This window comes from Bradyrhizobium sp. WSM2254 (assembly GCF_000472645.1).
Classification (GTDB): Bacteria; Pseudomonadota; Alphaproteobacteria; order Rhizobiales; family Xanthobacteraceae; genus Bradyrhizobium; species Bradyrhizobium niftali.
In genome coordinates this window covers 120,462-176,588 of sequence record NZ_KI421444.1, presented here as the reverse complement: position 1 = coordinate 176,588, position 56,127 = coordinate 120,462, and the positions used below count along the sequence as shown (strand labels likewise).

Here is a 56,127-nt window from a genome sequence, read left to right as displayed (position 1 = left end):
AATCCCGGCGGGTGGCGCGGCCGGACGCCATACCCATCCCGGGATCGAAACCGGCTATGTGCTGGAGGGCGAACTCAATCTCCTCATCGACGGGCAACCGGAAAAAACCCTGAAAGCCGGTGATTCCTACCAGATCCCGGCAGGCGTCGTGCATGACGCCAAAGCCCATGGCGACAAGACCATGAAAGTGCTTGGAGTTTACGTCGTCGACAAGACCAAGCCGCTGGCCTCGCCGGCGCCCTGATGCGGCGAACCGACCGGGCCCAACGGGGTTAGTTCGTGCTAGAGCAGGCGACGAGCGGGAACCCGCTCGCTGCTCATATTTTAATCCTCGGGAACCGAAAGACCCATGCGCGGGACGCCAAAGACCATTTCGCTGCCGCGCCGCCTGATTTGCGACCTCATGCGCGCCTCGATGGGCGTGCCCTTCGTCTCGCTGTCCCGTTCGCTCAATATCCGGCCCCTGCTGGAGGCCCGCTCAGGCGCGATGGCGCCCGCCGGCTGGGCGGCGATCTTCGTCAAGGCCTTCGCCCTGGTGGCCAGGGACGAGCCGGTTCTGCGCACCGTCTACGCCAAATGGCCCTGGCCGATGCTCTACGAGCTGCCGAAGAGCGTTGCGCTGGTGGCCATCGCGCGGGTCGAGGACGGCGAGGAATGCGTGCTGCCGCAGCGAATCGCAGCCCCGGAGGCCCTTCCACTGGCCACAGTCGATGCCGAGATCCGGCGCGGCAAGACGGCGCCGATCGACGACGTCCCGATGTTCCGCAAGATCATGCGGGCAACCCGCCTGCCGCTGCCGCTGCGGCGCCTGTCCTGGGCGATCGGGCTCAATTTTGGCCGGCAGCGGGGCAACTGGTTCGGCAGCTTCGCGGTGAGCTCGGTGGCCGCCTATGGTGGCGGCGAGCTGCATCCCGTCACGCCCGGCCCGTTCATCGTCAGCTATGGGGTGGTCGAGCCCGACCAGACCATCCATGTCGTGATCCGCTGGGATCACCGGGTCACCGACGCCGCCCCCATCGCCCGGGTCCTGACCCGGCTGGAACAGGTCCTGAACACTGAAATCGCTGCCGAATTGCGGGCAGGCGGCGCGAAGCCGATCCGGGTGGTCGGGACGTGATTCCGGGGCCATTCGCATTGACAGCGAACCCCAAACTCCCCTAAAAGCCGCCTGCTCGCGGGCCGATTTCGGCCCGCGAAGCGTTTCGCGACCCGTGGTCCTGTTCCTTAAAGCTTTGGGGATCGGACCTGTCGGTGCCGGGCTTTGGCCTGTCACACAGGAGGGCGCGTTTCCTCAAACCATGCAACCGAAGAGGACGCGATGACTAAGCGCAGTGAGGCGAAGTACAAGATTGATCGCCGTATGGGCCAGAACATCTGGGGCCGCCCGAAGAGCCCCGTGAACCGCCGCGAATACGGCCCCGGCCAGCACGGCCAGCGCCGCAAGGGCAAGCTCTCCGACTTCGGCGTGCAGCTGCGCGCCAAGCAGAAGCTGAAGGGCTACTACGCCAACATCTCCGAGCGCCAGTTCCACGGCATCTATGTCGAGGCGAGCCGCCTCAAGGGTGACACCGGCGAGAACCTGATCGGTCTCCTGGAGCGTCGTCTCGACGCGGTCGTGTACCGCGCCAAGTTCGTCTCGACGATCTTCGCCGCGCGCCAGTTCATCAACCACGGCCACATCAAGGTGAACGGCCGCAAGGTCAACATCTCGAGCTACCAGCTCAAGGTCGGCGACGTGATCGAGGTCAAGGAAGCCTCCAAGCAGCTCGCCCACGTCCTCGAAGCCAGCCAGCTCCCCGAGCGCGACACGCCCGACTATCTCGAAGTCGACCACGGCAAGATGACCGCCAAGTACATCCGCATCCCCGGCCTCTCCGACGTGCCGTTCCCGGTGCAGATGGAGCCGCATCTGGTCGTCGAATTCTATTCGCGCTAAGATCTGATTATCGAAAGGCCCCGGTTCGCCGGGGCCTTTTTGCTTAAGAGCCACGTCAGTGGCCATCCCGCCGTTAGGAGGCGCCGCATGCTCTACACCCCTCCCCCGATCGATCCCAAGGCGCCGCCGGTGCGCATCAATCTGCTGTCGGACACGCAGACCAAGCCGACGGCTGCGATGCGCGAGGCGATGGCGCGCGCCGAGGTCGGCGACGAGCAGGTCGGCGACGACCCGACCGTGAACGCGCTGTGCGAGCGCGTTGCGGATCTGCTCGGCAAGGAAGCCGCCGTCTACATGCCCTCGGGCACGATGTGCAACGTCACCGCGACGCTGGTGCATTGCCGCCCCGGCGACGAGATCCTCGCCCATGAGACCGCGCACATCATCGCCCGCGAAGGCGGCGCGCATGCCGCGATCGGCGGCTTCCAGGTCATGCAGCTGAAGGGTGCCGACGGCCAGTTCACGCCGGAGACGTTCCGCAAGGCGCTGCACCCGCGCACGCGCTACCAGCCGCCGCAGACCGTCGTCAGCGTCGAGCAGACCGCCAATATCGGCGGCGGCACGATCTGGAAGAAGGCCGCGCTCGACGAGATCGTCGCGATCGCCAGGCAGCACGGCCTCGTCACCCACATGGACGGCGCGCGTCTCCTGAACGCCACGGTGGCAAGCGGCATCTCTCCGCGCGACATGACGGCGGGCTGGGATTCGGCCTGGATCGATTTCTCCAAGGGCCTGGGCGCGCCGATCGGCGGCGTGCTCGCGGGCTCGCGCGCCTTCATCGACGCGGTCTGGCAGTGGAAGCAGCGCCTCGGCGGCTCGATGCGGCAGGCCGGAATCTGCGCCGCCGCCTGCATCTACGCGCTCGACCACAACGTCGACCGCCTCGCCGACGACCACGCCAATGCGCGCGCGCTCGCCCGCGGATTGTCGCAGATCGCGGGCATCGAGGTGCAGGAGCCCGAGACCAATCTCGTGTTCTTCAAGCCCGACGGCGCCGGCATTGCCGGGGACAAGATGGTCGCCGCGCTCCGTCAGCGCGGCGTGACGCTCGCGATGATGGACGGCCGCATCCGCGCCTGCACCCATCTCGACGTCAATGCGAGCCAGATCGAGGAGACGATCGGCTACGTCCGCGAGATCGTGCGCGGGGCATAGGTCCAGTAGCCCGGGTCAGCGCAGCGATACCCGGGAATCCATTCGCAGAAATCCCGGATGTCGCGGAGCCTGTCATCGGGCGGCGCTTCGCGCCGACCCGTTGGCTCATCCGGGCTGCGCAGGCTACGAAGGCGGCGCAACGCCCGCGATCAGCGCCCCATCGCCTGATAGATCAGCGTCTTCAGCGCCAGTTGGATCCGGCCGCGCTGCGACGGGGTCTGCACCATGAAGATCCCGAACAGATCGTCTTCGGGGTCGATGAAGAAGAAGGTGCCGCCGACGCCGTCCCAGCGATATTCGCCTGTAGGCCAGGACGTGCCTGATGGCACCGAAGTGCGCACGGCAAAGCCGAGGCCAAAGCCGGAGTTCCCGCCCGGATAATAATTATGATCGCGCGCGATCTTCGTCTCCGGTCCGACATGATCCGACGCCATCAGCGCAATGGTCTCGGGCTTGAGATAGCGCAGGCCCTCGTAGGTGCCGCCGTTGAGCAGCATCTGCGCGAACCGGGCGTAGTCGCCGACGGTGCCGACCATGCCGCCGCCGCCGGATTCCCCAGTTATGGGCAGCCTGATATCGCGAACCTGCGTCGTCGGATTGATGTTGCGGTCGCCCGGCATCGGCTCGGCAATGCGGGGAAACTTGGCGGGATCGGCGACAAAGAACGCCGTCTCGGTCATGCCGAGCGGATCGAGCAGGCGCTCCCTCTCGAACTGGAGCAGCGTCTTTCCCGAGATCACCTCGACGACGCGTCCGAGCACGTCGGTGGAAAAGCCGTAATCCCACACCGTGCCCGGCTGCTCGACCAGCGGCAGCGTGGCGATCTTCGCGGCGAAGTCGGCATTGCCGAGATTACTGTCGAAGAGATTGGCCTCGGCGTAGAGCTCGCGCACCGCGCCGCCGCCGTAATAGCCGTAGGGCAACCCCGAAGTGTGGCACAGCAGGTCCTTGATCGTGACCGGACGATCGAGCGGCTCCAGCGCCAGCGCGACCTTGCCGTCCTCGGCTTTCTTCTCGACGCCGACCTTCATGCCGGCAAAGGCCGGAATGTATTTTGAAACGGGATCGTCGAGCGCGAGCTTGCCCTCCTCGACCAGCATCATCGCCATCACGGAGGTAACCGGCTTCGACATCGAATAGAGACGGAAGATCGTGTCCGCGCTCATCGAAATCCCGGTCGCAACGTCGCGGACGCCGAAATTCTCGTAATAGACCGGTTTGCCGTGCTGCTGGAGCAGCAGGATTGCGCCGGGTATCTTCCCGGTCGCGACCTCGTTCCTGATGTAGTCGGAGACTTTCGCCAGGCCTTCAGGCGAGAGGCTGTGCGCGGGGCGCCCCTCGGAGCCTGCTCTCGCGCCGACGACACCGACCAGAACGACGAGCGCCGCGATCAGCGCGCGGCGCCCGCTCATGTCACTTCTCCATGGCGTCATAAACCAACTGCTTCAGTGTCCGTTGCACGCGCTGGCGCTCGGTCGGGGTCTGCTCCAGCAGCACGAAGAACATGTCCTGCTTGGGGTCGATCACGAAATAGCAGCCGGAGGCGCCGTCCCACTTCAATTCCCCGAGATCGCCGGGCGGCGGCGGCTTGGCATTGCCGGGCTCGGTGCGGACCGCAAGGCCGAGGCCGAAGCCAAAACCGTCGCCGGGGAAATAGAAATAATCGCGACTGACCCCCGAGGTCGGGCCGACCTGATCGGTCACCATCAGCTTGAACGTCTCGGGCTTGAGAATGGTCTTGCCGTCGAGGCTGCCGCCATTGAGCAGCATCTGCGCGAAGCGCTCATAGTCGGCCATGGTCGTGACCATACCGCCGCTGGCGAACTGGATCTTCTTGACGACCGTCGGATCGTTGATCCGGCCGACCCTGAAATCGCTGTCATTCGGCACCGGCTGCGCCAGCAGTTTCTGCTTCTCGGGGGCCGTGACGAAGAAGCCGGTATCGACCATGCCGAGCGGATCGAGCAGCTTCTCCCGCATGATGTCTATCAGCGGCTTGCCCGCCGCGATCTCCATCACGCGCGCGAGGACGTCGGTGGAGTGGCCGTACTGCCACAGCGCGCCCGGTTGGTTGTGCAGCGGCAGTTTGGCGATGCGCTCGGCGAACTCGGCGAGGTCGAAATCGCCGGCATAGATGTTCGCGTCGCGATAGGCCTTGCGCACCAGGCTGTCGCCATAGAAGCCATAGGTGATGCCGGAGGTGTGGCGCATCAGGTCGAGCACCGTCATCGGCCGCGTCGGCGGCACCAGCTCGAGCGACTTGGTGCCGTCGTCGGCCTTCTTCTCGACGCCGACCTTCACGTTGGCGAAGGACGGAATGTATTTCGAGACGGGATCGTCGAGCTTGATCTTGCCGTCCTCGATCAGCTGCACCGCGACGACGGAGGTGATCGCCTTGCTCATCGAGAACAGGCGGAAGATGGTCTTGTCGGTGATCGGCGCCTTGCTGGCGACGTCCTGCACGCCGAAGGCTTCGTGGTAAACCGGCTTGCCGTGCTGCCGGATCAGCACGGTTGCGCCGGCGATCTTGCCGGTTGCGACCTCGTTCTTGAAGAACTCGGTGACCTTGGCGAGCTTGTCCTGATTGAAATGCGCGCCGGCCGGGATCTCGTAGGTGCCCTCTGCCCGTGCGAACGACATCGCGCCAAGCCACACCAGCGCGCCGCAGGCGAGCGCACGCAGTCCAGATTGTGAAATCATATCCCCTCCCCGGAACATGGCTGGGCGGAGTGTACTGACCGCGTCATCAGGCACAAGGGCTGCTGTGTCGCGCAAGCGCCTCGGCATGGAGCTTGGCGCTCGGCTCGGCAAAGCAGCAGAACACCACGCGCGCAACGGATGGCGCTACAGCGAGCCCTTCGATTGTCGTGTGCACGGCGATATCCGCCGCCCGCTCCGCGGGAAAGCGGAAAATGCCGGTCGAAATCGCGGGAAATGCCACGGAGGTCAGCTTGTGCTTCCCGCACAGCTCCATCGAACGGCGATAACAGGAGGCGAGCAGATCGTCTTCGTCCAGCGTGCCGCCATTCCAGACCGGACCGACGGTATGGATCACGTGCGCGGCCTTGAGCCGATAGCCCTTGGTGATCTTGGCGTCGCCCGTTTTGCAGCCGTGGAGCATCCGGCATTCGGCGACCAGATCGGGCCCGGCGGCCCGATGGATCGCCCCATCGACGCCGCCCCCGCCCAGGAGCGACGTGTTGGCGGCGTTGACGATGGCGTCAACGCTCAGTGTCGTGATGTCAGCAACGATGACCTCGAGCTCCGCGCCGCCAATCCGGCGCGACAGCGCGGTCACACGTCAGGCCGCGACTGCGACGCCCTTCTCGGAGAGGAGCTGCTGCAATTCGCCGGCCTGGAACATCTCGCGGACGATGTCGCAGCCGCCGACGAATTCGCCCTTCACATAGAGCTGCGGAATGGTCGGCCAGTTGGAGAAGGTCTTGATGCCGTTGCGCAGTTCTGCGGATTCGAGGACGTTGAGGCCCTTATAGCCAACGCCGAGGTGGTCGAGGATCTGCACGACCTGGCCGGAGAAACCGCACTGCGGAAATTGCGGCGTGCCCTTCATGAACAGAACCACGTCGTTCGACTTCACTTCGTTGGCGATGAATTCCTCGATGCTCATATCCATGTCCTTCTGGGGCGGAGCCCTCAACAATCACTCCGGGCCGGCTCAGCCGATTTAACCCGATACCTGCCTATATATGTAGCCCAAACCGTTGTGCATCCAAAGTAAAATGGCGGCGAACACCCCCTCGGCGGCCGGTCCTGCTGGCACCGGCCCCATTGCATGATGACACGAATATCATCACCGGGGAGGACTTTCATACCGTAACGGAGCCCCTATCTAGGACGAACCTTGGTTTTGGAACCGGGCAACGCCAACAACGTTCTCTTGTCCTGTCTGGAGAAAAACGTGACGAAACCAGCCTCCGCCACGGCCGCCCCGCCAATTTCGTCACCGTCCTCCGACCCGGGCAATCTCGCCCAGCGGCTGGAGGATGGGTTTCTCGCCGTCCGCAACGAGACCGAGCGCCGGGCCGCGCCGCTGTCGCCGGAGGACCAGCAGATCCAGTCCATGCCGGATGCGAGCCCCGCGAAATGGCACCGGGCCCACACCACCTGGTTCTGGGAGCAATTTTTGCTCGGCGAGCATTGCCCGGGCTACCAGCCCTTCCACCCCGATTTCGCGTTTCTGTTCAATTCCTATTATGTCAGCGCCGGCCCGCGTCATGCCCGGAATCACCGCGGCGACATCACCCGCCCCAGTGCGAACGAGGTCGGCGCCTATCGCAGATATGTCGATGCGGCGGTCGTGAAATTCTTCCACGAGGCGGGCGAGGACAAGCTCCGGGCCATCGCGCCACTCGTCGAGGTCGGGCTCAATCACGAGCAGCAGCATCAGGAATTGATGTTCACGGACATCCTGCACGCCTTTGCGCAGAATCCGGTCTATCCGGCCTACGATGCGGACTGGCGCTTTCCATCCGCGACGCGCGCCGGCGATGACTGGCTGATCCTCAACGAAGGCATCCACACCGTCGGCCACGTCGACGACAGCTTCCATTTCGACAACGAGAAGCCGGCCCACCGCGCCCTCGTCGGCCCGGTCAAGGTCGCGCGCAATCTCGTCACCAATGGCGAATGGCTCGCCTTCATGCGCGACGGCGGCTACGCGAACGCAACGCTGTGGCTGATGGACGGCTTTGCCACCGTCAGCAAGGAAGACTGGCAGGCTCCGGGACATTGGCGCGAGGTCGATGGCGCCTGGCAGGTGATGACGCTCGCCGGCCTCAAGCCGGTCGATCCCGACGCCCCCGTCTGCCATGTCAGCTATTACGAGGCCGATGCGTTCGCGCGCTGGGCCGGAAAACATCTGCCGACCGAGATGGAATGGGAGGTCGCCGCACGCGCGGGCGCGCTCAACGATGCCTTCGGGATCGTCTGGCAGTGGACGCGATCCTCCTACTCGCCCTACCCGGGTTACCGCGCCATCGAAGGTGCCCTCGGCGAATACAACGGCAAGTTCATGGTCAACCAGCTGGTGCTGCGAGGCTCCTCGCTTGCAACCCCGGAGGGGCAGAGCCGTATCACCTATCGTAACTTCTTCTATCCGCACCACCGCTGGCAATTCACGGGACTGCGGCTCGCCGATTACAACTAGTTCTCATCCGACGATAAATGCGCGCCGGACAGCGCGTTCAGGAGAGTATCATGAATGTGCACGCCAGCGCTTTGGCCCAAGCCCATCTTCCCGACGAGCAGACCACTGTGTTCGCCCGCGAGGCCATCGAGGACCTCTCGCAGCAGCCGAAAAAGCTGTCGCCAAAATATTTTTACGACGCGACCGGATCGGAGCTGTTCGAGGCGATCACGCGCCTGCCCGAATATTATCCGACGCGTACCGAGCTTGCGATCCTGAAGGAGCGCGGCAGCGAGATCGCAAAGATCATTCCCGAGCATGCGGCGCTGGTCGAGTTCGGCGCGGGCGCGACCACGAAGGTCCGCCTGCTGCTGAACCACTGCAAGTTCGCGGCCTATGTGCCCGTCGACATATCCGGCGACTTCCTGACGGCGCAGGCGAACGGCCTGAAGCGGGACTTCCCGACGCTCGGCATCTATCCGGTGGCGGCCGACTTCACCACGCCGTTCGAGCTGCCCAGGGCGGTCGCGTCAATGCCCAAGGTCGGTTTCTTTCCGGGCTCGACCATCGGCAATTTCGAGCCGCATGAAGCGCAGGCCTTCCTGAAGAGCGCGCGCCAGATCCTGGGCAAAGGCGCGCAGATGATCATCGGCGCCGACCTCGAGAAGGACGAGCGCGTGCTCCACGACGCCTACAACGATGCCGCCGGCGTCACCGCCCGCTTCAACCTCAATGTGCTGGTGCGGATCAACCGCGAGCTCGGCGGCAATTTCGACCTGTCCGCCTTCACCCATCGCGCCATCTACAATCGCGAGCGGCACCGCATCGAGATGCACCTGATCAGCAAGAAGAGCCAGACCGTGCGCCTGCTCGGCACCAGCTTCTCGTTCCGCCCGGGCGAGAGCATCCACACCGAGAACAGCTACAAATACAGCCTCGAACGCTTCGCCGCGCTGGCGCAGGGCGCCGGCTGGCGCGTGCGCGAGAGCTGGACGGATGCGGCGAAGATGTTCTCGGTGCACGCGCTGGAGGCGGCGGAGTAAACGCTACACCGCATCTGAGAGCGCTTTCCCTGCGGCGCATCCTTCGAGACGCCCGCTTTAGGCGGGCTCCTCAGGATGAGGACGGAGTGCGCGGCAGCAGATTCAACGAGCACTGACGCTGATCAGCCTCATCCTGAGGAGACCGCGGAGCGGTCGTCTCGAAGGACGAGGCGTGCGCTCAGACCGCTCCCGAGCTTCAGTGCTCCTCGGCCTCTTCCACCTTCGACCCCAGCGACACCGACTCCCACACCGCGACGACGATCATGATCACCGTCGTCGCGACCGAGAGCCATAGCGGCGAGAGATCGGCGGCGAACCACCACAGCCCCAGCAGCAGGATGATGCCGATGCCGTGCGAGAGCTGGAGGAAGCCGCGGATCGCGTGCTTGAACAGGATGGTGCCGACCAGGAACACCAGCGGCCCGCCGATGGTGCTCACGATGATCCTGACGTCGGAATGTCCGGTCGGATGCTTCAGCACCAGTTCGTCCGAGACGGCGGTCAGGATGATGCCGGCGACGATCGGCATGTGCAGATAGGTGTAGGCGAGCCGGGCCAGCCGGCCGGATTCGGCGGACTTCGAGATGCGCTCGGAGCCGGCCTCGGCGCCCTTGTGGAAATAGATCCACCACATTGCGATGGCGCCGGTGAGCGCCGAGACGAAGGCCAGGATGTTGTCCGCGGTCCACTCCAGCTCAGCAAAGGTCGCGCCGTTGACGACGACGGCCTCGCCGAGCGCGATGATGATGAACCCGGCGCAGCGCTCGGCCATGTGGCCGCCTTCGACAGCCCAGGCCTCCACCGACGAGAATCCCAGCTTCGGCACCCAGAAGCGGACCGCGGGCGAGATATATTCGATCGTTAGCGCCACGATCCAGAACCAGAGCCGCTCCTCCCCATGCGCGAGGCCGCCAAGGATCCAGAAGATCGCGGAGCCGCAGAGCCAAACCAGGATGCGGATCGCGTTGTGCCGCACTGCCGTGCGGTGACGCGGGGTCGCAAACAGCCAGAACGCGGTGCGTCCGACCTGCATGGTTGCATAGGCGATCGCGAACCAGAGACCGCGGCCATCGAAGGCGGTCGGAATCGTCGTCGACAGCACGAGGCCGCCCAGCATCATCAGGAAGATCAGGATGCGGACCGGCGTCAGATCGGGATTGAGCCAGTTGGTGACCCAGGCGGTGTAGACCCACACCCACCACACTGCCAGGAACAGCAGCGTGACCTCGACCGCGCCGAGCGGCGTGAAATGGTGCAGCAGCGTGTGCGACACCTGCGTGACGGCAAAGACGAAGACGAGGTCGAAGAACAGCTCGGCATTGGTGACGCGGCTGGGCTGGTTCGGCAGGATGACCCGAAACATCGCGCCGCGCGGATTGTCCGCAGCCATCATCGGTCCCCCGCTGCGATCAGATCAGGTGCCGGGTACCCCGGTTTGCAGCGCCAGCGCGTGCAGCACGCCGCCCATCTGGCCGCGCAGGGACTGATAGACGATCTGGTGCTGCTGGACGCGGGACTTGCCGCGGAACGATTCCGAGATCACGGTCGCGGCATAGTGGTCGCCGTCGCCGGCGAGGTCTCGGATCGTCACCTCGGCATCGGGGATCGCTGCCTTGATCATCGCCTCGATATCGTGGGCGTCCATGGGCATTCGGGTCTCGCTCCTTCTGGTCTCAAGCGTTCGAATCGCTGCCGGGGTCCCCTCGCCGGCAGGGCCAAACTTAGCGTGAACGGCCTTCTACGTCACGCATTCCTGCACTATATCCCTGATCCCATCAGGATAAAGGCACGACAAAGTGCCGCGCGCGGCAGATTGATCGAAAAGGCGTGAAATCATGAAGCTTCCAGGGCCCGACCACCCCATCACCATCACCCCAAACCCCCGGCGCGTCCGCGTCACGGCGGGCGACATCGTGATCGCCGAGACCAGCAAGGCGCTGACGCTGAAGGAGGCCAAATATCCGGCGGTGCAATATGTACCGCGACAGGATGCCAACATGGCACTGCTGGAGCGCACCGACCGCGTCACCCATTGCCCCTACAAGGGCGATGCGAGCTATTACAGCGTCAAGGCCGACGGCAAGACGCTCGACAACGCGATCTGGACCTATGAGGCGCCCTTCCCCGCGATGGCGGAGATTTCAGGCCATCTGGCCTTCTATCCGGACAAAGTGAAGATCGAGGAAGTGGGGTAGTTTTGGATGTTGTCATTCCGGGGCGATGCGAAGCATCGAACCCGGAATCTCGAGATTCCGGGTTCGGTCCTGCGGACCGCCCCGGAATGACTCCGGCAGCTACGCCCTGAAGATCGTGAGCCCGAGTATCAGCAGCACCAGGAAGATCACGACGAAGACATAGAACAGGAAGCGGGCGATGTCGGCGGAGGCGGCCGAGATGCCGGTGAAGCCGAGCACGCCGGCCACGATCGAGATCAAGAGAAAGATCAGCGCCCATTTCAGGATCGTCATCGCCAGCTCCGACTCGGGTGCCGCTACCCGCGGCCCTCAACGCATTCGGGGACGCTAACTTCGCGGCGCGGAACTGGTTCCTGACGGCGCGGCATCGGCCAAGACGCTGCACAGGCATGACGCTTAACAAACATGCCGCTGCACAAACGGCGCTTGCTGAATCGGGTTCCCGGCGGCACAGTCTGGCCGGGACAGGAGCAAGACCGGGGCGGCCATGATGACGATGTCACATTCAGCGACGATCGATGCAGAGGTGCACGCCGCGCCGAAGAGCAAGACGCGCAATCTGTCGCTCGATCGCGCCCGCACCTTCCTGACGCTGGTGGTGCTGCTGCATCACGCGGTGATCCCCTACACTTATTTCGGTCATACCGATCCGAAGTACTTCTTCGGCTTCGACATGATCGTGCTCGCCACCGACAGTTTCTTCATGGCGATGTTCTTTTTCCTGTCGGGACTGTTCGCCTGGTCTGGTATCGCCCGGAAGGGAGCGCGGAGCTATTTGGCAGATCGCCTGCTTCGGCTGGGCTTACCCTTCGCGATCTGCGCCCTTACAGTCATTCCGCTCGCCTATTACGCGATCTCCCTGCGGCAGCATCCCGAGATCGGCTTTTCGGAATACTATTGGAATATGATCACGAAGGGCCCTTGGCCGAGCGGGCCGATCTGGTTCCTTTGGGTCTTGTTCGCCTTCGACTTGGTTGCCTGCCTGCTGCACCGGCTGTCGCCCAATCTGCTCGATCCGATCAATCGCCTCTCGCTACACGGTCGCCGCCGGCCCGCCGTGTTCTTCGCGGTCATGCTTGCCGTCACCGCGGCGTTCTACATTCCCGGGCGGGTTCACTTCGGAGCAGGCAGTTGGTTCGAGTTCGGGCCGTTCTCGGTCCAGCACGGGCGCGTGATGCTCTACGCGACCTACTTCTTTTTCGGTGCCGGCATCGGCGTTGCGCAAATGGATCGCGGGCTGCTCGCTGCAGACGGCCGGATGGCGAAGGTCAGTTGGGACTGGATGGTGCTGGCGATCGTTCCGTATTGCCTCTTGTGGGTGCTGATCTTCATCAAGCGCGAAATCCTGGGCAACCCGTCGCCGCTGCCGGACTGGTATGAAGCGCTCTATGCCGTCTGCTTCACTGTCTTCAGCGTGGCCATCATGTTTCTGATCCTGGCCTTTTTCCAGAGGTTCAGGCAATCAGGCTCAGCCAAGCTGCTCGATCCAATGCAGAGCGACGCGTACGGCATGTTCCTGGTGCACTATCCGATCGCACTGTGGCTGCAATACTGGCTGTTCGACTATGACCTGCCGGCGATCGTCAAGGCGATGGTCGGATTCGTGCTGACCGTCGCGTTCAGTTGGGCGCTCACGCGCGCCTTGCGCCAGATTCCCGGGGCGACGAGGGTGTTGTAGGGCACGCCGTCTCAGCGATTGTAGCCCGGATGAGCGCAGCGATATCCGGGAGACCCCATCAAGAAAGTCCCGGATGTCGCTGCGCTCATCCGGGCTACGAAAAAGCTTACGCCGCCTTCCCGCCCATATACTCCGGCAGCCAACGCTCGAACGACTTGCGCAGCGTGTCGATCGCAACCGGCGCCTCGCCGGCGATCGCGATGGTGTCGCCGCCGGTGGTACCGATCCGCACGCAGGGCACCTCGCAGCCGCGCATCTTGGCCAGCACGCGCCCGGCCTCCGTTTCCGGCACGGTGACGAGATAGCGCGCCTGGTCCTCGCCGAACCAATAGGCCTGCGACACGAGCGCGGTCGGCGCCGCCAGCAGCTTCGCGCCGATGCCGCTCGCCATCGCCATCTCGGCGAGCGCGATCAGCAGGCCGCCGTCGGAGAGGTCGTGCACGGCGGTCGCGGTGCCCGCATGGATCATGCCGCGGACGCAGTCGCCGTTACGCTTCTCCGCGGCGAGATCGACCGGCGGCGGCGCGCCCTCCTCGCGACCGCAGATGTCGCGCAAGTAGACCGACTGGCCGAGCCAGCCATGGGTCTCGCCGATCAACAGGATCGCCTCGCCCTCGGCCTTGAAGGCGAGCGAGGCGGACTTGGTGAAATCGTCGAGCAGGCCGACGCCGCCGATCGAGGGCGTCGGCAGGATCGCGCGGCCGTTGGTCTCGTTGTAGAGCGAGACGTTGCCGGACACGACCGGGAAGTCGAGCGTGCGGCAGGCTTCCGAGATGCCCTTCAGGCAGCCGACGAACTGGCCCATGATCTCGGGCCGCTCAGGATTCCCGAAGTTGAGATTGTCGGTGATCGCGAGCGGCTTGCCACCGACGGCGGTGATGTTGCGCCAGGCTTCCGCCACCGCCTGCTTGCCGCCCTCGAACGGATCGGCCTCGCAATAGCGCGGCGTGACGTCGACGGTCAGCGCGAGGCCCTTCGGCCCGTCCTGCACGCGCACCACCGCGGCATCGCCGCCGGGGCGCTGCATGGTGTTGCCGAGGATGACGTGATCGTACTGCTCCCAGACCCAGCGCTTGCTGCACATGTCGGGCGTGCCGATCAGCTTCTCCAGTGCGGCCCCGACGCTCATCGGTGCCGGCACTTCGCGCGCGTGCACGACCGGCAGCGCGGCGGAGGGGACATGCGGGCGGTCATAGAGCGGCGCCTCGTCGCCGAGCTCCTTGATCGGAAGGTCGGCCATGACGTCGCCGCCATGCTTGACCACGAAACGCTTGCTCAGCGTGGTGTAGCCGACCACGGCGAAGTCGAGGCCCCATTTCTTGAAGATCGCCTCGGCTTCCTTCTCCTTCTCGGGCTTGAGCACCATCAGCATGCGCTCCTGGCTCTCCGAGAGCATCATCTCGTAGGCGCTCATGCCGGTCTCGCGGGTCGGCACCGCGTCGAGATCGAGGTCGACGCCGAGGTCGCCCTTGGCGCCCATCTCGACCGCCGAACAGGTCAGGCCCGCCGCGCCCATGTCCTGGATCGCGATGACACAGCCCTTCTCCATGATCTCGAGGCACGCCTCGAGCAAAAGCTTCTCGGCGAAGGGATCGCCGACCTGCACGGTCGGGCGCTTCTCCTCGGACTTGTCGTCGAACTCGGCCGAGGCCATCGAGGCGCCGTGGATGCCGTCACGGCCGGTCTTGGAGCCCAGATAGACGATCGGCATGTTCACGCCGGAGGCGGCCGCATAGAAGATCTTGTCGGCGTCGGCGAGGCCCACGGCCATCGCGTTGACGAGGATGTTGCCGTCATAGCGGGTGTGGAAGCGCACCTGGCCTCCCACCGTCGGCACGCCGAAGGAATTGCCGTAGCCTCCGACGCCGGCGACCACGCCGGAGACCAGATGCCGGGTCCTGGCATGCTCGGGGGCACCGAAGCTCAGCGCATTGAGACAGGCGATCGGGCGTGCGCCCATCGTGAAGACGTCGCGCAAAATGCCGCCGACGCCGGTGGTCGCACCCTGATAGGGCTCGATGTAGCTCGGGTGGTTGTGGCTCTCCATCTTGAAGACCACGGCCTGGCCGTCGCCGATGTCGATCACACCGGCATTCTCGCCGGGGCCCTGGATCACCCAGGGCGCCTTGGTCGGCAGGCCGCGCAGATGGATGCGCGAGGATTTGTACGAGCAATGCTCGTTCCACATTGCCGAGAAGATGCCGAGCTCGGTGAAGGTCGGCTCCCGCCCGATCAGCTTCAGGATGCGCTCGTACTCGTCGGGCTTGAGCCCGTGAGCGGCAACCAGTTCGGGGGTGATCTTGGGTTCGTTCTTCATGGATTCGGGGCTTTCGGCGGCGGTTGGCCGTTCTTAGGAAGATCGGGGCCTCGCGAAAAGCCCTTTATGGCGCATTTTCCCACTGTCCCACGTTTTGCGGCCGAGGGGTGCGGGAACGGGAATTGCACAGCGCGGACAGATCGGATTTAAGGGCTAAGGACCCGCAATTGAAGGCCCATTTCCTTGCACGAATTGACCAAAACGGCCGCTCCGCCCCGCCCCGAGCTGCATGTCGCGACCGAGGGTGAGTTCAAGGGCTGGCAGACCTGGATCAGGGACAGCTTTGAGAGCCATATCGGCCCCTTCTGGCACCGCCTGGAGGCGGACGGCAGCGTCCGCTGCGCCTTCCGGGTCGAAAAGAAGCATTTGAACGGCTCCAGCAACGTCCATGGCGGCTGCTTCATGGCCTTCGCCGATTACTGCCTGTTCGCGATCGGCCGGAACGCGCTGAACGGCCGCGGCGTGACGGTCAATTTCGCCTGCGAATTCCTGGATGCCGGGCATGAGGGCGAGCTGATCGAGTGCACCGGCGAGGTCACCCGCGCCGGCGGCTCGCTGATCTTCCTGCGCGGGCAGATGACCTCCGGCGAGCGCCTTCTGTTCACCTTTTCGGGGACGATCAAGCGGGCCAGGTGGAAGTCGCTCCCTCAGCCAAACGCATAGCTCGACACCTTCCCTTTTGGCGCCCCCTCGCCCAGACTTGCGAGAAGCGCGGTCGCGCCGGGGAGCAGGAACAAGGTGCCGCAGAGCACGTCGCCGAGGGGTCGCGCAGCGGCCTCCGTATCATCGCCGCTACCGTCCGTGGCCGCGACCGGCGCCCGTAACTGGCGCGACTATGCGCTGCTGTTCGCGCTCGCCTGCTGCTGGAGCTCCACCTATCCGCTGGCCAAGCTCGCGCTGGACACGATCCCGCCCATCACCTTCATCTCGGCGCGGTCGCTGATCGCGGCCGCCTTCCTGTTCGCAATCCTGTGGATACGCGGCGTCAGGATCCCGACCGACGCGAAGGACTGGAAGCTGTTCGCGACCCAGCAGCTGATCAACTCGACCTTCCCGTTCCTGGTCATCACCTGGTCGCAGCAATATGTGCCGGCGTCCAACACGGTGGTGCTGGCCTCGACGACGCCGATCTTCGCCTTCCTGATCACCTCGCTGATCACGCGGCACGAGCCGGCCACGTTGTTGAAGCTTGCAGGCGCAATCCTCGGTCTCGGCGGCACCGTCGCCATCGTCGGCCTCGATGCGCTCGGTGGCTTCGGCCGCGAGATCGTCGCGGAGATCGCGATCCTGCTCGCCACCATCTCCTTTGCCTGCGCGACGATCTTCGGCCTCAGGCTGTCCGACTACGACCCGATGGTGGTGGCGGCCGGCTCGCTGCTGTTCGGCGGCCTCATCCTGCTCCCGCCCTCGCTGATCGTCGACCAGCCCTGGACGCTGCATCCGACGTTTCAGGCGATCGTCGCCACCATCGTCATGGGCATCGTCTCCAGCGCGTTGGGGCTGATGCTGTTCTACGTCTGCCTCGGCCGGCTCGGCACGCTGACCACGAATGCGCAAGGCTATTTGCGCATCCCGATCGGCGTCGGCCTGTCCGTGCTGCTGCTCGGCGAGAGCGTGCCGTCGAACCTGGCGCTGGGCCTGCTGCTGGTCATGGCCGGCGTCGCCGCGATGACGGTGCCGGCCGAGCGGCTGAAGCTGCGCTAGCGCGAGGCGCTATGGCTTGGCGTCGTCCGCCAGCATCTTCCGGTATTTCTCGACGTCGCGCGTCACGAGCTGCTGAAGCAGCTCCGGCGTATGCTCGTTGTCATCGGGCGCGACGGTCGAGAGATCGGCAAAACGCTTCTTGACCGCGTCGGTCTCCACCGCCGTGCGCGCCGCTGCATTCAGCCTGGCGATGACGGCCGGCGGCGTGCCCTTGGGCGCGAACAGGCCGTTCCAGCCCTGCGCCTCGAATTCGGGAAGGCCGGCTTCGGCGGACGTCGGCAGATCGGGCAGCGTCGCGAGCCGCACGGTCGAGCCGACCACGAGCCCCCGCACCAGCTTCTCGTTGATCGACTGCGACACCGAGGCGGCCGCATCGCAGACGCCGTCGATCTGGCTGCCGACCGCATCGGTCAGCGCAGGCGCGGCGCCGCGATAGCCGACCAGCGTCGCGTCGATCCCGGCGGCGGTGACGAAGCTCTTGCAGATCAAATAGTTCGAGGAGCCGACGCCGGCATGGCCGAGATTGATCTTGCCCGGATTGGCCTTGGCGTAGGCGATGAACTCCTTGAGGTCCTTCGCCGGAAAATCCTTCCGGATCGCGATGATGCCGAACGTCTTCGCCACCATGGCGATCGGCACGAAGGATTCGGGCGTGAACGGCAGCTTTGGATAGATCGTGTAGGTCGCGGCATTGGTGCCGGCATTGCCGATCGCGATGGTGTAACCGTCAGGCTCGGCGCGGGAGGCGCGTGCCAGCGCGGTCGAACCGCCGGCGCCGGCGACGTTCTCGATGACGATGGTCTGGCCGAGCGCGATGCCCATCTGCTCGGCGACGGTGCGCGCGATCACGTCCGAGGTGCCGCCGGCCGCGAACGGCACGATCATGGTGATCGGACGCTTGGGGAAATCCTGGGCGAACGCGGCCGTCGCGAAAACAACGACGGCGACAGCGGCCAAAGACCGCTTCAGCACGAACGAGATCACGCGGCCTTTTCCAGATGCGCGGTGAGGCCGGCGAACAGGCCGCGGCCGTCGGTGCAGCCCATGATGTCTTCGACGTGGTTTTCCGGATGCGGCATCATGCCGAGTACGTTGCCCCTGTCGTTGACGAGGCCGGCGATCGAATGCGCCGCGCCGTTGATGTTGTGGCTCTCGTCAACCGCGCCGTCGGCCGAGCAGTAGCGATAGAGCACCCGCCCCTCGCCCTCGATGCGCTTGATGGTCTCCTCATCCGCCTCGTAATTGCCCTCGCCATGCGCGACGGGGACGCGGATCACCTGCCCGGCATTGTAGCCGCGGGTGAACGGCGTGTCGGAACGCTCGACGCGCAGATGCACGTCGCGGCAGATGAATTTCAGCCGCGCATTGCGCATCAGCACACCCGGCAAGAGGCCGGACTCGCAGAGGATCTGAAAACCGTTGCAGACGCCGAGCACGAGGCCGCCCTTGGCCGCATAGTCGCGCACCGCATCCATCACCGGCGCACGCGCGGCGATTGCGCCACAGCGCAGGTAATCGCCATAGGAGAAGCCGCCGGGCACGACCACGAGATCGGTGCCCGCAGGCAGCGACGTCTCGGCGTGCCAGACCATCGCGGGCTCGCTGCCCGAGATCAGCCTCAGCGCGCGCGCCATGTCGCGCTCGCGGTTGATTCCGGGAAAGACGAGGATGGCGGCTTTCATGGCAGGGGTTCCGACAGTGACGGGAATCGGGCTGGCCAAAGGGCCAATTCGTGAAGAGACATAGCCATTTGACGGGGATTTTACCAGTGCTAGCCTCGCCGGACGGCCTTGTACACAGGCCATAGCCACGGCGCTTTTGCCTGACGATTTTGCCCGGGATTGCAGCCATGAACGTCCCGTCGCTGCCCGCATCCTCCGCCGATCCGGTGTCCGCTGAGGGCGTCGTCGCCGCGGGTGCCTATGTCGACGGCCGGCGCGTCGCCAACATCGCCATCAGCGAGGCCTCGAGCTGGCGGGCCAAGCCCGGCCACGTGGTCTGGATCGGGCTGCACGAGCCGAACGCGGCCCTGCTCGGCGCCGTGCAGAAGCAGTTCGACCTGCACGATCTCGCGATCGAGGACGCCGCCCACGCCCATCAGCGGCCCAAGATCGAGCAATATGGCGAGGCCCTGTTCATCGTGGCGCGGACGGCGCAGCTGGTCGAGGGCCGGATCGCCTTCGGCGAGACCCACATCTTCGTCGGCGAAGGCTATCTGGTCTCGGTGCGCCACGGCGCCTCGACGTCCTACACGCCGGTGCGCGAACGCTGCGAGAGCTGCCCGCGAGCGCTCGCGCGCGGCGAGGACTACATCCTCTACGCCATCCTCGATTTCATCGTCGACAACTACTCGCCCGTGCTCGAGAGCATCCATGACGAGGTCGAGGGCATCGAGGACGACGTGCTCTCCAAGCCGATCAGCAAGGCGCAGATCGAGCGGCTCTACATGCTGCGCCGCGACCTGCTGCGGCTCAGGAACGCGATCGGCCCGCTGGTGGAGGTCTGCCGCCGTCTGGAGCATGACGAGCTGGCGATGGTGCGGCAGGCCATGCAGCCGCTGTTCCGCGACGTCACCGACCACGTCAGGAACATCCAGGAGCGCATCGATTCCATGCGCGAGGTGCTGGCCTTCGCCTTCGAAGCGAGCCTGCTGGTGGGACAGGCGCAGGAGACGGCGGTCTCCAAGAAGCTCGCCTCCTGGCTCGCGATCCTGGCCGTCCCGACCGCAGTCGCCGGTATCTACGGGATGAACTTCAAGTACATCCCGGAGCTACAGCTGGAATACGGCTACTTCATCGTGCTGGGATTGATGGCGCTCGCCTGCCTCGGGTTGTACTGGCGCTTCCGCCGCGTCGGGTGGCTGTGATGCCGATTTATTGCGCAGGAACTTCGTTTATCTCGAGTCTGCGCTCGATATGCTCAAGCCTCACGTCAGAACGTCCGAGTATTCCGTACACGTTCTGGAGGTCCTGCTGCATTGAAATCTGATGTCCTCGGAGCGCGTTCAGCTCAGACTTGATCTCGTCGATCTTGTGATCAACGCGATCGAGCCTCTGCTGCACTTGCTTGAGAACCTCAAAGATCAACTCGTTGCTGACCTCGGCCATTGCTGTCTCTCAGCCTTTCATCTCGATCGCATAATTCTCGATCACGGTGTTCGCCAGCAGCTTGTCGGCGGCCTCCTTCAGCGCGGCTTCCGCCTTGGCCTTGTCGGCGCCGGCGAGTTCGATGTCGAACACCTTGCCCTGGCGGACGCTGGCGACGCCGTCGACGCCGAGCGACTTCAGCGCGCCTTCGATGGCCTTTCCTTGCGGATCGAGGATGCCCGTTTTCAAGGTAACGGTGACACGTGCCTTCACGTCGAAAACCCCTTTAGCTCTTCACCAGCACCGGGCCGGAGCCCGCCGGACGCTCGTTCTCCATGAGGATGCCGAGGCGTTTTGCAACTTCGGTATAGGCCTCCAGCAGCCCGCCGAGATCGCGGCGGAAACGATCCTTGTCGAGCTTCTCGTTCGACTTGATGTCCCACAGGCGGCAGGAGTCCGGCGAGATCTCGTCGGCGACGATGATCCGCATCATCTCGTTCTCGAACAGCCGCCCGCACTCCATCTTGAAGTCGACGAGGCGAATGCCGATGCCGAGGAAGAGGCCGGTGAGGAAGTCGTTGACGCGGATGGCAAGCGCCATGATGTCGTCGATTTCCTGGGGCGTCGCCCAGCCGAAAGCGGTGATGTGCTCTTCCGACACCATGGGGTCGTTGAGCTGGTCGTTCTTGTAGTAGAATTCGATGATCGAGCGCGGCAGCTGCGTGCCCTCCTCGATGCCGAGGCGCTGCGACAGCGAGCCGGCGGCGACGTTCCGCACCACCACTTCCAGCGGCACGATCTCGACCTCGCGAATCAGCTGCTCGCGCATGTTGAGGCGGCGGATGAAGTGGGTCGGCACCCCGATGTCGTTGAGGTGCTGAAACAGGTACTCCGAGATCCGGTTGTTGAGGACACCCTTGCCCTCGATCACCTGATGCTTTTTCGCATTGAACGCGGTGGCGTCATCCTTGAAGTGCTGGATCAGGGTACCGGGCTCCGGGCCTTCGTAAAGAACCTTTGCCTTGCCTTCATAAATGCGACGCCGACGGCTCATGGGGATGTACCGTGTTTTGTTGAAATCCATGAATTTGGTGTGCTCCGGTTGACTAGGATTACGACCCACAGCGGAGCTGCCGTGAACGGCCGGGAACCCGTAGAAACAGAACGGGAACCAAGCCTTTAGGCAACCTATCCGATTGGCTGTCCGAGCACAATCGATCCGGCCGTCCGGCACCAACTTATACCGTTTTGCCTGCGGCTTAACGGCTCGTTGTTTTGCCGATTCGTGCTCCTTATCTAGGCATGCGCCGGGGCTCTCGCAACGAGGGCCGCCGGGTCCAGTCAGCAGGGAATTGGAAAAGGCATGAACGAGATCAACAAGCGCGAGGAAGGCTTTGAGAAGAAGTTCGCCCTCGACGAGGAGCAGAAGTTCAAGGCGGAGGCCCGCCGCAACCGCCTGCTCGGGCTGTGGGCCGCGGAAAAGCTCGGCAAATCCGGCGAAGCCGCCACGGCCTACGCCAAGGAGGTGGTCGCGGCCGATTTCGAGGAGGCTGGCGATGGCGACGTCCTGCGCAAGCTCATGGCCGATTTCGCCGCCAAGAGCGTCGTCGTCACCGAACAGGCGATTCGCGCCAAGATGAGCGAGTTGCTCGGTGTCGCCGCGGCCGAGGTGAAGGCGGGGAAGTAGCGTCTCTCCAAATCGTCGTCATTCCGGGGCGCGTCGAAGACGCGAACCCGGAATCTCGAGATTCTCAGGTGCGCAATTGCGCACCATAGTTCGGTCCTGCGGACCGCCCCGGAATGACAACAGCGAGGATCACCCCTCCTTGAAGCCATACTCCGGCACGTTGCCGCTGGCGCCGTAATATTTGTACGGCAGGAACTTGCCGCTCATGGTGATCTTGACGCGGTCGCCCTTCGGGTTCGCGACGCGCTCGATTCCCATGTCGAAGTCGATCGCCGACATGATGCCGTCGCCGAATTCTTCCTCGATCAGCGCCTTCCAGGCCGGGCCGTTCACCATCACCATTTCGTAGAAGCGGTAGATCAGGGGATCGGTCGGCGGCATCGGCGTGCCGGTGCCGCGCATCGGCACCTCGTTGAGCATCGCGGTCTCGGCCTTCGACAGGCCGAACAGCTCGCCGGCGTTGGCGGCCTGGGGCTTCGTCAGTTTCATCTGGCCGAGGATCGCGCCGACGATCAGCACCTCCGCATAGCCGCCGATCTTCTCGCAGATGTATTTCCAGCTCCAGCCCTTCTCGCGCTTGATGTCGAGCAGCTTCTCGGTGAGGTCTTCGCGTTTCATGTCAGGGTCTCCCTTTTCAAGCAGTCAATCCGGGGGTGGTCCCGGGTGTCCAGGTCTGTCGTTGCTCTTCGCCGCTGGAGGCGACCGTCAGCCCGGGCTTGCCGATATGCACCACGGGCACGTTGCGCGGATCGTGACCGGGCTTCTCGGCCGCGAATGTCTTGCTGCGCGTCACCAGGAAATCGATGATGTGGTTGCGCAGCGCGTAGTACAGCGGATGGCGGTGCAGGTCAGTGCGGCCGCGATCCTTCGGCAGCGGATTTTCGACCACCTCCGCAAGCACCGCGCCGGGGCCGTTGGTCATCAGGAAGATCTTGTCGGCGAGGTAGATCGCCTCGTCCACGTCGTGGGTGATCATGAACGCGGTCTGGCCAGTCTCCAGACAGATGCGCCGCACCTCGTCCTGAAGCGTGCCGCGCGTCAGCGCGTCCAGCGCCGAGAACGGCTCGTCCATCAGCATCATCTTCGGCGTGATCGAGAGCGCGCGGGCGATGCCGACGCGCTGCTTCATGCCGCCCGAGAGCTCCGAGGGACGCTTGTGCTCCGAACCCGTCAGGCCGACGAGATCGATGAAGGTCTGCGCATGCGCCTTGACCTTCGCCCGATCCCAGTTGCGCCATTTCGAGCTCACGGCATAGGCGACGTTGCCGAGCACGGTGCGCCAAGGCAGCAGCGCGTGGCTCTGGAAGATCACGGCGCGATCGAGGCTCGTCCCCGAAATCGCCTGCCCGTCGACGATGACGGCGCCCTCGCTCGGCGCGTCGAGGCCGGCGAGGATGTTGAGCACCGTGGTCTTGCCGCAGCCGGAATGGCCGATCACGCAGCAGAACTCCCCGCGCGGCATCGACAGCCACAGGTTCTCGAACACGGTGGTCGTGGCACCGCCCGCACCCGGATAGCGCTTTGCGATGCCTTCGATGGAGACGAATTTGTCGGTCATCGGCCCCTACTCCGGAAATGTGACCATGCGCGTGAAGCGCGCGAGGATCTGGTCGAGCAGCATGCCGACGATCCCGATCAAGAGGATCGCGATTATGACGTTGGTGATCGAGAGGTTGTTCCACTCGTTCCAGACGAAGTAGCCGATACCGGTGCCGCCGACGAGCATCTCGGCGGCGACGATCACGAGCCAGGCGATGCCGATGGAAATGCGCATGCCGGTCAGGATCGTCGGCGCCGCTGCGGGGAGGATCACCGTGAAGGCGCGCCTGATGGTGCCGACCTCGAGCGTGCGCGCGACGTTGATCCATTCCTTGCGCACGCTGGCGACGCCAAAGACGGTGTTGAGCAGCATCGGCCAGATCGAGCAGATGAAGATCACGAAGATCGCGGAGATCGAGGAATCCTTGATGGTGTAGAGCGCAAGCGGCATCCAGGCGAGCGGCGAGATCGGCTTCAAGACCTGGATGAAGGGGTCGAGCGCCTTGCTCAGCAGCGGCGACATGCCGATGAGGAAGCCGAGCGGGATCGCGACGAGCACCGCCAGCAAATAGCCGGTGCCGACGCGCGCGATGGAATAGGCGAGCTGGATGCCGAGCCCCTTGTCGTTCGGCCCGTTGTCGTAGAACGGCCGCTTCAGGTGCTCCCACAGCTTTGCGCCGACATCGAGCGGACCGGGCATCGCCGACTTGCCCTGCGTCGCGGTAAGGCCCATCAGCTTGGCGTATTCCGGGCTCATCGTCGCGACCGGCGCCGTCGCGCGCGTGGCGAGATGCCAGATGCCGAGGAACGCGGCCAGCAGCACGATCGAGACGAGGCCGGCGCGGAGACGGAGGGAGGTGGTCATCTTGCAACACCTCTCCACGTGTCGTCCCGGCGAAGGCCGGGACCCATAACCACCGCTCTGGCTTGTCGCGCACAATGTCCGCCCGCGTGCCGCATCGAGAAAGCACGGCGTATGGGTCCCGGCCTTCGCCGGGACGACGATGAGAGAGCGCGGTCCATCACGACGCCTTCCTGATCTTGAAGCTCGCAACGTAATCCTCGGGCTTGCCCGGATCGAAGGTCTTGCCCATCACCGCGAACGACTTGTAAGCACTCGCCGGCGGCGACAGGCCCATCTCGGTCATCAGCTTCTTGGTGTCCGTCGCCAGATACACCTGCTCGGCCACCGCCTTGTAGTCGACGTCGCCCTTGATCTGGCCCCAGCGCTTCATCTGCGTCAGCATCCACACCGCAAAGGACTGCCAGGGGAACGGATCGAAATCGACGCGCTTGGCGTCGGTCTTCACCCCGCCGAGGCCGTCGGCATAGGTGCCGGTCAGCACCTGCTCCAGCACCGTGACCGGTGCATTGATGTAGTTGGCGGGCGCGATGGCTTCGGCGATCTGCTTGCGGTTCTCGGCCTTCGACGCATAGGCGGTGGCATCGACGATGGCGCGCGTCAGCGCGGCAAAGCTGTTCGGCGCCGTGGTGATGAATTCGCGGCTGGCGGCAAAGCTGCAGCAGGGATGGCCGTCCCAGATCTCCTTGGACAAGAGATGCATGAAGCCGACGCCGTCATAGATCGCGCGCTGGCAGATGTTGTCGGGCGCAAGGAAGCCGTCGATGTTGTCGGCGCGGAGGTTCGCGACCATCTCCGGCGGCGGCACCGAGCGCAGTTGCACGTCGGTGTCGGGGTCGAGCCCGTGCTCGGCGAGATAATAGCGCAGCAGATAATTGTGCATGGAGTAGTCGAAGGGGATCGCGAATTTCAGGCCCTTCCAGTCCTTCGGGTCGCGCTTGTCCTTGTGCTTGGTCGCCAGCACGATGCCCTGCCCGTTGATGTTCTCGATCGCGGGGACGGCAAACGGAATGGCGTTGGCACCGAGGCCGAGCGAGATCGCGATCGGCATCGGCGCCAGCATGTGCGCGGCGTCGTATTCCTTGTTGATGGTCTTGTCGCGGATCACGGCCCAGCCGGCGGTCTTGACCACTTCGACGTTGAGGCCGTGCTTGGAATAGAAGCCCATCGGCGCTGCCATGATGATCGGCGTCGCGCAGGTGATCGGGATGAAGCCGACCTTGAGGTCCTTCTTCTCGGGCGCTCCGGCCTGCGCAAAGACTTCGGTCGCCGTCTGAATCGGGAAGAACTGCGACAGCGCGGCCAGCGCCGTGGACGCGCCGACCGATTTCAGGAAGGCGCGCCGCGCCACGTCCTGCGGAAACATCGCGCGCATTACGGCGGAAGCGACGACGCCCTCGTAGCGCTTCTCCTCGCTCTCGACCGGATCGCAGCGCAAGGCGGTGGCCTGCTCGTGCTCCGCCACGGATTGGTGCTGGCCACAGACGCAGCCGGCTCGAAGGTTGCGATCGGGATCAAACGGATTGTCGAACGTGGACATCGGACCTCCTGCGCGTCATTGCAGGGGGGAATTACGCAAGGAGCATGCCATCGCCTTTCGGCCGGCCAGTGCCTTGATGACGCAGCACTTTTGGTCGCGCTTGGCCGCTACGAAAATTCGTGATACACGAGAATTCGTAGCTCAATCACGAGATTTCGTAATGGCAACGATGCCGATGCTCGTTTCCGATGATACCGCCGAGGCGATCGATCCGCGCGTCGCGGCCTTCGAATCCTCCGTCGAGGCCACGCTGTTGGTCGATCCCTATGCCGACCAGATCATCGATGCCAATCCGGCCGCCTGCGCCCTGCTCGGCTACGACCGCGCGCTGCTGCGGCAGACCAGGGCCAGCACCCTGCACGCCGGCGAGCTTCCGGCCCTGACCGTGTTCACCCAGGCCGTGCTGCACAAGGGCGCCTACTGGACCACCGCGCTCACCCCCCGCCATGCAACGGGGCAAAATCTCAGGCTGGAATATGCCGGCTGCGTCCTGCCCCACGACGGCCGCACGCTTGTGCAGCTCACGCTGACCGATCTCGACGCGCGCCGGCGCCGCAATGTCGATGCCGCCGCCGAAGACCACATGCGCAGCGGCATCTCGACCTGGCAGCGGGTCGAGCGGGTGTTCCAGGACATCGAGCGCGAGAACCAGCTGATCCTGCGCGCCGCCGGCGAAGGCATCTATGGCGTGAACGCGGAAGGAAAGACCACCTTCGTCAACCCTGCCGCCGAACGGATGCTGGGCTGGACCGCCGAGGAGCTGGTCGGCAAGGAGATCCACCCGATCGTGCACCACACCCATCACGATGGCCGGCACTATCACAACCATGACTGTCCGATCTACGCGGCGTTCCGCGACGGCGCCGTGCACCAGGTCGATGGCGAGGTGTTCTGGCGCAAGGACGGCTCGCCGGCCTGGGTCGAATACACCTCCACGCCCATCCGCGACCGCGGCGTCGTGGTCGGCGCCGTCGTGGTGTTTCGCGACGTCAGCCAGCGCCGCGAGGCCGACGAGAAGCTGCACGCCGCGCTCACTGAAGTCGACCGCCTGCGCGAGCGGCTCGAGCTGGAGAACGCCTATCTCCAGGAGGAAATCCGCATCGAGACCAATCCGCGCGGCATCATCGGTCAAAGCGAGGCGGTCCAGAAGACGCTGCGCCAGGTCAAGCTGGTGGCGCCGACCACCGCGGCCGTGATGATCACCGGCGAGTCCGGCACCGGCAAGGAGCTGATCGCCCGCGCCATTCACGAGGACTCCACCCGCAGCGACCGGCCGCTGATCCGCGTCAACTGCGCCGCGATCCCGCGCGAACTGTTCGAGAGCGAGTTCTTCGGCCATGTCCGCGGCGCCTTCACCGGCGCGACGCGCGACCGCATCGGCCGGTTCGAACTCGCCGACGGCGGCACGCTGTTCCTCGACGAGGTCGGCGAGATCCCGCTCGAACTGCAAGGCAAGCTGCTGCGCGTGTTGCAGGAAGGCAATTTCGAGCGCGTCGGACAGGAGCGTACCCGCGCCGTCGACGTCCGCGTCATCGCCGCGACCAACCGCGATCTCAAGCAGGAAGTGCAGCGCGGCCGCTTTCGCGAGGACCTCTATTTCCGCCTCAACGTCTTCCCGATCGAGACGGTGCCCCTGCGCGAGCGGCGCGAGGACATTCCCCTGCTCGCCCAGCATTTCCTGACGCGCGAGAGCAAGGCATTGAAGTCGAACCTGCGGCTGTCGGAGGGCGATGCGCGCCGGCTGACGCGCTACGACTGGCCCGGCAATGTCCGCGAATTGCAGAACGTGATCGAGCGCGCCGCGATCCTGTCGCAGAACGGCCGCCTGCGCATCGACCTGCCTGACACATCCGGCGCGCCAGCTCCGGCCGGCACCGCGCGCCAGAAGGCCGACGCGCGCCCGGCGGTCATGACGTCGTCGGAGATGCGCGATCACGAGCGCGCCAACATTCTCGCCGCGCTCGAGGCCTGTGCGGGAAAAGTGTTCGGCCCCGGCGGCGCGGCGGAAATGCTCGACATCAAGCCGACCACGCTGGCCTCGCGGATCAAGGCGCTTGGAATTGCGCCCCGTCCGCGGGCCTTCGGTTAGCGACGCTCACGCCGCCTTGGTCGTCACATCAGATGCGATCGGCAGTCCCTGCTCGATCGGCAGCGACGGATCGCGCGACCATTCGTTCCAGGAGCCGAAATACATCCGCACGTCCTTCACGCCGGCGTTCTTCAGCGCCAGGAACGTGTTCGAGGCCCGCGCGCCCTTGAAGCAGTAGAGATAGACCGGCGTCGTCTGCGAGATGCCGACGGTGGCGCATTCGGCCAAAATCTCGTCCTTGGACTTGAAGCGCGGGCCTTCGGCAGTCGGCTTCATCATGCGGTACCATTCCAGCCAGACCGCGCCGGGGATGCGGCCCTTGCGTGGGCAGAAGTCCTTGCCGTACGGAGACGAGCTGTCGCCGATCCACTCGTCGACGTCGCGCACGTCGAGGATGGCGATGCCGGGTTTGCCGACGGCGCCAAGCATCGTCTTCGCATCGATCAGGATCTCGCCCGCTTCCGGCACGATCGAGAACGAAGCCTTCGCGGGCGTGGGCACGTCCTTCGTCACCGGGAAGCCCGCCGCCGACCAGGCATCGAAGCCGCCATGCAGCACCTTCACCTTGGGATAGCCGAGCATGGTGAGCAGGTAATAGCCGCGGCAGGACTGGCCGAAGCCTGAGTTCATCGACTGTTCGTAGATCACAGCCGTCTCCTTGCCGGAGAGGCCGGCGCCGCCGAACGCGTCGGCGAACTTGGTCTTCAGTTCGGCCATCCCCTCCGGCGTCGAGGTCGCGAGGAACGTGAAAATCTCGTGCACGTTGACGGCGCCCGGCAGGTGGCCGGCGGCGTAGGCATCGGGGTTGCGGGTGTCGATGACGACACACGGCTCTAGCTTCAAGAGATCGGCGAGTTCGACGGCAGTGATCAGAACGTCAGTCATGGCAGCCTCTCCGTTGAGGTTGGGGGTCTTCGGGTGGACTCGCAAAGATCAGGAATCGGCAAGCATCTTGCGCAACTGCTTGGTGGCAGGCGTGACGATCGCGACGAAATAGGCTTCGCGCAGACGCCGCTGCGCGCGGTGACTCTTCAGGTAGCCGCGCGCGCCACAATGCAGCATCGCCGCATGCGCCGCCGCGACGCTGGCCTCGCCGGCGCGCAAGCGGAGCGCGATCACCTTGCGCCAGTAGGTTTCCTCCTCGTTGTGGGGATCGCGCGCCAGCGCCATGGTCTCGGCCTCCAGCTCGGCGGCGAGATCGCGGAAATGCACCGGCTGCTGCGGCAGATAGCGGTTGATGTGGCCGAGGGGACCCCCGACCTCGTCCATGATGTTGATGCAGTCTCTGATCACGCCAAGCGCCATGCCGGCCTGAAGCAGGATGAAGCCGGCGCGGATCTTCTTGACGAACGGACCGGCGGGATCGGCGAGGATCAGCTCATCCGGCACGAACGCGTCGCGGAACTGCACGCCATAGGTGCCGGTGCCGTCCATGGCGAGGAACGGCTTGCACGGCGTGAGCGTGATCGCGGGATCGGAGCAGTCGGCCAGGAACATCACGAGCCCCGGCTCGTCCTCGCGCTCAAAGATGGTACCGAAATAATGGTCGGGGCCGAGATTGGAGACCCATGGCAGCGCGCCGCGGACGATGTAGCCGCCCTCGACCTTTCGCCCTTTCAGCTTGAGCTTCTCGATGCCGAAAAAGCTCTTCATCGGGTTGGAGAGCCCGGTGCCGCCGAGCACGCGGCCGGTCGAGAACGCATCGCCGAAGCGCTTTGCCAGCTTCATATTGGTGGAGTTGGCGGCGTACCAGACCAGCGTGTTCTGGCACCAGGCCATGAACGCCGTGGCGCCGCAGACCTCGCCGATCGCTGCCATCGCCTGGATCGCGCAGCGCAAATCGGCGGGACCTTCATGCGGCATGTGACTGCCCCAGGCACCGACCTCGCCGAACTTGCGCAGCACCTCGGCCGGATAGACCGAGCCGTCGTCGATGCCGGCGGCGAGCGGCGCGAGCTGCTCGCGCGCGATCCGCGCCACCTCGCCTGCAATGGACGGTGCGGGCTGATCCAAAATGTCGGCCCGTGATAAAGCCAGTGAACCCATGATCGTCTCCCGCACCTTGTCCTGTTGCCGTCAGCCTAGATGCCGACCTCGAGATTGACCGGGCGGGTGAAGGTGTTGGCGACCGGAGACCATTTCTTCACATGGGCGACCAGCGCGTTGATCTCGTCCTGCGCGATGCCTTCGCACTCCATGTCGACCTTGACGCGCACGTCGGTGAAGCCGACCGGCTTGTCGGAGACATCGCCGGTGCCCCACACGGCCGTGATGTTGAGGTCGCCTTCGAGCTCGAGCTCGAGCTTGTTGACGATCCAGCCGCGATGCACGGCGTTGGCGTGCAGGCCGACCGCAAGGCAGGAGCCGAGCGCGGCGAGCGAGGCTTCGGACGGATTGGGCGCGGTATCGTCACCCAGAAGGCCCGGCGGCTCGTCGACGATGTAGGGCGGCAGGTTGCGGATGTAGTTGGCGTGGCGGAACTTGCCTTCCGCGACCGTCTTGCACTTCAAGGTCTTGACGACCTTCGGATTGGCCTTGCCGCTCGCGATCAGTTGCTCGAGCCCATTCTTGTCGATGGGCGCGAGGCAACCCGTCAGCACTGTCTTTTGAACGACGGCAGTCATCAGTTTTCTCCCTGGCAGCCGAGGAAATCGGCAGGATACCGAACGGTCTGTTTCCTTGCATGGAGCGTGCCAGAGGAGGCCAAAAGCAAATTGCGAAGCATTGGAGCCGCTTAGCGATCGCTGCCTGCGGATTGATCAGCAGCCGTTTGCTCAAAGGCGATGCAGATGGGCTGCGCTCTGCGAATCTTTTCAGCGCGGAACAGATGCGGCTTGCTGATGCGGCGCGGCTGCGGGTAAGTTTGGACTCATGGCAAAGACGTCATCGAAGAAGACATCCAATTCGCCCCACGCCGGTGCTGGCGAGGACGAGTCCGCGCGCGGGCGCCTCTTGAGCGCCGCGACGCATCTGTTCTGCAAGAACGGCATCAACGCCACCGGCATCGACGCGATCATCGAGGAAGCCGGCACGGCGAAGACCACGCTTTACAAATTGTTCGGCTCCAAGACCAATCTCGTCAACGCGGTGCTGGAGAGCGAAGGCAAGCAGTGGCGCGAATGGTTCATCGGCGCCATGGAAGAAGGCGGCGGCGACGCGCAGGCGAAGCTGACGCGCATCTTCCCGGCGCTGAAGAGCTGGTTCGCGGAGGAGCGCTTCTACGGCTGCCCCTTCATCAACGCGGTCGGCGAGCACGACAAGGACGCCAAGCAGTTCCGCAACATCGCGCTGAAGCACAAGAAGATCGTGCTCGGCCATATCGAGAAGCTCGCCGGCGAGCTCGGATCGAGCGAGCCAGCAGTGCTCGCGCACCAGCTCGGTCTCATCATCGACGGCGCGATCGTCGCGGCGATGATCTCGCGCGACCCGGGCGTTGCGGATACGGCCGCGCTTACCGCCGGCCCCCTGCTCGGCCAGTCCAAGACGAAGAAGAAGCGCGCGGCGGATCAGCTCGAGGCGGTGTGACCGCTTTGATCTTGTAGCCCGCATGAGCGTAGCGGAATGCGGGGACACCGTCCCGGATTACGCTCCGCTCCATCCGGGCTACGGGGCTCATGATGTAGCCCGCATGAGCGTAGCGACAAGCGGGACTTTTCCCGGATATCGCTTCGCTCATCCGGGCTACGACCCTACGTCCTCGACTTCCCCTCGCCCAACGCCCCCACGAATCCCCTGATCGCCTCCAGCACCGGCCCCTGATCGCCGGCAAAGAACCAGTGATCGTTGCCGTCGAGCTCGACGAATTGCGCGCCCTTGATCCGGCTCGCCATGTCGCGGCCGGCCGCGATCCGTACCGCCTGGTCGCCGCGCCGGTGCAGCACCAATGTCGGCACGGCGATCTGCGCCAGAAGGTGTCGCACGTCGGCATCGCGAAACGCCTCGAGCACGGCAGAGATGCCGCCGGGGCTGGAAGCCGCGCGCAATAGCCCGGCCCACCAGGCGCGCGCCTGCGGATCACCGGCAAGGCTCGGCGCGAAGGTCTCGATCCCGACCGGGCCGCCCCATTGCGCGACGAGATGCTGGCGCCAGGCGTCATACTGGCTGGCGCGCAGCGCGTGCGGATAGTCCGGTGACCAGCAGCCCTTGGCCAGCGCGCCGAACAGGATGAGGCCGGCCACCAGGCGCTGTTCATCGACCGCAAATTTGATGCAGGCCGGCCCGCATTCGGACGCGCCAAACAGCACGACGCGGCGCGCATTCGCCGCGCGCAGGACTGTGCCGATATCTTCCGCGGTGACGTCGATGCCGGGGGCCGATCCGACCCGGTCGGACAGCCCGATGCCGCGGCGATCGAACACGATCAGCCGCCCGAGCTTCATCAACGACGCCAGAAACGTCCGGCTCGCGGGATGCTCCCAGGCGCGCTCCACATGCGACACGAAGCCGGGCATGACCAGGATATCGAGCGGGCCGCTGCCATAGGTCTGATATGCGAGGTGTACGCCCGCGCCCTTGACGTAGCGCGTCGCCGGAACGTCATGCGACGCCGCCGCAGGGCTCATCAGCGCCTCGGTCTCGGCTTCCGGCGCGACCCCGAGTTCGCCGCGCAGCCGCTCTGTCAGCGCCGCGTGGTGCCGCTCAGCCGCACTTCGGTCGCCGGCCAGCAGCAGGCTGCGGATCAGATGCCGGCCATACACCTCACTCAGCGGATCGAGCTCGACCAGACGTCCCGCATGTGCGGTCGCGGCAAAATGCTCGCCGGCGGCATTTTTGTCCTGCACCAGACGCTCCAGTGCGTGCATGAGCCGTCCCCGCAGCGCCTCACGGCGGAAGAATGCCCATTCGCCGAATTCGGGACAGTCGTCCAGCACGAAGCCGGCCAGGAAGTCGCTCCGGTAAATCTGGCAGCCCTGCTCAAAGTCGCCGCGGTCGCAGGCGCCCTCGAACAGATGCGTATCGACCTTCAACTCGAGCGCCGGAGACCATCGCACGCTGCTGCGGTCAGTCTCGAAAACCGCATGGCCGAGCGTCTGCTCGATGCGGTGAAGCAGCCGCCGCAATCGCGCACGGCCGGTCTCGCCGGGGCTCTCGGGCCACAGCAGCGTGGCCACGACGTCCCGCGCCACAGCGCCCTTGGCCTCCGCGAGATAGACCAGCAGCGCAAGCCCCTTGCGCAAGGCCAGCTTGATCGGGCGATCGTCGGCATGGACCTCGGGGAACCCGAATGTTCCCAGCGAGAAGGCCGTCATGGAAATCCTCCCTCCCCGGCCGGGGACGCACAGGGGACGGTCCAGCGATAACAGTCGGGTCAGATCGAGTCGGCTCGCCAGCGAGCGATTGAGGCTCCTGCATGCGGCACTACCGCCACCAGCACAATAGGACAAAACATGTTCGCGCGTCTCCTGATCCTGCTCTACGCCATCGTGAGCTATGCCGTGTTCACGGTCTCATTTCTCTACGCGCTCGGTTTCGTCGGCAATTATGTCGTGCCCAAGTCAATCGACAAGTCGATCGACGTCGGCAGCCCCACGAATTTGAGTGAGGCCATCGTCGTCAACCTGCTGCTGATGAGCCTGTTTGCCATCCAGCACAGCGTCATGGCGCGGCCGGCCTTCAAGCGATGGTGGGGCAAATTCCTTCCCGTCGCCTGCCAGCGCAGCACCTATGTGTTGCTCTCCAGCTTGATCCTCCTGCTGCTGTTCTGGCAGTGGCGTCCGATCCCGACGCCGATCTGGCAAACGAGCGGAATCGCGGCCTTGCTGCTGATCGTCGTGCATTGGCTCGGCTGGCTGATCGCGTTTGCCTCGACCCACATGATCGATCATTTCGATCTGTTCGGTCTGCGTCAGGCTTTCGTCGCATTCCGCGGGACCGAGATATCGGGTCAGTCCTTCAGGACGCCGCTACTCTACAAGATCGTGCGGCATCCGCTCATGCTTGGATTCCTGCTCGCGTTCTGGGCGACGCCTGCGATGACCGCCGGCCACTTGCTGTTCGCGATCGCGAACACGGTCTACATCCTGGTCGCCCTGCAGTTCGAGGAGCGGGATCTGATCGCCGAGTTCGGCGCGACCTACCAGGACTATCGCCGCCGCGTTCCCATGCTGGTGCCGCGCCTTTTCGGCCGCCGCCGGGGGGACGATCGGCAGTCGCCTCGACCCGTTGGTGCGCCCCGATGAAAGCGGTTCTGTGCAGCTCGTTCACCGGCCCTGCGGATTTGCGCGTCGATGAGATCGACGAACCGAGGCCCGCCGTCGACGAGATCCTCATCGACGTCCATGCGGCGTCTGTGAGCTTCATGGACCAGTTGATGGTCTCGGGCCTCTACCAGATGCGGCCGCCGACGCCCTTCGTGCCCGGCACGGAAGCATCCGGCATCGTCGTCGCGGTCGGCGACGAGGTCACGACATTCGCCCCCGGCGATCGCGTGGCGTGCAGCAGCTGGACCGGCGGCTACGCCGAACGGATGACCGCCAAGGAATCGAAGAGCGTGCGTCTGCCTGATGGCGTCGCGTTCGCGGCCGCGGCGACGGTCCTGCACAATTACGGCACGGCCTATTATGCGCTGGTCGAGCGGGCACGGGCACAGCGCGGCGAAACCATGTTCGTCACCGGCGCTGCCGGCGGCGTTGGGCTCGCCGCTGTCGACCTCGGCCGCCATCTCGGCCTGCACGTCGTCGCCGGGATCGGCTCCGACGACAAGGCCGCCCTGGTGCGTGGTTACGGGGCCAGCGACGTCGTCAACTATCGCAGCGAAGACCTGCGCGACCGGATCAAGTCGATCACGTCGGGAGACGGCATCGATGTCGGCTTCGACAATGTCGGTGGTGCGGTCTTCGAGCAGATGGCGCGGCTGATGAAGTGGGGCGGACGGCTGATGCCGATCGGCTTCACCAGCGGCGAGATTCCACAGCTCCCCATGAACCTGCCGCTGCTGAAGAACTATTCCATCATCGGCGTCTTCGCCGGCGCCTGGGCGGAGAAATTTTCTGCGGAGGCCGCGCGCATGAACGACACGCTGATGCGATTGCTGGCCGACGGACAGATCCGCCCGCACATCGATCGCATCCTCCCTTTGGAGGAGGCTGGCGACGCCATGCGCGCCGTGGCCAATCGCACGGTTCAGGGACGAATTGTCCTCAAGATCAGGTAGAGTGTGCCGACGAGGAAGCGAGAACAAAGCCGATGACCCGGATCATCATTGACAAGCGCTACTGCGGTCCTCCGAACTCCGGCAACGGCGGTTATGTCTGCGGCCGGCTGGCCCGGCACATTCCCGGGGCTGCGGAGGTGACGCTGCGCGCACCGCCTCCGCTGGACAGGCCGCTCGATGCAGTCGCGACCGACCACAGCACATGGGAGCTTCGCGACGGCGCCAAAATCGTCGCCACCGGGCGAGCGGCAAGCGTCGAGCTTGCGCGTATCGAGACCGCCAGCTTCGACGAGGCAACCGCCGCCGAATTGCTGACGCCGGTCAAGCCGCACGAGCATCCGCTGCCGACATGTTTCGTCTGCGGTCCCGCACGGGCGAAAGGCGACGGCCTGCGCATTTTCGCAGGACCGCTCGGGCGTCACGCGCGGAACGCCGTTCTCGCGGCGAGCTGGACGCCCGATCCAAATCTGGCCGCCGAGGACGGCCTGGTCGCGAGCGAATTTCTCTGGTCGGCGCTCGATTGTCCCACCGGCTATGCCTGCAACTACAACCAGGAGAGCGACAGCTTCGACCAGGCCCCGCTCCTGCTCGGCCGGATGTCGGCACGGATCGAGGCGCGGCCGCGCCCCGGCGACCGCTGCATCGTCACAGCCTGGCCGACCGGCCGCGACGGCCGCAAGCGCACCGCCGAGGCCGCGGTGCATGATGAAGCCGGGACGTTGCTGGCCGTGGCGCGGGCGACATGGATTGCGGTGGAACGTGAGGTGCAGCTCGGGCGCACTTAGGGTGGATTGGCCCGCGGCTGCGCCACCCTACGAGACCTACGCGCTCTGCTCGATCATCCCCTGCAGCCGCACCAGCTCCGCCTCGAGATCGCGCTCCACATCCGCGGCCCGGATCTCCAGCACCCGATAGTCCCGCGCTTCCAGCCACGTCCGTCGGCCCGCGCGGTCCGCCGCGATGGTCTCGCCCTCGCCCGGGTTCACCAGCTCGATCGCGATCCGGTGCGGGAACGAGACGAAGTCCGGGATGTGGCGGCCGACCGGGGTCTGGCGCTTGAACTGGCCGGCGAAACGGCGGTCGCGGGTCAGCGCCTGCCAGAGCAGGCGCTCGGCGTCGGTCGGGTTGCGGCGGAGCAGGCGCGCGAGGCCGCGCACGGTACTGCCGCTGTCGGGGACGCCGCCGCCCTGCCCGTGCTCGGCCAGCAGCGCGCGCAGGCGGGTCGCCTGTTCGCCGTCGAGCACGCCGCCCTTGGCCGGGCCTTTGCGTCCCTCGGCGATCGCCATGACGACTCCATGAAGGGTGTGCATGTCCTGCTTGGTCGGCTCCATCCGGCTGAAGATGTTGCGCAGGTTCACCAGCATGGTGTCGCGCTTCTCTGCCGGGCGCAGGAATTCGACCCGGTCGAGCTCGCGGATCAGGTTGTCGAAGAAGGCCTGCATCTGGTGTTGCGAGGCCCGCTCGGAGCGCTCCGGCATGGCGTGCGGCAGCTCGCCCGAGGTCACCAGCTTGAACCATTCATAGCCGACGAGCAGCACGGCCTGGGCAAGGTTCAGCGAGGCAAAGCCCGGATTGACCGGGAAGGTGATGATGCGGTTGGAGAGCCCGACCTCCTCGTTCGTCAGCCCCCAGCGCTCCCGGCCGAACAGGATACCGGCCTTGCCCCCTGTGGCGACGTGCCCCGAGATCTCGGCGGCGGCAGCTTCCGGCCCCACCACCGGCTTGGCCTGGTCATGGGGGCGTGCGGTGGTGGCGAACAGCAGGTCGAGATCGGCGACGGCCTCTTCGACCGTGCCAAACAATTCGACCTTTTCCAGAATGTAGTCGGCGCCGGCCGCGGCGCGCTGGGCGGCGGTGTTGGGCCAGCCGTCGCGGGGGTTGACGATGCGCAACCGGCTCAGGGCGAAGTTGCCCATGGCGCGCGCGGCCATGCCGATGTTTTCGCCAAGCTGCGGCTCGACCAGGATCACGATGGGACCGTCGAGGGAAAGACCCGCCTTGCTCTTGTCAGTCCCCGACATCTCGTTTCGCTTTCACTCTTCGTCTCAAGGCCTTGGCAAGGCGCTCTCAGGAATTGATTCAAGCCCGTCGCCGGCCGGCGCAGCCCTGTCCGCCTGTCGTTTGCCTGTCCTGACAAAATTCTCAAGGGAAATAACGACTTGGATTCAACTTTTGAATCTCTTCTGAAGCCTCAGGCCGGCCCCGCCGGCGAGCCGCTCCCCGCCCCCCATCTGCGGAAGCTGGATGGGCTAAAAGTGCATAATCCCTTGGCTTTCGCCCGCCGCGCGGCGGTGCTAAGAGGCGGCGGATATTCCCGTCGCGCACCAATAGCGCCGTTCCCAAGAGGCTTCCCCGATCATGGCAAAAATCAAGGTATCCAATCCCGTCGTCGAACTCGATGGCGACGAGATGACCCGGATCATCTGGCAGTACATCAAGGACAAGCTGATCACCCCGTTCCTGGATGTCGAGCTGATGTATTTCGACCTGGGGATGGAGTACCGCGACCACACCAACGATCAGGTCACCATCGACGCCGCTGAAGCCATCAAGAAGGTCGGCGTCGGCGTCAAGTGCGCCACCATCACCCCGGACGAGGCCCGGGTGAAGGAGTTCAACCTCAAGCAGATGTGGAAGTCGCCGAACGGCACCATCCGCAACATCCTCGGCGGCGTGATCTTCCGCGAGCCGATCATCTGCAAGAACGTGCCGCGCCTCGTTCCCGGCTGGACCAAGCCGATCATCATCGGCCGCCACGCCTATGGCGACCAGTACCGCGCCACCGATTTCAAGTTCCCGGGCAAGGGCACCCTGTCGATGAAGTTCGTCGGCGAGGACGGCACCGTGATCGAGAAGGAAGTGTTCAAGGCGCCCGGCGCCGGCGTCGCCATGGAGATGTACAATCTCGACGATTCCATCATCGACTTCGCCCGCGCCTCGCTGAACTACGGCCTGCTGCGCAACTACCCGGTCTATCTCTCGACCAAGAACACGATTTTGAAGGTCTATGACGGCCGCTTCAAGGACATCTTCCAGGACATCTACGACCGCGAGTTCAAGAAGGAATTCGAGGCCAAGGGCCTGACCTACGAGCACCGCCTGATCGACGACATGGTGGCCTCGGCGCTGAAATGGTCCGGCGGCTATGTCTGGGCCTGCAAGAACTACGACGGCGACGTGCAGTCCGACACGGTCGCGCAGGGCTACGGCTCGCTCGGCCTGATGACCTCGGTCCTCCTCACCCCGGACGGCAAGACCGTCGAGGCCGAGGCCGCCCACGGCACGGTGACCCGCCACTACCGCGAGCACCAGAAGGGCAAGGAGACCTCGACCAACTCGATCGCGTCGATCTTCGCCTGGACCCGTGGCCTCGCCCACCGCGCCAAGCTCGACAACAACGCCGAGCTCGCCAAGTTCGCGAACACGCTGGAGAAGGTCTGCGTCGACACCGTCGAGGAAGGCTACATGACCAAGGACCTCGCGCTGCTGGTCGGCGCCGACCAGCGCTGGCTCTCGACCACCGGCTTCCTCGACAAGGTCGCCGAGAACCTGACCAAGGAGCTGGCGGCCTAAAGCCGTCCGCAATTTCGCCCGACTGGGCCAGACATCATCACGGGCCGCGTCTTTGAGCGCGGCCCGTTGTTTTTTTGAAACCCTTTGCGGAGACCACCATGTTCATCAAGCTTGCCGCCCCCGCCCTGCTGCTCGCGGTCCTGATCGGACCGGCCGGGGCTGCGGAGCCCGAACCGGCCGAGGCCCAACGCGGACAACTCAAGCTTTACACTTTGCCGGCGGCGATCCTGGCCCTCGGCGAGACCGTCGTGCTCAGCGTCCACGCCGAGGGCGCGCAGGTCTACGAGTGCAAGGCCGGCGCCGAGGGCAAGCTCGCCTGGGCCTTCCGCGAGCCGGTCGCGACGCTTCTCGCCGAGGGCAAGACGGTCGGCCGGCACTATGCCGGGCCGAACTGGGAGCTCGCCGACGGCAGCGCGGTCGCCGGCAAGGCCATCGGCAACGCGCCGGGCGCCACCGCCGCCGATATCCCCTGGCTGAAGCTGGACGTCGCCTCGCGCCGCGGCAGCGGCGTCCTGACGCCGGTCACCACCGTCCAGCGCATCAACACCCATGGCGGCAAGCTCGACGGTGCATGCGACAAGGCCGGCGAGTTCAAGAGCGCGCCTTACTCGGCCGACTACGTTTTCCTGAAGAAAGGCTGACCGCTCAGCGGCCCTCCTTCTCCGCCTGCGCCAGTTCGGCCGCGGCGAGATCGCCGGTCTCCTCCAGCCGCGCTTTCGCAGTCTGGTGGACATGCTCGGCCAGCGTCGGCATGCGCGCGATCAGGGCGTGAAAATCCTGGGCGTCGAGCACCAGCAGCCGGGTCTTGCGCGTCGCCGTTACCGTGCCGCTGCGTTTTGTCTTATGCAGCAGCGCGATCTCGCCGAAGAAGGTGCCGTCGGTGAGCCGAACCTGCTGGCTCGGCAGCGCGATCTCGACCTCGCCCGCGGTGATGAAATACATCGACGAGGCCGCATCGCCCCGCCGCACCAGGATCTCGCCCTGCTCGATGGTGCGCGCGCGCAACAGGCGCATGATGTCGGCGATCTCGGCCGCGGACAGATGCGAGAACAGCGGCACCCGCGCCAGCATGCCCCAAGTGACGACGAAATCGCGCCGCTTCACCTCTTCGGCGAACGCCGAGGAGATGATCGCGACCGGCAGAGCGATCATCGCGAAGCCGCTGATGATGGCGAAGGTGGAGATGAACTTGCCGAGCGGCGTCACCGGCACGACGTCGCCGTAGCCGACGGTGCCCAGCGTCACGATCGCCCACCACATCGCCTGCGGAATGGTGCCGAGCTTGTCCGGCTGCACGTCGCGCTCGACGACATAGAGCAGCGAGGCAAAGGTCAGCACCGCGCCGATCAGGATGACGATGCAGCCGATCAGCGCGCGCCGCTCGGCATGGACGGCGGCGAGCAGCGAACGCATCGCCGGCGAATAGCGGATCAGCTTGAAGAACGGCAGCACGCCGAGCCCGGCCAGCGTCGCGTGCCGGCCGGTGGCGAGCACCACCGCGGCCGGCAGGAACGCCATGAGGTCGATGATGCCGAGCGCCGAGAAGACATAGCCCAGCCGGTCGGACAGCGCCGAGCCCCTGCGCTGGGTGTGCCCCGCCACCGTCCACAGCCGCGCCAGATATTCGAGCGCGAACACGATGACGGCGAGGATGGCGATCGCGCTGAACAGCGTGTCGAACCGCGCGTCGAGCTCCGGCACCGAGGCGAGGATCATCGCGGCCACATTGAGCACGATGACGCCGATGATCAGCTGGATGAAGCGCGACCCGACCGAATAGGCCAGCGGATCGTGCTCCAGCAGTTCGTAGAGGCGATCCCTCAAATCGGGATCGCCAAGCCCACGTCCGCGCGGAACGGGGGGCATGATGTTTACGCGCCTGCCATCGCTTTTTCGATCGCCGCGAGCGCCTCGGTCGCCCTAGCGCCATCGGGGCCGCCGGCCTGCGCCATGTCGGGCCGGCCGCCGCCGCCCTTGCCGCCGAGCGCTTCGGAGGCGACGCGGACGAGGTTCACGGCGTTGAAGCGCGCGGTGAGATCGGCGGTGACGCCGACCACGATGCCGGCCTTGCCGTCCTCGGTGACGCCGACGATGGCGACCACGCCGGAGCCGATCTGCTTCTTGCCGTCGTCGGCGAGGCTCTTGAGATCCTTCATCTCGATGCCTTCGACCGCACGCGCCATCAGCTTGACGTCGCCGACCTCGCGCACGCCCGAGGCTGCGCCGTTGCCGCCGGCAGACGCGCCGCCGCCCATCGCGAGCTTCTTGCGGGCGTCGGAGAGCTCGCGCTCGAGCTTCTTGCGCTCCTCCATCAGGGCGGTGATGCGCGCCGGGACGTCGTCGATCGAGGTGCGCAGCTCGTTCGCCGCGGTCTTCGCCAGCGCCATGGTGTCGTTGGCATGCCTGCGCGCATAATTGCCGGTGAGCGCCTCGATGCGGCGCACGCCGGAGGCGACCGCGCTCTCGCCGGTCAGCGTGATCAGGCCGATGTCGCCGGTGCGCTTCACATGGGTGCCGCCGCAGAGCTCGACCGACCAGCCGAGCGCATTGGCGCCGCGCTCGCGCGCGGTCCGGCCCATCGAGACCACGCGGACTTCGTCGCCATATTTCTCGCCAAACAGGGCGCGCGCCCCCGCTTCGCGGGCTTCATCGACGCCCATGACGCGGGTCGTGACCTCGTCGTTCTCCAGCACCACGTCGTTGGCGATGTCCTCGACGCGGGCCAGTTCCTCCGCCGTGATCGGCTTCGGATGCACGAAGTCGAAACGCAGACGATCCGGCGCGACCATCGAGCCGCGCTGGGCGATGTGATCGCCGAGCACCTGGCGCAGCGCCTCGTGGATGAGGTGCGTCGCTGAGTGATGCGCTCGGATCGACGAGCGACGCGAATGATCGACCTCGAGCTGCAGCGCGGTGCCGAGCTTGATTTCGCCGCTCTCCACCGTGCCGATATGGACGAAGAGATCGCCGAGCTTCTTCTGCGTGTCGGTGACGCGGAACCTGATACCGCCCTCCCCGAGCAGCACGCCGGTGTCACCGACCTGGCCGCCGGACTCCGCGTAGAACGGCGTCTGGTTCAGCACCAGCGCGCCGGTCTCGCCGGCCTTGAGGCTCGTGGCTTCCTGGCCGTCCTTCACCAGCGCGGACACCACGCCTTCGGCGGTCTCGGTCTCGTAGCCCAGGAATTCGGTGGCCCCGAGCTTTTCGCGCAGCGGGAACCAGATCGCCTCGGAGGCCGCCTCGCCCGAGCCCTTCCAGGACTCGCGCGCCTTGGCCTTCTGGCGCTCCATCGCGTCGGTAAACGAAGCTTGATCCACGCCGATGCCGCGCGACTTCAGCGCGTCCTGCGTCAGGTCCAGCGGGAAGCCGTAGGTGTCGTACAGCGTGAAGGCGACGTCGCCGTCGAACATGTCGCCCTTCTTCAACGAAGCGCTCTTCTCGTCGAGGATGGCAAGGCCCCGCACCAGCGTCTTGCGGAAGCGGGTCTCTTCCAGCCGCAGCGTTTCCTCGATCAGATTTTCCGCGCGCATCAGCTCCGGATAGGCCTGGCCCATCTCGCGGACCAGCGCCCAGACCAGGCGGTGCATCAGCGGCTCTTTCGCGCCGAGAAGCTGCGCATGGCGCATCGCGCGGCGCATGATCCGGCGCAGCACATAGCCGCGGCCTTCATTGGAGGGCAGCACGCCGTCGGAGACGAGGAAGGCCGAGGAGCGTAAGTGGTCGGCGATGACGCGGAACGAGGCGACAGTCTGCTCGTTCGGCCCGCTGCCGAGCGCGGAGGCGGTCGCGTCGATCAGGTGGCGGAACAGATCGGTCTCGAACACGCTGTCCACGCCCTGCATGATGCAGGCCATGCGCTCCAGGCCCATGCCGGTGTCGATCGAGGGACGCGGCAGATCCACGCGCTCCTCCTTCGTCACCTGCTCGTATTGCATGAACACCAGATTCCAGAATTCGAGGAAGCGGTCGCCGTCCTCCTCAGGAGAACCGGGAGGGCCACCCCAGATATGGTCACCGCGATCGATAAAAATCTCCGAGCACGGGCCGCACGGCCCGGTGTCGCCCATCGCCCAGAAATTGTCCGAGGTCGGGATGCGGATGATGCGGTCGTCGGAGAAGCCGGCGATCTTCTTCCAGAGCCCATGCGCCTCGTCGTCGGTGTGGTAGACCGTGACGAGCAGCTTGTCCTTCTTCAGCCCAAAGTCCTTGGTGATGAGCGTCCAGGCCAGCTCGATCGCGCGCTCCTTGAAATAGTCGCCGAACGAGAAGTTGCCGAGCATCTCGAAGAAGGTGAGATGGCGCGCGGTGTAGCCGACATTGTCGAGGTCGTTGTGCTTGCCGCCGGCGCGCACGCATTTCTGCGAGGTGGTGGCGCGCTGATAGGGCCGCTTCTCGACGCCGGTGAAGACGTTCTTGAACTGCACCATGCCGGCATTGGTGAACATCAACGTCGGATCGTTGCGCGGCACCAATGGCGAGGACGGCACGATCTCGTGGCCGTTCTCGGCAAAGAAGTTCAGAAAGGTCGACCTGATCTCGTTGACGCCGCTCATGTTCATCCAATCGGGTGTGTTCGGACCCGCGACCGCCGTCCAAACCGGAAATTAAGGCTGATATCTGCGGGCCAAAGCGCTTTTAGACAAGGCCAGCTTCGCTGTCCAGAAACTGTGCAGAGAGATCAGAGGGTTGCCGCAGGCGCGCAATCCCGTTGCAATCCCGTTGAAAGGCGCAATCCCCGCGTTGACAGGCTTGGCTGCCCTGTGGTCTCTACCCATCTGTATCGTACGGCCACGTCGGGAGAGACCGGCTTTGGTGCCGGCGCCGAAGGAGCAACCGCCCCGGAAACTCTCAGGCAAAAGGACCGCGTGGCTTTGACAGCATCTGGAAAGAGGCGCCGACGGGCTTGAGGCCCGGACTGCGTCCGCCGACGGGATAATACTCTCAGGCACAGCGACAGATGGGGCTTCGACTGGTTGGCTCGGGGAATCGTCCCCGGGGAACCGCCGAGGGCCCCTGTGATGCTTGCACCCGACCAAGACTCCCTAAAACGTACGCCCCTCCACGACCTTCATGTGTCCCTCGGCGGCAAGATGGTGCCGTTCGCGGGCTATGACATGCCCGTGCAGTACCCCGCGGGCGTGCTGAAGGAACATCTCCATACCCGCAGCTCCGCCGGCCTGTTCGACGTCTCCCACATGGGCCAGATCCGCTTGCTGCCGAAGTCCGGCAAGGTCGAGGACGCCGCCCGCGCGCTGGAACGGCTGGTGCCGCAGGACATCGTCGCGATTGCGCCGGGCCGGCAGCGCTACGCCCAGTTCACCAATGAAGATGGCGGCATTCTCGACGACCTGATGGTCGCCAATTTCGGCGATCACCTGTTCCTGGTCGTCAACGCCGCCTGCAAGGCCGAGGACGAGGCGCATCTGCGCGCGCATCTGTCCGACGACTGCGTCATCGATTCGCTGGCCGACCGCGCCCTGATCGCGCTCCAGGGCCCGAAGGCCGAATCCGCGCTGGCGAAATTCTGTGCAGAGGCGCCGTCCGTGAAGTTCATGGACGCCGGCCCGCACAAGGTCGCCGGCCTCGACTGCTTCGTCTCGCGCTCCGGCTACACCGGCGAGGACGGGTTCGAGATTTCGGTTCCGGCCGCGGACGCCGAGCGTCTGGCAAAAAGTCTGCTGGAAAACCCTGACGTGCTGCCGATCGGCCTCGGCGCCCGCGACAGCCTGCGGCTGGAGGCCGGGCTCTGCCTCTACGGCCACGACATCGACACCGCCACCACGCCGGTCGAGGCCGCGCTGGAATGGTCGGTGCAGAAAAGCCGCCGCAGCGGCGGCGCCCGCGCCGGTGGTTTCCCCGGCGCCGAGAAGATCCTCGCCCATTTCGATCAGGGTGCCGGCCGCCGCCGCGTCGGCCTGCGCGCGGAAGGCCGCGCGCCGGTGCGCGAGGGCGCGCTGCTGTTTGCGGATGCGACATCCGCCGCGCCGATCGGAACGGTCACATCGGGCGGCTTCGGCCCGAGCCTGAACGCGCCGGTCGCGATGGGCTACGTGCCCACCGCACTGGGCGCGCTCGGCACCAGCCTCTTCGCCGAGGTGCGCGGCCAGCGACTGCCGCTCACGGTCGCCGCCATGCCCTTCGTGAAAAACACCTACAAACGCTGAGGACTTCAGAAATGACCACGACGCTGTACACCTCCGATCATGAATGGCTCGCCATCGAGGGCGACGTCGCCACCGTCGGCATCACCGACTACGCGCAGCAGCAGCTCGGCGACGTCGTGTTCGTCGAACTGCCCAAGCTTGGCCGCGTGCTGAAGAAGGCGGAAGCCGCCGCCGTGGTGGAATCGGTGAAGGCCGCCTCCGACGTCTACGCGCCTGTTACGGGCGAAGTGCTCGAGACCAACGCCGCGCTCGCCGCCGAGCCGGCGCTGGTGAACACCGATGCGCAAGGCGCCGCCTGGTTCTTCAAGATCAAGATTGCCGACAAGAGCGAACTCGGCGGCCTCATGGATGAAGCCGCCTACAAGGCCCACACGGCGTGAGGATATGACCCGAGCCGTTTCAACATACTCACTGTCATGCCCCGCGAAGGCGGGGCATCCAGTAAACGCAGCCGGTTCGGCCAGAACCGAGAGGCCGCGGCGTACTGGATCGCCCGCCTTCGCGGGCGATGACAGCAACTCCTAGCGAGGACCCATGATGACCGCGCACCGCAAATCCAACGGCGACACCGCCAATTTCGCTCGCCGCCACATCGGCCCGTCGGCGCGCGACGTCGCCGCGATGCTGGAGGCCGTCAACGCCAAGAGCGTCGACGCGCTGATGGCGGAAACGCTGCCGGCCTCGATCCGGCAGGCCGCCCCGCTCGATCTCGGCAAGCCGCTCAGCGAGACCGAGGCGATCGCGCATATGGGCGAGCTCGCTGCCCAAAACCAGGTCTTCACCTCGCTGATCGGCCAGGGCTATTCGGGCACGATCCTGCCCGCGGTGATCCAGCGCAACATCCTGGAAAATCCGGCCTGGTACACCGCCTACACGCCGTACCAGCCGGAGATCAGCCAGGGCCGGCTGGAGGCGCTGTTCAACTTCCAGACCATGATCTGCGACCTCACCGGGCTCGACGTCGCCAACGCCTCGCTGCTCGACGAGGCGACCGCGGCAGCCGAAGCGATGGCGCTGGCGGAGCGGCACTCGCGGGTCGAAGCGAAGGCCTTCTTCGTCGACAAGGACGTGCATCCGCAGACGTTAGCTGTGATGCGCACCCGCGCCGAGCCGCTCGGCTGGAAGCTGATCGTCGGCGATCCTCTCACCGAACTCGACAGCGCCGACGTGCTCGGCGCGCTGCTGCAATATCCCGGCAGTTCGGGCGCAGTGCGCGATCTCAGGCCCGCAATCGCGACGCTGAAGGCCAAGGGCGCCCTCGCGATCGTTGCCGCCGACCTGCTGGCCCTGACGCTGCTCGCCTCGCCCGGCGAGCTCGGGGCCGACATCGCGATCGGCTCGGCGCAGCGCTTCGGCGTGCCGATGGGCTATGGCGGGCCGCACGCGGCCTACATGGCGGTGCGCGATGCGCTGAAGCGCTCGCTGCCCGGCCGCATCGTCGGCCTCTCCGTGGATTCGCGCGGGATGCCGGCCTACCGCCTCGCGCTCCAGACCCGCGAGCAGCACATCCGCCGCGAGAAGGCGACCTCCAACATCTGCACCGCGCAGGTGCTGCTCGCCGTGATCGCCGCGATGTATGCGGTCTATCACGGCCCCGAAGGCCTTGCGCAGATCGCGCGCCAGGTGCATCGCCGCGCTGCCGTGCTCGCCAGCGGGCTGCGCAAGATCGGCTTTGCGCCTGCTAGCGAAAACTTCTTCGACACGCTCAGCGTCGATGCCGGCGCCAAGCGCGCCGAGATCGTCGCGCGCGCGGCTGCCGAGAAGATCAATCTCGGCGTCGGTGATGCGGCTTTGCGCATCGCGCTCGACGAGACCACCACGCCCGCGACCGTCGAGGCGGTCTGGCGCGCCTTCGGCGGCCAGCTTGCTTACGCCGAGATCGACGCCACCACGCACGAGGCGCTGCCGGAGGCGCTGAAGCGCACGACCGCGTTCCTCATCCATCCGGTGTTCCACGCGCATCGCTCGGAGACCGAGATGCTGCGCTACATGCGCAAGCTCAGCGACCGCGACCTCGCGCTCGACCGCGCGATGATCCCGCTCGGCTCCTGCACCATGAAGCTGAACGCGACCACCGAGATGATGCCGCTGACCTGGCCGGAATTCGGCTCCCTGCACCCGTTCGCCCCGCGCGAGCAGGCCAAGGGCTATCACGCGCTGTTCGCGCGGCTGGAAAAGTGGCTGTGCGACATTACCGGCTATGATGCGATCTCGCTGCAGCCGAATTCCGGCGCGCAGGGCGAATATGCCGGGCTTCTGGCGATCCGCGCCTATCACGCCGCGCGCGGAGAGACGCATCGCAAGATCTGCCTGATCCCCTCCTCCGCCCACGGCACTAACCCGGCCTCGGCCGCGATGGTCGGCATGGACGTGGTGGTGGTCGCTTGCGAGAAGAACGGCGACGTCGACGTCAATGATCTCCGCGCCAAGGCCGACAAGCATGCGAATGACCTCGCCGCGGTGATGATCACCTATCCCTCGACCCACGGCGTGTTCGAGGAGCACATAAGCGAGATCTGCGACATCGTGCACGGCCATGGCGGCCAGGTGTATCTCGACGGCGCCAACCTCAACGCGCAGGTCGGTCTGTCACGGCCCGGCGATTACGGCGCCGACGTCAGCCATCTCAACCTGCACAAGACCTTCTGCATTCCGCATGGCGGCGGCGGCCCGGGCATGGGCCCGATCGGCGTCAAGGCGCATCTTGCGCCGTTCCTGCCGGGCCACCCCGCGACGAATGGGGATGCGCCGGTCGGCCCGGTCTCGGCCGCACCGTTCGGCTCGGCCTCGATCCTGACCATCTCCTACATCTATATCCTGATGATGGGCGGCGAAGGGCTGAAGCGCGCCACCGAGATCGCGATCCTCAACGCCAACTACATTGCAGCAAGGCTCGATGCGCATTTCCCGGTGCTCTACAAGAACGCGAAGGGCCGCGTCGCGCATGAGTGCATCGTCGATCCCCGTGCGCTGAAGACGACCAGCGGCGTCACCGTGGACGACATCGCCAAGCGCCTGATCGATTACGGCTTCCACGCTCCGACCATGAGCTTCCCGGTGCCGGGCACGCTGATGATCGAGCCGACCGAATCGGAATCGAAGGCGGAGCTGGATCGCTTCTGCGAGGCGATGATCGCGATCCGGAAGGAAATCGCCGAGGTCGAGGCCGGCCGCTTCAAGATCGAGGCGTCGCCTTTGCGCCAAGCCCCGCACACCGTGCACGACATCGCGGATGATGCGTGGAATCGCGCCTACACGCGTGCCGAGGGCTGCTTCCCCGACGGCGTCTCGCGCACCGACAAATACTGGAGCCCTGTGGGGCGCGTCGACAACGTCTATGGCGACCGCAACCTGGTGTGCTCCTGCCCGCCGGTGAGCGACTACGCCGAGGCGGCGGAGTAAGGGATTCGTAGGATGGGTAGAGCGCAGCGAAACCCATCACTTCGTTCCCTTCCGGCGATAGGAAAGCGATGGGTATCGCTGCGCTCTACCCATCCATCCTACAATCTAGCTTACGGCGCCACCAGCGAACGACTTTGGGCGTCCCAACGCCAAAGTCGTTCGTTGGTCAGAAGCGTGCCGCCCCACCAGCGCCGGATCGGATTGTGGCTGAGGAAGTCTTCCCGGCCCGCAAGCACGGCTTTGCCGAAGTCCGTCAGCAACAGCCGGCTCCGGCGATAGGCGGCGTTGCGACCTCGCGCATCGTGCGGAGCAAGCGTTGCGAGCTTCGGATCGAGACCGGCGACCGCCGGCATCGGACCGGACGCGAGCCCTTCGAGCAAAGGGCCGAGCTCCCACTGGTCGAACACGCGTGTTTCGAGCAGGCCGCCCGGCTGAAACAGCTCCTTGGTACGGTTGTGTCCCCTCGCAATCAGTTCGAGAAGCCGCGCTTCCGTCGCTCCCAATCCGGTGATTGGTGACGGCAGTTCTGCCAGCAATTCTTCCATCGCCGGCTTCAGGAAGGGTAGCCTGGGGAAATCCCTGCCGAGCAATCCGGAACAGAGCTCCGGCGTTGGCGCCCGGTAGGCCTCCCAGGCCATGCGGGCGACCTCGAATTCGCGCTCCGTCACATCGACCGCCCGCACCGCACGATCGCGAAGCCCAGCGACGTCTGCTCCGAGCAAATCGAAATCGACCAGTCGCAATTTCAGGCGCTCGGCCATGTAGGGTTCGGCGCGGAGATAATCGAGGATCCAGATCAGCTGCAATTGATTGTTCGGGGCGGGATCAAACCACAGCTCGATGAGCTCGACGCCGCAGGTCTCGCAGAACCAGACCAGCGGGAGTTCCTTGTGCGCGAGACCGGTCTCAGGAGACCGGGCAACAAGATCGGACCAACGCACCTCCGGATCGCCTCTGAAAAAGCCTCCCGTGAGGTAGGTCCCGAGGTGGTGCGACGTGGGCAGCGGTCCCGACACGAACCGAAAGATGAGCGGAACAACCATGTCGGCGCGATCGGCATAGGTGAGACCGACGCCGGACGAACTGGTCAGGATCATGCGCTTCATCGTCGACGCACCCACCCCCACGCACAAAACGAAACGGGCGCCGAAGACGTCGGCAACTCAACGTCCTCAGCGCCCGCTCCTCGCGAAAAACTTTCCGCGTTAAAACCTACTCTTCCGTCGGCTCCTCGCCGTCGGCGTCGCGCTCCGGCGTACCGGCCAGGATCTGCTCGGCGATCAGGCCGGAGTTCTGGCGGATCGCTGTCTCGATCTTGGCGGTGATGTCGGGGTTGGCCTTCAAAAACGCCTTCGAGTTCTCGCGGCCCTGGCCGAGGCGCTGGCTGTCATAGGAGAACCAGGCGCCGGACTTCTCGACGATGCCGGCCTTGACGCCGAGATCGAGGATCTCGCCCATCTTGGAAACGCCCTCGCCGTACATGATGTCGAATTCGACCTGCTTGAAGGGCGGCGCCAGCTTGTTCTTCACCACCTTGACGCGCGTGGTGTTGCCGACCACTTCGTCGCGCTCCTTGATCGCGCCGATGCGGCGGATGTCGAGGCGGACGGAGGCGTAGAACTTCAGCGCGTTGCCGCCGGTGGTGGTCTCCGGTGAGCCATACATCACACCGATCTTCATGCGGATCTGGTTGATGAAGATCACCATGGTGTGGGACTTGTTGATGGACGCCGTGAGCTTGCGCAGCGCCTGACTCATCAACCGCGCTTGGAGACCCGGCAGCGATTCACCCATCTCGCCCTCGAGTTCGGCCTTTGGCACCAGCGCCGCGACCGAATCGACCACCAGAACGTCCACCGCACCCGAACGCACCAGCGTGTCGCAGATCTCAAGCGCCTGCTCGCCGGTGTCAGGCTGCGAGATCAGCAGCTCGTCGATGTTGACCCCGAGCTTCCTCGCATAGACCGGGTCGAGCGCGTGCTCGGCGTCGATGAAGGCGCAGATGCCGCCCTTCTTCTGCGCTTCGGCCACCGTGTGCAGCGCCAGCGTGGTCTTGCCCGAGGATTCCGGCCCGTAGATTTCCACGACGCGCCCCTTCGGCAGGCCGCCGATCCCGAGCGCGATATCGAGCCCGAGCGAGCCTGACGACACCGCCTCGACATCCATCGACCGGTCGTTCTTGCCCAGCTTCATCACGGAACCCTTGCCGAACTGGCGCTCGATCTGGGAGAGCGCGGCGGCCAGAGCTTTACTCTTGTCCATGGAAGATCCTTCGACGATACGCAGGGCAGTTGCGGACATTGGGTCGTGCTCCTTATGGCGAGGATTCGCTAGGGGGACAAACGATTGGCGAGGCGGGCCGGCGATAAAAGCAATGTACCCTATTTGTTCCGAGTTCGCAATATGTTCTTTTACGGATTTGGGTACTGTCCGTATTTAACCCCTAGTGTCCTAAGCTGAATTCGGAAGTGTCCTATTTTGTTCGCGTCCCGCCACAACCTGTTCATGCGTGTTTAGGATTAACTCGTTGTGGGTGTAGCGAATAAAGGCCGGGGCGTTCCGCTAAGAGAACACCTTGGGGAACAATCGGCTTGGCAGCGCGTTTGCTCGCGTCTCCAGCCGAAAGGCGCCCCCCCGACTGCTGGAGGAAAACCCGCCAGACGGGTTGGCGGCCCCCTCTTGGGGCCGTTTAAAATTCAAGAACAAGGGCCGCCTCAGTTGGCGGCCTCTTTCATTTGGGCTTCCCTAGCCTGGGAAGATCGTCGAACGGCAGAAGCAGATTGGCGTCGTTCAACTTCGGATAGGCGATATCCATTTTCTCCCAAAAATCGTGCTTGTCCCTGGACAGGCGCATCATCGCCCTCACGCCTAATTCAGGTCCAGGCCAACCCTTGGGACAGATCATATTTAATCCCGAAGAACATGTAGCGAACCTTGCAAGGAATGGAACAAGAGCATTTAATGGGTTCCATTCATCGCGGCTGCTGAGGGCCGTCAGATGCCTGAGTACCAAGCCTATGTGATTGGCAAGGATGGGCACATCAAACAGCGCCTCGACCTGATCTGCGCGGATGATGCTGCGGCCAAGGAACGGGCCAAGTCCCTGGTGGAAAACGACGCGATAGAGCTATGGCAATCCGACCATAAGATCGCGACGTTCGACCCTGACCCCCTGAAAGCTGAACAAGTGCAGGGCTGGCTCAAGAGCGAGCTACATCCGCCGAAGCAATAAGGCCGCCTCGGTTGGCGGCCTCTTTGAACGAAAAAGGCCCCAGCTCGCAGGATTAGGGGGGCGTTGAGCTGGGGCCGACGGGGTGCCCTTGGGGAAGGGCATCGGGAAAACCTGGCAATCCAGCAATCGTTCCTAAGGGCTCCCGCCCCAACACTTCCCAATGTCCCGATCTGCCCCTGCGGGCGTCCAAATTAGGACAGCACCCGGAGGTGGGGTGCTGTCCGTATTTGATCCCCTGGTGCCCCAAGCTGAACGACGTTCGGGTCCCTCTGGAGCTCCACCGGCATCAAGATGTCCCGCTCCAGCACAATGAACCTTGGCATGGAGTGTGCAGACAAAGCATTACCGGGGTTTTGCATCATCCCCCCTGGGGCTGGAAAGCCGCCGCCCGCGCCATATTGAGCGGGCGGCGTTTTTATTTGCGGATAGCAAAAGGCCCCAACTCGAGAGGGACCGGGGAGCTGGAGCCAAGGTGCCGGGGCCAGCCAAGGCCGGTTTGAAAATCGCAGTGGCCTGATTTGCTTTCGCCAACTTTTCCCGAGGTGGTCAAGATTGACCAGATGTCCGGCAGCGGACATGTCAGACTATGCCATCACCGCGCGGCCCTTGGCTTTCATCGGTGATGAGAACGCCATTAGCGCTCCCGCCTCCTCTGGAATGGAGCAGCGCCATGCAGCGACGCCGGTTCAAGCAAACCTCATCCCTTGAAGAGCGCCTTGCCGAACAAGTGCAACGCCTCCGTGAGGAAGCCAGATCGCTTCCACCCGGTATCGAACGTGAGCGTATAATCCGCAAAGCCCGGCACGCCGAGACCGGCGCTCACATCACCGAGTGGCTGAATTCGCCCGGGCTGCGACCACCGGATTGAAGACTGCAACAACTGGCTGCCAATTCGCAGGCGCCGGTGGCTGAGAGCGACGCGCTCCCGCCCCGCATTTTCGAGAGCGCCTGCGGTGACTATCGACGAAGTGCTAGGCTTGCTCGCGGCCCAGGAAGAAGCCGCCCGCGGCCGGCCTCGCATGGGACGCCGCGCGAAACGTCAAGGGCGCGCAGCAAAAGGCCCCAACTCAAGGGAACGGCGAGCTGGGGCCAAGGTACCGGGCCAGCCAAGGCTACCGCCGGCCCATGCACATCAACATGCACCAGGGCGCCATCCCCGTGCGATGGGGCAATCGGCTTAATCAGGATTTGCAAGCGGAGGCCCCACGCGCAGCGGCCCCGCCTCGCTGGTGCGCGGTAGGGCCGCCCCGCTCCCCCGGATTAGGGGCTGGATCCGTCCGGTGGGCCAATTCAGCTTATGCCCGTTAGCGGGAAACCGTGACTGCTCAAAAGGGGCATCCGTGTCCAATTGGGACAGGCCAACCTATTCCTGAGGAGTTTGGATTAACCCGTTTGAGGTGCAACGAATAAAGGCCGGGCCGTTCCGCCAGAAGAAGACCATGAAATGTGAAATGTTCACTTTGGAACAGAACGCGGCGCGTCTGCATATTAAGATCGCTAGAACTCAAACCCAACGGTTAGGACCCGTAAGCCACGAGGCGAGTCATGCAACATCGTCGCAGGTTCAAGCACACCCTGTCCCTCGAAGAGCGCCTGGCCCGAGAAGCCGAACGATTAAGAGAGCAAGCCAAGAAGCTCCCGCACGGCCTTGAGCGCGAAACCCTCCTCCGCAAAGCCAGACAAGCCGAGACCGGCTCGCACATGAGCGAATGGCTTACATCGCCGGGGCTTCAACCGCCAAAGCCAGCGTAGACGCAAGGCACGCCTCAGCTATCGAGTTGCCCGGCATAGATCCGGATCCGTCCCGGCGTGGTCATTCGCAGCCTGCCCTGAAGAAAGACCATGTAGCCCAGCGCGATCAATCGGGCGCGATGTTTGGCAGGGATCGCAGGCGCAGCACTGTTTGCAGACGCGTTACCGACCGCGAGCAAGGAGGCGAACTCTTCATGGGTGAGCTTTTTCGCTTTTGCGGTCATGACTGAGCATGGACTGCTTCGGCGATCCTGCATGTGCAATTTTGGTCAGACCCAGGAAATAAAGGCCGCCTCAGCTGGCGGCCTCTTTCATTTGGAAAGCTCGTGGTTGACAGCACAGCAGACGGGAACTGACGACCCGACTAGTGATGTACATCACATACCGTCCGCTTGCCTTTCGGCAGGCTGCGAATACGCTGCTCGCGTTTGATTTGGGGCTGTAATGGGCGCGCTTCGGTTTTTCTTGATCTTTTTTGCTGTTTGGCTCGGATGCGGACCGGCGATGGCCGAACGGCGCGTCGCGCTGGTGATCGGCAATTCCGCCTACAAGAGCGTCCCCCGGCTCACCAACCCGGCGAACGATGCCACCCTGGTCGGCGGCATGTTCAAGAAGGCCGGCTTCGACGATGTCGATGTCAGGCTCGACCTCAACGCCGCCGACATGCGCCGGTCGNTGCGCGAGTTCGCGGGCAGGACCCGCGATGCCCAAGTTGCCGTCATNTACTATGCCGGACACGGCATCGAGCTNGACGGCACGAACTATTTGATCCCCACNGATGCCGCGCTGGAAACGGACGGCGACGTGCTCGACGAGACCGTCGCGCTGGACCGGGCGCTCTTTGCGGTGGAGCCTGCCAAGCAGCTTCGCCTCGTCATTCTGGACGCCTGCAGGGACAATCCGTTCGCCAAGACGATGAAGCGCACGGTCGCTTCCCGCGCCGTTGGCCGGGGTCTTGCCAAGATCGAGCCGACCAGCCCGAACACCATGATTGCCTTCGCCGCCAAGGCGGGCTCGACTGCGTCAGACGGCGACTCCAAGAACAGTCCGTTCGCGGCAGCCCTGGTCGAGCGGCTGCCGACGCCGGGGCTCGATCTGCGCAAGGCCTTNGGCTTNGTCCGCGACGATGTCTTGAAGAACACCGGCTACAAGCAGGAGCCCTATGTNTACGGCTCGCTCGGCGGCGACGACGTGCCGCTGGTCGCGGCAAAGCCGATCGCCACCGGGCCGCAGGCAAATCCCCAAGATGCGGTTCGCCGCGACTATGAGCTGGCCTTGCAGGCGGGTGATCGCGACGCATGGGAAGCGTTTCTCCAGACCTATCCTGAGGGATTCTATGCGAACCTTGCGCGGGTGCAGTTGAAGAAGATCGGGGCCGAAGATGCGCGCGCGGCCGCAGCCGAGAAGGCCAGGCAGGCCGAAGACGAGAAGGCGCGGCTTGTCGCGGAGCGAGCCAAGAAGGCCGAGCAGGACAAGGCGGCTGCCGCCGCCAAGGCCGCCGAGGATGCCCGGCTCGCCGCCGAGAAGGCCAAGCAGGTCGAGGAAGCCAAGGCGGCCGCAGCCGAGCAACGCAGGAAGGACGCCGAGGCCGCCGTGGCCAAGGCGCTGGCCGACAAGCAGGCTGCCGAGAGGGCGCTCGCCGACAAGATCGCGAACGACAAGGCGGCCGCCGAGCTAGCCGCAAAGCAGGCGGCGGAAAAAACCCAGCGTGACGGCGAGCAGAAGGTCGCAGCAGTTGCCCCAACGCAATCGGCGCCCAGCCTCTCGCCGCAGGAGACTGCCAAACTGGTGCAGTCAGAGCTCCGTCGCGTCGGGTGNCTGACGGGTGCAGCGGACGGCGAATGGAACGCCGCCGCGCAGCGCTCGCTGACGCTGTTCAACAAGCATGCCGGAACGAAGTTCGACACCAAGCTGGCGAGCTTCGACGCCCTCGACGCGATCAAGAGCAAGCCGGGGCGCGTCTGCCCGCTGGTCTGCGACCGCGGCTCCAGGGCTGATGGCGATACCTGCGTGAAGATCACCTGCCGCGCGGGCTATCGCGTCAACGACGATAACGAGTGCGAGAAGGTCCAGGACAAGAAGCCCGTCGCGACCCGCGAGGATGCCAAGCCGCGGGACGACGAGAGGAAGAAGGTCGAGGGCGCGCCCTCGAAGCCCCAGGCGACTGGGCAAATCTATTGTAACAATGCGGGCTGTCGGCCGGTCCGGCCGGGATGTCACCTCGAAATCTTGAGTGGGGTGTCAGCGGCCCAGCGGGGCGCTAATAACGCGGGCGGCTCTACTGGTAGCGTCGAAGTTTGTAACTGAGTGAGGCTCAGCCACGAGCGGGGAAGAAAGGCCGATGCAGCCCGCTTGCCGCATCAAAGCGGTTGAGGTGACAGTGCTTAAAAGTCGCGGATATTGGTAACCACGCCCTTCACCTCGGTTACCTACGTTTGAGTGTCACCGTCATTTTCTGGTCTCCTTTCGTGATCGACCTCACATACCGTCCGCTTGCCTTTCGGCAGGCTGTGAATACGCTGCTCACGTTTGATTTGGGGCTNTAATGGGCGCGCTTCGGTTTTTCTTGATCTTTTTTGCTGTGTGGCTCGGATGCGGACCGGCGATGGCCGAACGGCGCGTCGCGCTTGTGATCGGCAATTCCGCCTACAAGAGCGTCCCCCGGCTCAGCAACCCGGTCAACGATGCCACCCTGGTCGGCGGCATGTTCAAGAATGCCGGCTTCGACAATGTCGATGTCAGGCTCGACCTCAACGCCGCCGACATGCGCCGGTCGCTGCGCGAGTTCGCGGGCAGGACCCGCGATGCCCAAGTTGCCGTCATNTACTATGCCGGGCACGGCATCGAGCTGGACGGCACGAACTATTTGATCCC

The 56,127-nt window shown here is 64.9% G+C and carries 52 protein-coding genes, 1 pseudogene and 1 riboswitch (1 of these 54 cut by a window edge); of the genes and pseudogenes, 25 read left to right on the top strand and 28 right to left on the bottom strand.

The window, feature by feature from the left end; genetic code table 11:
• The 4 genes from A3M7_RS0138600 to A3M7_RS0138585 all read left to right on the top strand — a co-directional run.
• Positions 1–244, top strand: the 3' portion of a protein-coding gene (locus A3M7_RS0138600; protein ID WP_027548658.1) for a cupin domain-containing protein. Its footprint begins 140 nt before the window's first position; only the last 244 of its 384 coding nucleotides appear in the window; its start codon lies off the left edge, out of view; the stop codon is at positions 242–244.
• A gap of 105 nt (positions 245–349) precedes the next feature.
• Positions 350–1,117, top strand: a complete 768-nt coding sequence (locus tag A3M7_RS0138595) for a hypothetical protein (protein WP_027548657.1) — start codon at positions 350–352, stop codon at positions 1,115–1,117.
• Between the two features lie 201 nt (positions 1,118–1,318).
• Positions 1,319–1,936 carry a 30S ribosomal protein S4 gene (gene rpsD, locus A3M7_RS0138590; RefSeq protein ID WP_027548656.1) on the top strand — a complete coding sequence of 206 codons (618 nt, stop codon included), beginning with the start codon at positions 1,319–1,321 and terminating at the stop codon, positions 1,934–1,936.
• Positions 1,937–2,023: 87 nt separating this feature from the next.
• Positions 2,024–3,091, top strand: a complete 1,068-nt coding sequence (locus A3M7_RS0138585) for a low specificity L-threonine aldolase (RefSeq protein WP_027548655.1) — start codon at positions 2,024–2,026, stop codon at positions 3,089–3,091.
• 149 nt (positions 3,092–3,240) lie between these two features.
• On the opposite strand, the gene A3M7_RS0138580 is transcribed toward A3M7_RS0138585, so the two are convergent.
• Genes A3M7_RS0138580 through grxD form a run of 4 tightly spaced genes read right to left on the bottom strand, consistent with a single transcriptional unit; the run spans position 3,241 to position 6,719 of the window.
• Positions 3,241–4,503: a serine hydrolase gene (locus A3M7_RS0138580; RefSeq protein WP_027548654.1), complete on the bottom strand. Its 1,263-nt coding sequence runs from the start codon at positions 4,501–4,503 to the stop codon at positions 3,241–3,243.
• 1 nt (position 4,504) lies between these two features.
• Entirely contained in the window at positions 4,505–5,791 is a 1,287-nt protein-coding gene (locus A3M7_RS0138575) for a serine hydrolase (protein WP_027548653.1), read from the bottom strand.
• 46 nt (positions 5,792–5,837) lie between these two features.
• Entirely contained in the window at positions 5,838–6,389 is a 552-nt protein-coding gene (locus A3M7_RS0138570) for an O-acetyl-ADP-ribose deacetylase (RefSeq protein WP_027548652.1), read from the bottom strand.
• Positions 6,390–6,392: 3 nt separating this feature from the next.
• A complete protein-coding gene (gene grxD, locus A3M7_RS0138565) occupies positions 6,393–6,719 on the bottom strand; it encodes a Grx4 family monothiol glutaredoxin (protein ID WP_027548651.1) in 327 nt (108 codons plus the stop codon).
• 240 nt (positions 6,720–6,959) lie between these two features.
• On the opposite strand from grxD, the gene egtB reads away from it, so the two are divergent.
• Together egtB and egtD are read left to right on the top strand one after the other, a co-directional pair.
• Entirely contained in the window at positions 6,960–8,258 is a 1,299-nt protein-coding gene (egtB, locus tag A3M7_RS0138560; RefSeq protein ID WP_027548650.1) for an ergothioneine biosynthesis protein EgtB, read from the top strand.
• A 50-nt stretch (positions 8,259–8,308) separates the two neighbouring features.
• Positions 8,309–9,280: an L-histidine N(alpha)-methyltransferase gene (egtD, locus tag A3M7_RS0138555; protein ID WP_027548649.1), complete on the top strand. Its 972-nt coding sequence runs from the start codon at positions 8,309–8,311 to the stop codon at positions 9,278–9,280.
• A gap of 196 nt (positions 9,281–9,476) precedes the next feature.
• On the opposite strand, the gene A3M7_RS0138550 is transcribed toward egtD, so the two are convergent.
• Together A3M7_RS0138550 and A3M7_RS0138545 are read right to left on the bottom strand one after the other, a co-directional pair.
• Entirely contained in the window at positions 9,477–10,670 is a 1,194-nt protein-coding gene (locus tag A3M7_RS0138550) for a low temperature requirement protein A (protein ID WP_027548648.1), read from the bottom strand.
• A gap of 24 nt (positions 10,671–10,694) precedes the next feature.
• A complete protein-coding gene (locus A3M7_RS0138545; protein ID WP_011088461.1) occupies positions 10,695–10,931 on the bottom strand; it encodes a BolA family protein in 237 nt (78 codons plus the stop codon).
• A 184-nt stretch (positions 10,932–11,115) separates the two neighbouring features.
• Between A3M7_RS0138545 and A3M7_RS0138540 the strand changes: the two genes are divergently transcribed.
• Positions 11,116–11,475, top strand: coding sequence for a DUF427 domain-containing protein (locus A3M7_RS0138540; RefSeq protein WP_027548647.1), 360 nt, complete (start codon positions 11,116–11,118; stop codon positions 11,473–11,475).
• A gap of 99 nt (positions 11,476–11,574) precedes the next feature.
• Here A3M7_RS0138540 and A3M7_RS47995 read toward each other — a convergent pair whose 3' ends face one another.
• Positions 11,575–11,748: a DUF1328 domain-containing protein gene (locus A3M7_RS47995; protein ID WP_027548646.1), complete on the bottom strand. Its 174-nt coding sequence runs from the start codon at positions 11,746–11,748 to the stop codon at positions 11,575–11,577.
• Positions 11,749–11,962: 214 nt separating this feature from the next.
• Between A3M7_RS47995 and A3M7_RS0138530 the strand changes: the two genes are divergently transcribed.
• Positions 11,963–13,153, top strand: a complete 1,191-nt coding sequence (locus A3M7_RS0138530; RefSeq protein WP_027548645.1) for an acyltransferase — start codon at positions 11,963–11,965, stop codon at positions 13,151–13,153.
• Between the two features lie 106 nt (positions 13,154–13,259).
• On the opposite strand, the gene purL is transcribed toward A3M7_RS0138530, so the two are convergent.
• Complete coding sequence (purL, locus tag A3M7_RS0138525) at positions 13,260–15,470, bottom strand: phosphoribosylformylglycinamidine synthase subunit PurL (protein WP_027548644.1); 2,211 nt, start codon at positions 15,468–15,470, stop codon at positions 13,260–13,262.
• A gap of 183 nt (positions 15,471–15,653) precedes the next feature.
• Between purL and A3M7_RS0138520 the strand changes: the two genes are divergently transcribed.
• Complete coding sequence (locus tag A3M7_RS0138520; protein WP_027548643.1) at positions 15,654–16,133, top strand: PaaI family thioesterase; 480 nt, start codon at positions 15,654–15,656, stop codon at positions 16,131–16,133.
• 75 nt (positions 16,134–16,208) lie between these two features.
• On the top strand, positions 16,209–17,174 hold the full coding sequence (locus tag A3M7_RS0138515) for a DMT family transporter (protein WP_027548642.1): 966 nt from the start codon (positions 16,209–16,211) through the stop codon (positions 17,172–17,174).
• Positions 17,175–17,183: 9 nt separating this feature from the next.
• Here the strand turns inward: A3M7_RS0138515 and A3M7_RS0138510 are convergent, their stop codons facing one another.
• Positions 17,184–18,158, bottom strand: a complete 975-nt coding sequence (locus A3M7_RS0138510) for a tripartite tricarboxylate transporter substrate binding protein BugD (protein WP_027548641.1) — start codon at positions 18,156–18,158, stop codon at positions 17,184–17,186.
• A complete protein-coding gene (gene purQ / locus A3M7_RS0138505) occupies positions 18,155–18,856 on the bottom strand; it encodes a phosphoribosylformylglycinamidine synthase subunit PurQ (protein ID WP_027548640.1) in 702 nt (233 codons plus the stop codon). The genes A3M7_RS0138510 and purQ overlap by 4 nt, the downstream gene beginning before the upstream one ends.
• Positions 18,857–19,023: 167 nt before the next feature.
• Here purQ and A3M7_RS0138500 point away from each other — a divergent pair, with 167 nt between their 5' ends.
• Complete coding sequence (locus A3M7_RS0138500; protein ID WP_027548639.1) at positions 19,024–20,040, top strand: magnesium and cobalt transport protein CorA; 1,017 nt, start codon at positions 19,024–19,026, stop codon at positions 20,038–20,040.
• Between the two features lie 7 nt (positions 20,041–20,047).
• Here the strand turns inward: A3M7_RS0138500 and A3M7_RS0138495 are convergent, their stop codons facing one another.
• Genes A3M7_RS0138495 through purC form a run of 3 tightly spaced genes read right to left on the bottom strand, consistent with a single transcriptional unit; the run spans position 20,048 to position 21,314 of the window.
• Entirely contained in the window at positions 20,048–20,281 is a 234-nt protein-coding gene (locus A3M7_RS0138495; RefSeq protein WP_027548638.1) for a hypothetical protein, read from the bottom strand.
• A 9-nt stretch (positions 20,282–20,290) separates the two neighbouring features.
• Entirely contained in the window at positions 20,291–20,533 is a 243-nt protein-coding gene (gene purS / locus A3M7_RS0138490) for a phosphoribosylformylglycinamidine synthase subunit PurS (protein WP_027548637.1), read from the bottom strand.
• 13 nt (positions 20,534–20,546) lie between these two features.
• Entirely contained in the window at positions 20,547–21,314 is a 768-nt protein-coding gene (gene purC, locus A3M7_RS0138485; protein WP_008974302.1) for a phosphoribosylaminoimidazolesuccinocarboxamide synthase, read from the bottom strand.
• Between the two features lie 309 nt (positions 21,315–21,623).
• Between purC and A3M7_RS0138480 the strand changes: the two genes are divergently transcribed.
• Positions 21,624–21,947, top strand: a complete 324-nt coding sequence (locus tag A3M7_RS0138480) for a DUF1476 domain-containing protein (RefSeq protein ID WP_027548636.1) — start codon at positions 21,624–21,626, stop codon at positions 21,945–21,947.
• Between the two features lie 129 nt (positions 21,948–22,076).
• Here A3M7_RS0138480 and cynS read toward each other — a convergent pair whose 3' ends face one another.
• The 4 genes from cynS to A3M7_RS0138460 all read right to left on the bottom strand — a co-directional run bounded on the left by cynS (position 22,077) and on the right by A3M7_RS0138460 (position 25,888).
• Positions 22,077–22,565 carry a cyanase gene (gene cynS / locus A3M7_RS45660; protein ID WP_049823962.1) on the bottom strand — a complete coding sequence of 163 codons (489 nt, stop codon included), beginning with the start codon at positions 22,563–22,565 and terminating at the stop codon, positions 22,077–22,079.
• A gap of 16 nt (positions 22,566–22,581) precedes the next feature.
• Complete coding sequence (locus tag A3M7_RS0138470) at positions 22,582–23,505, bottom strand: ABC transporter ATP-binding protein (RefSeq protein ID WP_027548635.1); 924 nt, start codon at positions 23,503–23,505, stop codon at positions 22,582–22,584.
• Between the two features lie 6 nt (positions 23,506–23,511).
• Entirely contained in the window at positions 23,512–24,351 is an 840-nt protein-coding gene (gene ntrB / locus A3M7_RS0138465) for a nitrate ABC transporter permease (RefSeq protein WP_027548634.1), read from the bottom strand.
• A gap of 157 nt (positions 24,352–24,508) precedes the next feature.
• Entirely contained in the window at positions 24,509–25,888 is a 1,380-nt protein-coding gene (locus A3M7_RS0138460; protein ID WP_027548633.1) for a CmpA/NrtA family ABC transporter substrate-binding protein, read from the bottom strand.
• Positions 25,889–26,048: 160 nt separating this feature from the next.
• On the opposite strand from A3M7_RS0138460, the gene A3M7_RS0138455 reads away from it, so the two are divergent.
• Positions 26,049–27,977, top strand: coding sequence for a sigma 54-interacting transcriptional regulator (locus tag A3M7_RS0138455; RefSeq protein ID WP_027548632.1), 1,929 nt, complete (start codon positions 26,049–26,051; stop codon positions 27,975–27,977).
• 6 nt (positions 27,978–27,983) lie between these two features.
• Here the strand turns inward: A3M7_RS0138455 and A3M7_RS0138450 are convergent, their stop codons facing one another.
• The 3 genes from A3M7_RS0138450 to A3M7_RS0138440 are packed head-to-tail and all read right to left on the bottom strand — an operon-like array spanning position 27,984 to position 30,601.
• Positions 27,984–28,862, bottom strand: coding sequence for a sulfurtransferase (locus tag A3M7_RS0138450; protein ID WP_027548631.1), 879 nt, complete (start codon positions 28,860–28,862; stop codon positions 27,984–27,986).
• A gap of 48 nt (positions 28,863–28,910) precedes the next feature.
• Positions 28,911–30,023: an acyl-CoA dehydrogenase family protein gene (locus A3M7_RS0138445; RefSeq protein WP_027548630.1), complete on the bottom strand. Its 1,113-nt coding sequence runs from the start codon at positions 30,021–30,023 to the stop codon at positions 28,911–28,913.
• 35 nt (positions 30,024–30,058) lie between these two features.
• Positions 30,059–30,601, bottom strand: a complete 543-nt coding sequence (locus tag A3M7_RS0138440; protein WP_027548629.1) for an OsmC family protein — start codon at positions 30,599–30,601, stop codon at positions 30,059–30,061.
• 247 nt (positions 30,602–30,848) lie between these two features.
• Between A3M7_RS0138440 and A3M7_RS0138435 the strand changes: the two genes are divergently transcribed.
• Positions 30,849–31,502, top strand: a complete 654-nt coding sequence (locus A3M7_RS0138435; protein ID WP_027548628.1) for a TetR/AcrR family transcriptional regulator — start codon at positions 30,849–30,851, stop codon at positions 31,500–31,502.
• Between the two features lie 164 nt (positions 31,503–31,666).
• Here A3M7_RS0138435 and A3M7_RS0138430 read toward each other — a convergent pair whose 3' ends face one another.
• Entirely contained in the window at positions 31,667–33,226 is a 1,560-nt protein-coding gene (locus A3M7_RS0138430; protein WP_027548627.1) for an alpha/beta hydrolase, read from the bottom strand.
• Positions 33,227–33,364: 138 nt separating this feature from the next.
• Here A3M7_RS0138430 and mddA point away from each other — a divergent pair, with 138 nt between their 5' ends.
• The 3 genes from mddA to A3M7_RS0138415 are packed head-to-tail and all read left to right on the top strand — an operon-like array spanning position 33,365 to position 35,915.
• Positions 33,365–34,156 (top strand): methanethiol S-methyltransferase, encoded by a 792-nt coding sequence (mddA, locus tag A3M7_RS0138425; protein WP_027548626.1) that lies wholly within the window; start codon positions 33,365–33,367, stop codon positions 34,154–34,156.
• Entirely contained in the window at positions 34,153–35,130 is a 978-nt protein-coding gene (locus tag A3M7_RS0138420; protein WP_027548625.1) for an NADPH:quinone oxidoreductase family protein, read from the top strand. Before mddA ends, A3M7_RS0138420 begins: the two co-directional genes overlap by 4 nt.
• Positions 35,131–35,162: 32 nt before the next feature.
• Positions 35,163–35,915 (top strand): PaaI family thioesterase, encoded by a 753-nt coding sequence (locus A3M7_RS0138415; RefSeq protein WP_027548624.1) that lies wholly within the window; start codon positions 35,163–35,165, stop codon positions 35,913–35,915.
• Positions 35,916–35,951: 36 nt separating this feature from the next.
• On the opposite strand, the gene A3M7_RS0138410 is transcribed toward A3M7_RS0138415, so the two are convergent.
• Positions 35,952–37,151: a TrmJ/YjtD family RNA methyltransferase gene (locus tag A3M7_RS0138410; protein WP_027548623.1), complete on the bottom strand. Its 1,200-nt coding sequence runs from the start codon at positions 37,149–37,151 to the stop codon at positions 35,952–35,954.
• A gap of 337 nt (positions 37,152–37,488) precedes the next feature.
• On the opposite strand from A3M7_RS0138410, the gene A3M7_RS0138405 reads away from it, so the two are divergent.
• Positions 37,489–38,703: an NADP-dependent isocitrate dehydrogenase gene (locus A3M7_RS0138405; RefSeq protein WP_027548622.1), complete on the top strand. Its 1,215-nt coding sequence runs from the start codon at positions 37,489–37,491 to the stop codon at positions 38,701–38,703.
• A 98-nt stretch (positions 38,704–38,801) separates the two neighbouring features.
• Positions 38,802–39,344 (top strand): DUF3455 domain-containing protein, encoded by a 543-nt coding sequence (locus A3M7_RS0138400; protein ID WP_027548621.1) that lies wholly within the window; start codon positions 38,802–38,804, stop codon positions 39,342–39,344.
• Positions 39,345–39,348: 4 nt separating this feature from the next.
• Here A3M7_RS0138400 and A3M7_RS0138395 read toward each other — a convergent pair whose 3' ends face one another.
• Both A3M7_RS0138395 and alaS read right to left on the bottom strand, forming a co-directional pair.
• Positions 39,349–40,569 (bottom strand): cyclic nucleotide-gated ion channel, encoded by a 1,221-nt coding sequence (locus A3M7_RS0138395; protein ID WP_027548620.1) that lies wholly within the window; start codon positions 40,567–40,569, stop codon positions 39,349–39,351.
• 5 nt (positions 40,570–40,574) lie between these two features.
• A complete protein-coding gene (alaS, locus tag A3M7_RS0138390; RefSeq protein ID WP_027548619.1) occupies positions 40,575–43,256 on the bottom strand; it encodes an alanine--tRNA ligase in 2,682 nt (893 codons plus the stop codon).
• A gap of 231 nt (positions 43,257–43,487) precedes the next feature.
• A riboswitch (glycine riboswitch) is annotated at positions 43,488–43,576 on the top strand.
• A 145-nt stretch (positions 43,577–43,721) separates the two neighbouring features.
• Here alaS and gcvT point away from each other — a divergent pair.
• The 3 genes from gcvT to gcvP all read left to right on the top strand — a co-directional run bounded on the left by gcvT (position 43,722) and on the right by gcvP (position 48,269).
• Positions 43,722–44,867: a glycine cleavage system aminomethyltransferase GcvT gene (gene gcvT, locus A3M7_RS0138385; RefSeq protein ID WP_027548618.1), complete on the top strand. Its 1,146-nt coding sequence runs from the start codon at positions 43,722–43,724 to the stop codon at positions 44,865–44,867.
• A gap of 11 nt (positions 44,868–44,878) precedes the next feature.
• The gene (gene gcvH, locus A3M7_RS0138380) at positions 44,879–45,247 is read left to right on the top strand and encodes a glycine cleavage system protein GcvH (protein WP_027548617.1); all 369 of its coding nucleotides are present in this window, start codon (positions 44,879–44,881) and stop codon (positions 45,245–45,247) included.
• Between the two features lie 157 nt (positions 45,248–45,404).
• Positions 45,405–48,269 carry an aminomethyl-transferring glycine dehydrogenase gene (gene gcvP / locus A3M7_RS0138375; RefSeq protein WP_027548616.1) on the top strand — a complete coding sequence of 955 codons (2,865 nt, stop codon included), beginning with the start codon at positions 45,405–45,407 and terminating at the stop codon, positions 48,267–48,269.
• Between the two features lie 110 nt (positions 48,270–48,379).
• Here the strand turns inward: gcvP and A3M7_RS0138370 are convergent, their stop codons facing one another.
• The 3 genes from A3M7_RS0138370 to A3M7_RS51145 form a co-directional block, all read right to left on the bottom strand.
• Complete coding sequence (locus tag A3M7_RS0138370; protein WP_371090252.1) at positions 48,380–49,366, bottom strand: hypothetical protein; 987 nt, start codon at positions 49,364–49,366, stop codon at positions 48,380–48,382.
• A 115-nt stretch (positions 49,367–49,481) separates the two neighbouring features.
• Positions 49,482–50,570 (bottom strand): recombinase RecA, encoded by a 1,089-nt coding sequence (gene recA, locus A3M7_RS0138365; RefSeq protein ID WP_027548614.1) that lies wholly within the window; start codon positions 50,568–50,570, stop codon positions 49,482–49,484.
• Positions 50,571–51,000: 430 nt separating this feature from the next.
• On the bottom strand, positions 51,001–51,126 hold the full coding sequence (locus A3M7_RS51145) for a hypothetical protein (RefSeq protein ID WP_256374924.1): 126 nt from the start codon (positions 51,124–51,126) through the stop codon (positions 51,001–51,003).
• Positions 51,127–51,267: 141 nt separating this feature from the next.
• Here A3M7_RS51145 and A3M7_RS45655 point away from each other — a divergent pair, with 141 nt between their 5' ends.
• Positions 51,268–51,501: a hypothetical protein gene (locus tag A3M7_RS45655; RefSeq protein ID WP_049823960.1), complete on the top strand. Its 234-nt coding sequence runs from the start codon at positions 51,268–51,270 to the stop codon at positions 51,499–51,501.
• Positions 51,502–53,267: 1,766 nt separating this feature from the next.
• Here the strand turns inward: A3M7_RS45655 and A3M7_RS0138340 are convergent.
• Positions 53,268–53,477 carry a hypothetical protein gene (locus A3M7_RS0138340; RefSeq protein ID WP_027548613.1) on the bottom strand — a complete coding sequence of 70 codons (210 nt, stop codon included), beginning with the start codon at positions 53,475–53,477 and terminating at the stop codon, positions 53,268–53,270.
• Positions 53,478–53,697: 220 nt separating this feature from the next.
• On the opposite strand from A3M7_RS0138340, the gene A3M7_RS0138335 reads away from it, so the two are divergent.
• Together A3M7_RS0138335 and A3M7_RS45650 are read left to right on the top strand one after the other, a co-directional pair.
• Positions 53,698–55,560, top strand: coding sequence for a caspase family protein (locus A3M7_RS0138335; protein ID WP_027548612.1), 1,863 nt, complete (start codon positions 53,698–53,700; stop codon positions 55,558–55,560).
• A gap of 238 nt (positions 55,561–55,798) precedes the next feature.
• A pseudogene (locus tag A3M7_RS45650) lies at positions 55,799–56,127 on the top strand (caspase domain-containing protein); the annotation flags it as partial.

Coding starts and splice junctions, on each gene's coding strand:
- A3M7_RS0138595 (WP_027548657.1), top strand. CDS start 350: ATGCGCGGGACGCCAAAGACCATTTCGCTGCCGCGCCGCCTGATTTGC.
- rpsD (WP_027548656.1), top strand. CDS start 1,319: ATGACTAAGCGCAGTGAGGCGAAGTACAAGATTGATCGCCGTATGGGC.
- A3M7_RS0138585 (WP_027548655.1), top strand. CDS start 2,024: ATGCTCTACACCCCTCCCCCGATCGATCCCAAGGCGCCGCCGGTGCGC.
- A3M7_RS0138580 (WP_027548654.1), bottom strand. CDS start 4,503: ATGAGCGGGCGCCGCGCGCTGATCGCGGCGCTCGTCGTTCTGGTCGGT.
- A3M7_RS0138575 (WP_027548653.1), bottom strand. CDS start 5,791: ATGATTTCACAATCTGGACTGCGTGCGCTCGCCTGCGGCGCGCTGGTG.
- grxD (WP_027548651.1), bottom strand. CDS start 6,719: ATGAGCATCGAGGAATTCATCGCCAACGAAGTGAAGTCGAACGACGTG.
- egtD (WP_027548649.1), top strand. CDS start 8,309: ATGAATGTGCACGCCAGCGCTTTGGCCCAAGCCCATCTTCCCGACGAG.
- A3M7_RS0138550 (WP_027548648.1), bottom strand. CDS start 10,670: ATGGCTGCGGACAATCCGCGCGGCGCGATGTTTCGGGTCATCCTGCCG.
- A3M7_RS0138545 (WP_011088461.1), bottom strand. CDS start 10,931: ATGCCCATGGACGCCCACGATATCGAGGCGATGATCAAGGCAGCGATC.
- A3M7_RS0138540 (WP_027548647.1), top strand. CDS start 11,116: ATGAAGCTTCCAGGGCCCGACCACCCCATCACCATCACCCCAAACCCC.
- A3M7_RS47995 (WP_027548646.1), bottom strand. CDS start 11,748: ATGACGATCCTGAAATGGGCGCTGATCTTTCTCTTGATCTCGATCGTG.
- A3M7_RS0138530 (WP_027548645.1), top strand. CDS start 11,963: ATGATGACGATGTCACATTCAGCGACGATCGATGCAGAGGTGCACGCC.
- purL (WP_027548644.1), bottom strand. CDS start 15,470: ATGAAGAACGAACCCAAGATCACCCCCGAACTGGTTGCCGCTCACGGG.
- purQ (WP_027548640.1), bottom strand. CDS start 18,856: ATGAAAGCCGCCATCCTCGTCTTTCCCGGAATCAACCGCGAGCGCGAC.
- A3M7_RS0138500 (WP_027548639.1), top strand. CDS start 19,024: ATGAACGTCCCGTCGCTGCCCGCATCCTCCGCCGATCCGGTGTCCGCT.
- A3M7_RS0138495 (WP_027548638.1), bottom strand. CDS start 20,281: ATGGCCGAGGTCAGCAACGAGTTGATCTTTGAGGTTCTCAAGCAAGTG.
- purC (WP_008974302.1), bottom strand. CDS start 21,314: ATGAGCCGTCGGCGTCGCATTTATGAAGGCAAGGCAAAGGTTCTTTAC.
- A3M7_RS0138480 (WP_027548636.1), top strand. CDS start 21,624: ATGAACGAGATCAACAAGCGCGAGGAAGGCTTTGAGAAGAAGTTCGCC.
- cynS (WP_049823962.1), bottom strand. CDS start 22,565: ATGAAACGCGAAGACCTCACCGAGAAGCTGCTCGACATCAAGCGCGAG.
- A3M7_RS0138470 (WP_027548635.1), bottom strand. CDS start 23,505: ATGACCGACAAATTCGTCTCCATCGAAGGCATCGCAAAGCGCTATCCG.
- ntrB (WP_027548634.1), bottom strand. CDS start 24,351: ATGACCACCTCCCTCCGTCTCCGCGCCGGCCTCGTCTCGATCGTGCTG.
- A3M7_RS0138460 (WP_027548633.1), bottom strand. CDS start 25,888: ATGTCCACGTTCGACAATCCGTTTGATCCCGATCGCAACCTTCGAGCC.
- A3M7_RS0138455 (WP_027548632.1), top strand. CDS start 26,049: ATGGCAACGATGCCGATGCTCGTTTCCGATGATACCGCCGAGGCGATC.
- A3M7_RS0138450 (WP_027548631.1), bottom strand. CDS start 28,862: ATGACTGACGTTCTGATCACTGCCGTCGAACTCGCCGATCTCTTGAAG.
- A3M7_RS0138445 (WP_027548630.1), bottom strand. CDS start 30,023: ATGGGTTCACTGGCTTTATCACGGGCCGACATTTTGGATCAGCCCGCA.
- A3M7_RS0138440 (WP_027548629.1), bottom strand. CDS start 30,601: ATGACTGCCGTCGTTCAAAAGACAGTGCTGACGGGTTGCCTCGCGCCC.
- A3M7_RS0138435 (WP_027548628.1), top strand. CDS start 30,849: ATGGCAAAGACGTCATCGAAGAAGACATCCAATTCGCCCCACGCCGGT.
- A3M7_RS0138430 (WP_027548627.1), bottom strand. CDS start 33,226: ATGACGGCCTTCTCGCTGGGAACATTCGGGTTCCCCGAGGTCCATGCC.
- mddA (WP_027548626.1), top strand. CDS start 33,365: ATGTTCGCGCGTCTCCTGATCCTGCTCTACGCCATCGTGAGCTATGCC.
- A3M7_RS0138420 (WP_027548625.1), top strand. CDS start 34,153: ATGAAAGCGGTTCTGTGCAGCTCGTTCACCGGCCCTGCGGATTTGCGC.
- A3M7_RS0138415 (WP_027548624.1), top strand. CDS start 35,163: ATGACCCGGATCATCATTGACAAGCGCTACTGCGGTCCTCCGAACTCC.
- A3M7_RS0138410 (WP_027548623.1), bottom strand. CDS start 37,151: ATGTCGGGGACTGACAAGAGCAAGGCGGGTCTTTCCCTCGACGGTCCC.
- A3M7_RS0138405 (WP_027548622.1), top strand. CDS start 37,489: ATGGCAAAAATCAAGGTATCCAATCCCGTCGTCGAACTCGATGGCGAC.
- A3M7_RS0138400 (WP_027548621.1), top strand. CDS start 38,802: ATGTTCATCAAGCTTGCCGCCCCCGCCCTGCTGCTCGCGGTCCTGATC.
- A3M7_RS0138395 (WP_027548620.1), bottom strand. CDS start 40,569: ATGCCCCCCGTTCCGCGCGGACGTGGGCTTGGCGATCCCGATTTGAGG.
- alaS (WP_027548619.1), bottom strand. CDS start 43,256: ATGAGCGGCGTCAACGAGATCAGGTCGACCTTTCTGAACTTCTTTGCC.
- gcvT (WP_027548618.1), top strand. CDS start 43,722: ATGCTTGCACCCGACCAAGACTCCCTAAAACGTACGCCCCTCCACGAC.
- gcvH (WP_027548617.1), top strand. CDS start 44,879: ATGACCACGACGCTGTACACCTCCGATCATGAATGGCTCGCCATCGAG.
- gcvP (WP_027548616.1), top strand. CDS start 45,405: ATGACCGCGCACCGCAAATCCAACGGCGACACCGCCAATTTCGCTCGC.
- A3M7_RS0138370 (WP_371090252.1), bottom strand. CDS start 49,366: ATGATCCTGACCAGTTCGTCCGGCGTCGGTCTCACCTATGCCGATCGC.
- recA (WP_027548614.1), bottom strand. CDS start 50,570: ATGTCCGCAACTGCCCTGCGTATCGTCGAAGGATCTTCCATGGACAAG.
- A3M7_RS51145 (WP_256374924.1), bottom strand. CDS start 51,126: ATGATGCGCCTGTCCAGGGACAAGCACGATTTTTGGGAGAAAATGGAT.
- A3M7_RS45655 (WP_049823960.1), top strand. CDS start 51,268: ATGCCTGAGTACCAAGCCTATGTGATTGGCAAGGATGGGCACATCAAA.
- A3M7_RS0138340 (WP_027548613.1), bottom strand. CDS start 53,477: ATGACCGCAAAAGCGAAAAAGCTCACCCATGAAGAGTTCGCCTCCTTG.